We start from the raw sequence: 57,671 nt of genomic DNA, 5'->3' as shown, positions 1-57,671 counted from the left end.
AACGTCATCACGTGAAGATTATTTCCGATGAAATCCACATGGATATTAGTCGTGCAAGTATCGCTGTTCATCCGCTCGTGCAACAACAGCGCTATTTGCAGCACATTGCCATCTGTACTTCGGCCAGTAAAACCTTCAATACACCCGGTTTGATTGGCTCGTATTGTGTCATTCCTTCTGAGATGGAGCGTGAACGTTTCTTGTATAGCCTTAAAAATAAAAACGGTCTCTCATCGACCAGTATCTTAGGGATGATTAGCACCGTTGCCGGGTATGAAGAAGGAGGCGATTGGCTCGATGACCTTAATACGCAGATAACGAGCAATCTCACCTTAATTAAAGACTTTTTAGCAGCTGAACTGCCAGCCATTCGGTTTAACATCCCTGAAGCAACCTATCTGGCGTGGCTCGATGTGAGCGGCTTAAATGTAACGGCTGCTGACCTCCAACATGCCTTGATTAACGTCGGTAAAGTCGCGATTATGCCAGGGTCGACCTATGATCCGCATAACGACCAGTTCATTCGCTTTAACGTTGGTTGCTCACGCGCAAAATTATTAGAGGGACTGCAACGACTTAAGCGTGCTGTGACTTTTTTAGAAAAAAACAGCTGAGAGCGCTTACGAAAATAAGGGTTATTACTTGTCGCTATAACGATAACAGCGTATACTTTATGTTATAAAAGGTATAACTATTAGTTGGATATATCTGTGGCGTTATATAATGAAGGAGTGAATCGATGAATTTACGACATTTAATGATTTTTAAACAGGTAGCAAAGGATGGTAGTGTCACCTTGGCGGCGAATAACTTATTGTTAAGTCAACCGGCGGTATCACGCTCACTGAAAGAACTTGAAACCGAATTGAAGATTAGTTTATTTGATCGAGCAGCTGGTAAAATTCACCTCAATCAAGCCGGAAAGATGATTTTGGCCAAGGCGACAGCGGTTTTAAGTTTAATTGATGACATCTCAGAAATTTCCCATAAACTGGCTCAACAAAATAATTTACGGATTGGGAGCACAATTACGGTAGCGACATCACTCTTATCACAAATTATCAAAACACACGAGCAGCGCTATCCCGATAATAAGGTGACCGTTCAAATCGAAAATCCTGGTGATTTGGAACAGAAAATTTTAAACAATGAACTCGATCTAGCGATTGGTGAAGGCGTCAGTTCGTATGATAAAATCACTTCGGTGACAATTTCAGAATATGACCTCGTGTTTATTTGTTCGGTCAATAACCCACTGGCTCAAAAAGAGCGGGTGACGATTGATGATGTGCTTAAAGAACGTCTGTTATTACGCGAAAAAGGGAGTGCGATTCGTGACACCTTCGATAATTACCTTGCGATGCGGAACCTAAATCCCGAAGCACTGTGGACGAGCGTTAACTCGCCATCATTAATTCAGGCGGTCAGCGAAAATTTAGGTGTGTCGTTGCTGGCACCTGATATTGTACGCCAAGTACGGACGAATGATGCCGTTAAGATTTTAACCGTCGAAAACTTCCACTTAACGAACAGTATGAGTGTTATTTTTCGCAATGACAAAGCAAATCAACCTGGCGTTAAAGAGATGATAGCAATTGTACAAGAAATTGTGCAATGAAATGACCCCAGTCTTGGCGATAAAGACAAGAAAATAGTTAAAAAGCTCATTCACCTTCGAAAGCTGTCGATAGTGAATGAGCTTTTTTAGTTTAAATACCAACCCAACAAGACTGCCAAGTAAAAAGATAATTAGAATTAATTAAAGCAACGGCAGATTAACGGAGAAGAAGATGCAACTAACTTGAATAAGCGTCATGTTTTTAAAGGCAAAGATAATAACAAGAATAACGAGCAATAATGTAATAATTCGTTTAGGTGTAAAATAGGCTTTAAGATGCTCTAGCAGGCACCTCTGTTACAACCGTCTTAAATAAAGGAAGCGTAATGAGCAGGTTTAATGCCAACAAATAAGCACTTCATTAGTATTTCATTAACAGGAATGCTAAACTAGTTATCAAATGATAAGTGAAATGAGGTAAATCTGATGAAACGCTATCTTAAATTATATCTTAGCAGTGCCATCATTTTTTTGATTGTCGACTTAATTTGGTTAATTGGTGTGAATCAGCACTTTTATGCCCAACAACTAGGCTCATTAATGGGAGCCGTTCGACTGTTGCCTGCTGTGTTATTTTATATGCTTTTTATTGTGGGGTTATTATATTTTGTCATCCTCCCCGCCGTGGTTGCTAACCGTGTAGAACAGGCCGTCTACTCGGGTGCGCTGTTTGGCTTGATTTGTTATGCGACCTACGATCTAACAAATTTAGCCACATTGGCGCATTGGCCTGTACTCATCACTGTCACTGATTTAATCTGGGGCAGTTTTATCACGTCGTTGACTGCCGGCAGTGTGTCTTGGTTGGCGCTAAAACGCAACTGGTAGTTTATAAACAAAACAAGAGGAGACTATGAACAAGATGTTTAACATAACAAGCAACGACTTACTATACGCCTTTCAACAAGGGGCGCAAACAGTGATGCAACATACAACAGAACTCAATGATATTAATGTGTTCCCCGTTGCAGATGGTGATACCGGGAGCAACCTTGCCTCATTGATGCAAGCAATCGTTGCAATGAAGCAACACCCAGGCGAAACAAGCGCGGCCTGTGCCCATCGTATCGGTGAAACTGCCATTAAAGGGGCGCGTGGCAATTCTGGTATTATTGTTGCCCAATATTTAAACGGACTGGCAGCGGCGATACCGCCACAACCAGCAATCGCGTTGGCAACCTTTGCCGAAGCGGCCCAACAAGCAACGCGTAGTGCCTATCAAGCGATTAACAACCCGACGGAAGGTACGATGTTATCCGTGATGAAACAGTGGGGCGATCGTTTACAGCACGGTGTTCAACAGGAGCAGTCGTTTGGAACAGCCTTAACAAACGCGCTTAACGACGCCCAGCTTAGTGTGCAAGCAACGCCACAACAGTTGAAAACCTTAAAAACAAATGGGGTTGTGGATGCTGGTGCCCTCGGGTTTTACTATTTTATTAAAGGCGTGACGACCGCCTTGCTTAATCCGACTTCCGGGCCTTTTAAAGCAGCTGATATACGAGTAATCGGAACAATTACACCAACAGAACATCCGCTGACGACCGCTCCCATACAGCGTTATTGCACCGAACTACTCGTGATTGATTTAACGGTGTCGCAAGCCGAATTAAAACAATTGCTAAGCCGATTTGGTGATTCACTCGTGGTGGCAATGAGCCAACAGAGTGCCCGTATTCATCTCCATACAAACACACCTGCAGCCGTCGTTGCCGTCGTTAATCAGTATGGGCACATTAGCGAACAAAAGGTTGATGACATGGTGCTGCAATTTATGGTAAAACAGCATCGTCAGTCTCCGATTGCACTCGTGACCGACTCGATTGCAGACTTACCGGCTGAGTTTGTCTTGAACGAGCAAATCCAAGTGCTGCCGATGACCTTAAGGCTTGATGACCGCAGTTATCTCGACAAAGTGACGTTAACCGATCAACAGTTTTATGCTAACGTAAATACAACGGTAAAACAGTCGACGCAACCGCCGTTGGCCTTAATGATTCAACGACTCGAACGTCTCAAACAGGATTATAACGAAGTCATTATGGTGAGCGTGTCATCACAATTGAGTGGCACCTTTTCAGCGATGCAACGGGCTGCTGCTAGAGTCGCCAGTGCTGACTTTAAAATTGCCGTCCTTGACTCAAAGCAAAACAGTGTTGGTCAAGGTTTAATCGTGATGCAATTAGCCGAAGCACTCAAAGCGGGGCGGAATTTTGAGACGCTGATTCGCCTCGGAGAAGCATTAATTGCGCGGACGAAAATTGTTGTGAGCGTACCAAGCGTGGCCGCAATGATTCAATCTGGCCGTTTACCGAGTCGCCTCGGAAAAATCGCACAGCGGCTCCATTTGCAACCACTCATCGGTTTAACGGCTGCGGGGGCGGGTAAGGTGCAAGGGATTACGATTGGCACAAAGGCCAACGAACGCAAACTGCTACGTCATTTGCGCCGCCTGCAAAAGGAAAGCCCATTGCTACGCTATGCGGTTGTCCACGCTAATGCACCACAACGGGCAGCAGCGCTGGCACAGCGAGCAACAACACAGCTCGGCATCGCGCCAAGCTATCTTGAAAACATATCGGCCGTTATTGCAATGAGCGCTGGCGAAGGCTGCGTGGCGATTGCGGTAACAACCACTTAAGGAGGAATATCATGTCGCTCTACTTACTTGTGGCCTTGGCATTAGCCGGCTATTTTACACTGCTATTTATCATTGCTCAAATTATCCATAATAATGCCATTGTTGATTTGGCCTGGGGGCCGGGCTTTGTGCTGGTTGCTTGGATGGGTTATTTAGTGATGCCCACCAAAACGGTGCTAGCAACGATAGTCGTTAGCCTCGTTACGTTGTGGGGGCTACGCCTGTTTGCCCATCTAGCAAAACGTAACATTGGCAAACCCGAAGATTATCGCTACGTCAACATGCGCAAACGGTGGGGCAACCAGTTTCCGATGTTAAAAGCCTATTTAAACGTGTTTGTCTTCCAAGGCGTGATTTTATACGTGTTGTCGCTGCCATTGTTTTTTATGATGACAGCCGAACCCTATCCATTGCACTGGTGGCATTACCTTGGCCTGCTCGTTTGGCTCATCGGTGCCTTCTATGAAGTCGTCGGCGATTGGCAACTCCAACAATTTAAAGCCAATCCAGCCAACAAAGGCAAACTCTTAACGACAGGTCTCTGGTCAACTACCCGCCACCCGAACTATTTTGGCGAAGCGCTGAGCTGGTGGGGCATCTACTTGTTAAGTATTACCTCAGTCGTATCATTAAGTGGCATTATTGGACCGCTCGGCATTACCTTGTTGTTATTGTTTGTATCAGGCGTGCCATTGCTTGAACAAAAATATAAAGATCGTCCCGATTTTCAAGCGTATGCAGCTAAGACCGCGAAGTTTTTTCCGGGGATAAAAAAGAACGCTTAGCGCTTATCTACAGTCTGGGAGCAAACAGTTAATGTTTGCTCCTTTTTAGTTTAATGTCGTTTAGTGCCAAGTATCAGTGTGCGGATGGTGATTGAAAAATACCTATCATGAGGTAAAAGATGACACCTTTTTTTAAAAAAAGGGGCTATTCTATAAGCAGATAGTTTTTAAGGGAGTGACTGAGTTGAGACGCATTTTATCAGCAACCGAACAACGGCAATTACACTTTATTGAAATTTTAGTGAAAACAGATGGCTGGATAATCCTCTCTGAAATTGCAAAGATGATTGGTTGCTCAGATCGTATCTTAAAAAGTGATGTGTATGAGATTAATCAAAAATTCACGCCCTTTATGATTGAAACATCAACAAAAAGGGGATTACGCATCAATTATCCCAGTCATTATTCAATTGACTTTGTGTACACTGTTACCTTAAATGAAAGTACAGGATTTAACATGCTAGAGCTGTTGTTTTTTAATAGCGAGCTAACAAAAACGACAATTCAAACAGAGTTAGATATTAGCGAGTCGACGTTAAAACGCGCGGTTAAAAAGATTAACAGCGTCTTGCAAGAACATCACGTTGCTATTTCAACAAATCCATATCAGCTTGTGGGCGATGAAAAGGCTGTTCGCAACTTAATGACGCATTTCTTTAAAGAAAAATACCCAAGCGGAAATCTCCCTTTTGCAGCTGAACAACGGCAGTTTATTACGAATTTTTTCAAACTAATGGCACAAAAACTTGACATCCGCTTGAATTATCCCGATCTTAATCTCATTAGAGCCGTTACGTTTGCGAATATATTACGAATTCAAAAGGGCTTTTCACTACCAGAAGTCACTACTGATACACCTTTCAATCCGATGGTATCAGACTTGTTGGCAGATAAGACATTCAGTGAAACATTTACCGCTCTATTTGGAATAGCGTTAACGCTTGAACGTTTTTGGGATATCTTTAATGTGTTTGCACAAACTGAATTTGTCTTGAGTGCCAGTGACTTACAAGCAAAGGCATTGGCGTACCCTGATACAATCGGACAAACGTTAACAAGTATTCAGTCTTTTTTAGAAAATTTTGCGATGAAATGGCAGGTTCCGATTGAAAATGTAGAAGGTATTGCCTACCAGATATATAACTTGACGGTTTGGTCGAGTGGCTTGAATTTTATTATTAATGATAAGAAGACGGCATTTATGGAATACATCACAGCCGAGTTTCGGATGTTTGTTACCAATCTTAAAACAACCTTATCGGCTTTGCCCTTTTTAGCAGAATATGAATGGCAAGATGCGATTTTAAATGAGTTCATCTATACGACAATTATTCACTGGCCTCATTTAACAGAGCATTTGATTAACCATATTAAACCGATTAAAGTCGGTATTTTTTGTGGTCAAGAATTTCAGCAAGCTCAGTTAATTGAAACACAACTGAAAGATCGCTTTGGCCATCATGTGACGAGTCGCATTATGCGTGATGAAGACAGTGATGAAACCAAAGGTGCAATAGAAACCTACGATGTGGTGTTATCAACCGTATCAAATTACCTTGTAAAAGATACATGTACGATTGCTGTTTCAAGTCTGCCCTCGATGAAACACTGGCGCCTAATTCAACAACTGATTGAAGCCGATCAAACAAACCAATCGTTTATCGTATCTAAATTCGTAGGTTAGGTAGCCTTGTACTTCTGCTTTTTTCGTGTCATAATAGCCAAGAGAGCAGTAAAGCAAAAGTAACGGGTCAGTATCAACTGATAATGTATCTATACGCGAAGTAGTGTTGTGCATGTTCGATGCGCAACACTCTTTTTTTTTGCCTATTGAGTAACACAAAGAAAAGAGGAAATATAAATGAGTTTAATGGTAATTGAGAACTTGAAATATGAACTGCCCGATAAGGTGTTATACGAAGAAGGCAACCTGCAATTAAATGCCGGTGATCATTTGGGTTTAGTTGGTAAAAACGGGGCGGGGAAAACAACCCTCCTTAAAATTTTAATGGGCGAAGTAATGCCAGATGAGGGCCGAATTGTGTGGGGACGACGAACATCGGTCGGCTACCTCCAACAACATCTGCAATTTAGTGAGGAAGAAACCATCATGACCTACTTGAAAACAGCCTTTGAACGTCTCTATCAAATGGAGGCAGAAATTGGCGCGATGTATTTGCGGATTGAAGCAGAACCGGAGTTGCTTGATAAGATTGGTGATATGCAAGAAGAACTCGAACAGCATGACTTTTATCAACTCGAGAGTAAGATTGAGACGATTGCAAGCGGACTTGGCATTCAGGCGATTGGTTTTGATCGCCGCTTGAATCAACTGAGTGGCGGGCAAAAATCGAAGGTGATGCTTGCGAAACTATTGCTCGAACAACCCGATGTGTTGCTGCTTGATGAGCCGACCAACTACTTGGATGATACACATATCGAATGGCTTACTAATTTCTTGAATCCGTTTCCGGGCAGTTTTGTCGTTATTTCGCATGACGAGGCCTTTTTGGATGGGATTACAAACTGTATATGTGACATTGAATTTAGTCGCATTAAAAAATACCCTGGCAACCTCCGCAAAGCCCTTAAACTTAAAACAGAAGCCAATGAACTGTATTTAAAAAACTACCACCAACAACAAGAAAAAATCGAGAAGATGGAAAAATACATTCAAAAATATAAGGCCGGTTCACGGTCGACGATTGCTAAAAGTCGTGAAAAACAACTAAATCGGATTGAACGCCTCACACCACCGAGCACAGCAGCGACGGGCGAGTATGTTTTCCCGTATGTGAACACGAGTACCGATATGACGATTAGCATGCACCAACTTGAAATTGGGTACGAGCAACCGCTGTTGCCACCAATTACTCTAAGCATTACGACCGGTGAAAAAGTGTTAATTAAAGGCTTTAACGGTCTTGGCAAATCGACGCTCCTTAAAACAGTCTTAGGGCTGTTGCCATCGCTTGGTGGTGAAGCAGTCTTGCCGATGAATGGTAAAATCAATTATTTTTCGCAGGAACTTGAGTGGGATAATATTAATGATACCCCGTTTAGCTTTATTAAAGGGAAGATGCCGCATTTAACGACAAAAGAAGTGCGGAGCAAATTATCACGCAGTGGGTTAACGGCCGAACATGTCGAGAAACCGTTGGCACAATTAAGTGGCGGCGAGCAAACGAAGGTGAAACTATGTGCGATGACACTTGTGAATAGTCACATCTTAGTAATGGATGAACCGACCAACCACTTGGATAAAGAAACGAAACGTGCCTTGAGCGTTGCCGTAACGAACTTTCCGGGTACCGTCTTACTCGTCTCGCACGAAAAACACTTCTATGAAGGTGTTGTGAGCAAGATTGTTGATGTTGAAAGCTTACAGTTGAACAAAATGTAGCAATAAGTTTGGGTGGATTAGATGGATTAGTAATCATCTCTGGTAAAGGGTGTTTACTCGTCTTTTTTTTGATTTAGCAAAAAAATATTTATGCAGACACAATTTATCGACCGTCTATCTAATTTACCAATATCTTGTAGCTTTTTAAACGCTGGTGGTAGCTATTCACTCAACGTAATGAAAAAAGAGTTCCAAGTGTTTTAGTTATATAGATGAATAAATAAACGGAAAAAAGAGGTCGTTTTTTAAGTTGAAAAGTCAAATGTATAGGTTTTTAAACCAATAAGATTGATGTATTCAGATGGAGATGAATCTCTTTTAATGTGTGTATAAATAGTGCATAGACAGGGTAAGCTAGCTCTCAATATTTTTTACATCGTAGCTTATATTATGTTATGTTCTGTTCTAGATTGACAATGAAAATATAATTTGAATTCTGATATCTTAAAAACAAGCTAATTAAATATTTTCAAGGAAGGAACATTACATTGAAAAACATTGGGCAGATTTCAAAAAAATATGGTATATCGACGCGTACACTTCGTTATTACGAAGAAGAGAATTTAATCAAAAGTGTGAAGAAGCAACAACGTTTTTATTGTGAATCGGAAGTTGAACGTATTGAGCGTATTATTTATTTAAGAAAACATAAATTCACCATCAAGGAAATAAAAGATATTTTACTGCATCCTTTATTTATCGACGATCTGCTTAAATATATTTATATTCGTCGGCTAAAAACAAAAATAGCAACGTTGGAGATGGAATTAGAAAAATTAACAGAAGAAATTTCTAAGGAAAATATTTGTGGAATCGATACTTCCCAGATGAGTTCGAATATTTTAGAAGATTTAAATAGTGATGAGAATGCGATAGCGCTTAATAAACGTTTTTTTGAATTGTATGACAGAAAAGAAAACGTAACAGAAGAAGAAAAAATCGCCTTTGTAGAGTCCTTTATTCAACTGAATTTAAAACATAAGATCATTTTTGAAAAGGTTTATTTCAGATCACGTATCGATAGGGTTAAATATGTCAAGTTTGATAGACAAAAAGATTTTTTTTTCCAAATGATAAAGATATATGTTGCCCACACAAATAGAAGTTAAAGTATCTCTTGTTCTTAAGTCATCTGTTTAGTCGAAAAAACAGTTGAATTGTTCTCATCAACTTCATTTGTAACTTTTATGTATTCTGAGTCAATTGATAAGAATAAACTAAAAGAGCATTGTTCTATTTAGCATTGGAGTTCAAAGTGAATAAAAAGCAAATTCTCTATCGAAAGTCATCGATAGAGAATTTGCTTTTTTTGTTATAGTTACTAAAATATGAGTGGATTTTAACAAAACAATCCCCAATTTTAGTGTTTAGTGACTGAAAAAACAGGTAGGCTTAAAACGACTCGGAAATGGACCATTATCCTAAAGAATAGTATATGGTATTTCCTCTGAAAAAAACGGAACTAGTTGACATTGACGTTACGTCAACTAGTAAAGTAATGGTTATAAACTAAGAAAAGGGGGAGTTATTAATGACAAAAATCATACGAATTTTGATGGCACTAGTTTTGATCTTTCAAATACTAGTACCGATAAAGACTGTCGCGGCTACGACGAATGTTAATTCGACAGAAGAAGCAACCTCATCAGCTTTGACTAATGCTAAAACGACATCTTCTGACAATGATGCAAGTCAAACAGCAAGCGAGCAAGCCAAAACAGAACCAATTGAAAAGAACTCAAATCAGTTGGAGAGCGTAGAAGAGTCAAGCAATACAAAAACTAAAACGGAGTCATCTAACACGGAAGCGATTAATGTGGACTTCTCTATGAAGCCTATAGCTGACAGTGTGTTAGCGGGTAATGTGGCAAGTTTTGAAAACATCCTTCGTGTAACAGGGCCAAATACAGTTGTGAAAAATATGACCTTAACATACAAAATCGAGGGATTAGAAACAGGTAAGGTGACATTTGATGCTTCAAAAGAAGTGTTGGAAAAATTATCGATTGATGGTGTTATGCCATCATACAATCAAGAATCGAGCACCTTAACCTATCAATTTAAGGAACTTCATACGGGAATAGCCTACAAAAATAATTTAGAAATCGATAGCAACATCGGTTACATAAAAGAACAGCAAGTGAAAATTGTCGGACAGCTAGAAATCGACTCTGAAACTAAGAGTGAGAAAGAAGCGACAGTTCTTATTAAAGGCACGACAAATGTCGCTTTAAAACAAGATCATGAAGGTATCAATTTAAAAGACAGTGATAATATTGTTTGGACATTAAATCTACATGCACTTAAGAAAAAAGGGATAATCTTTTTAAAAGAAAATAGTGAGCTTATTATCGAACAAAAAATTCCGGACGGTCTTATTTATCAGTCAGATAATGCTAACGGAAGTTACGATGCAGCGAAAAAAATTGTTGTATTTAAAGTGCCGACACCGAGCATTGCAATGCAAGAGCATACGATATTAGATAATGATTATTTTTCTGATATGCCAACCATAAAAATTAATACTAAAGTAAGTAAAAAATTTAGTGGCGAAAAGACATTTGAAACTTCTGCAACAGTATCTGGTGAAAATGTGACGGAAGGTGCTGACCATACGTTTAGCTTTGAATCAAATAAAGAAAAAGTTACAGTTTATGGTACTGTAACACCTTCTATTCCAGATGGTGTTGGAAGTGAAGGCGCACCATTCCATAGAGGACCTGCCAAATCCAATATTAGCTACGAAGAAGCCAATTACACTTGGACAATTAATCCATCTGCATCTTTGCAAATTTATCCAGGAGATAGTGTGATTTTTAACACGAATACGAACTTTTTTAATGCAACGAGTAAAACAAAACGCATGAAGCAATTGCGTACAAGTTATACCCCGAGTAGCAAGCTATCTTTCGAAGGCATGGAATTAAAGTTAGTTGCACGTCTGCAAGATAAAGCGGTTCCTTATACGCCAGATCAATACGCCAACCCTAAATTAACATATACTCTGGGATTAACAGTCAATGGCGTGTACATTGACTATGCACAAACAAAACCAGAACTATTGAAAAATATAGCATCAGATAAGAAATTAAGTCTAACTCGTGAAAGTCTCGGCTTAAAAGAGTCAGATAAAGTAACGAAGTTTGATTTTCGAATAAACAATGCAGAGCCGCTTACACTAATGAGTATCCAGCTTAAATTTAAAGCGAATGAAGATGCTGTAGGCCAAGCCGTTAATCATTATTGGGGCTTTGCTCAAGGTTATAACACTAAGGGAGAGGTAGTATCAAAAAAATTCGAAAATACTGATTCAAAAGAATACTATGGAGACCGCTCAATTACAATTAAATCCAACAAGGATAAAAAAATAGAAGTGGTTGATAATGCGATTACATACACTAAAGAAACTGGAGGCGCAGTTAAAGCCGGCGATAATTATGTCAAGGCTCATATTTTAACAAGTAAGGATCAGCCACCTTTTAATAAGGCAGTTTCTTATGTATTGTTACCAATTGGTTCCCTTTGGAATCAAGACAAAGAACTAAAACCTGATGTTCCAACAAATCTTTCACCATCAGTGACTAAAATAACAGATAATTATAACAACACAGGCCGTCAATTATTGAAAATTGACTGGGGTGGCGACATATTGGCTAATAAAAACGTGTCATTACAAATACCGATTACCGTATCGGAAAACTCGCCATCTGTGTTAACTCCGAAAATTTATACGTATGGAGAAAATACGAATATTCAAATCCTCTCAACAACACAAGAGTTGTCAAACGGAACAGTAGTTGAAACTAATGAGGATCTAATGAATGCAGATTATCCTAAGGAACATGTTAGAATAAAGTCTGAAAATGATTATTACCTTACTAATAACAATAATTTAATCGTTGACAAAGTAATAAAAACAGCAAATGATAAGAGTTTTTCAAGAGAAAGCATCGCTTTTTCTGGTGAAAAAGTCCAGTATAAAATAACAATTAAAAATATGACAAATAAAGATTTTCAAAGATTGGCACTTTTAGATGTTCTTCCTGCGATTGATGATATAGGAATAACAGATAATAGCATTCGAGGTAGTCAATTTAGTTTGGAATTAACTGGACCAATTATTGTGCCAGATAGTTGGAAAGATAGTGTTAAAATAATGTACAGTGAATCAAAAAATCCTAAACGAGCAAATATTTTATATAATAAAGTTAAGCCAAGTGACATTACACAGCCGCAAGAATCTACCACAGCTGAAGATGCGACATGGATAGAAACGCCTAGTGACTATACTAAAATTAAAAGCGTTAAGCTTGAGCTAAAAGAAGGGCACGAATTTTTAAGTCATGAAAATATTGCCTTGCTTTTTAATATGAAAGCACCAGATTATGCTCTAGCGGCTAGCAAAGCAACAAATGAATTAGTGGCATGGAACTCTGTCGCTGTTGTTGCTGATGGTTTACCAGTCGTTGAACCATACAAGGTTGGTTTGAAATTACTGCAAAGTGAAGGTCAGTTAGAAGCTACAAAACAAGTGTTTGATACAAATAATGAAGCGATAGATCATCAAGAAGTACAGGTTGGAGATACCATTAACTATCGTATTAAGGCAAAAAATAAAGGTACTGAAAATACGATTATTAACAAGGTGAAAATTGGCGATGCGATTCCAGCAGGACTCGTGTATCAACCAGGCAGCCTGAAAGTAACCGGAGTTGATGGCAAAGAAAAAGCGTTAACAGATGATGCGGTTACCGGTCAAAAACTAGCGACAGGTGACCTCGGGTCACTCAAAGGTGGCGAAAGCCTCTTCATCAGTTTCAAAGTGAAAGTAAGTGCGGAAGCTAAAGGCAAGGTTGTCAACGTGGCAACAGTCGATGGCAATGTGCCGCCGCCAACACCAGGTGAGCCAGATGTGCCACTTGTGCCAGAAAAACCAACCACTGATATTAACGTTCCACCAGGTCAAGTGAGCGGTGAGAAGTTAGTTAACAACAAAACAAAAGCAACAGCGCACGTCGGTGATACACTCAACTACAGTATTAAACTGACGCATGAGGCTGGAAGTGGCCCATGGGTTGGTCAAGTGGTAGATAAATTACCGAATCATGTGAGCTATGTACCAAACAGTACGACCATTGACGGCAAAGCAGTCGCCGACAAAGGAATTTGGAACGAACAAACGTTGACGGTGAAAGAGCTCCGTTTAACAAACGAAACAGCAACCGCAGTGATTGCCTTTAAGGTGAAACTAGAATCCGAGTCTGTAGGGACAACAGTTGTCAATAAAGCGGTGGCAACACCAAAAGATCCCGATGATAACCCACCTGTACCAGATATCCCAAGCGTACCGACAGTGGTGGTGCCGACAGCAGGTAAATTAAAAGCTGAGAAAAACGTCTTCAATGCCAGCAATGATGCGATTGATCACAAAGCCGTTAAAGTTGGCGCGGTCATTAGCTATCAAATTAAGGCAACGAACACATCAGCGCCAACGACGATTATTAACAAGGTGAAAATTGGCGATGCGATTCCAGCAGGACTCGTGTATCAACCAGGCAGCCTGAAAGTAACCGGAGTTGATGGCAAAGAAAAAGCGTTAGCAGATGATGCGGTTACCGGTCAAAAACTAGCGACAGGTGACCTCGGGTCACTCAAAGGTGGCGAAAGCCTCTTCATCAGTTTCAAAGTGAAAGTAAGTGCGGAAGCTAAAGGCAAGGTTGTCAACGTGGCAACAGTCGATGGCAATGTGCCGCCGCCAACACCAGGTGAGCCAGATGTGCCACTTGTGCCAGAAAAACCAACCACTGATATTAACGTTCCACCAGGTCAAGTGAGCGGTGAGAAGTTAGTTAACAACAAAACAAAAGCAACAGCGCACGTCGGTGATACACTCAACTACAGTATTAAACTGACGCATGAGGCTGGAAGTGGCCCATGGGTTGGTCAAGTGGTAGATAAATTACCGAATCATGTGAGCTATGTACCAAACAGTACGACCATTGACGGCAAAGCAGTCGCCGACAAAGGAATTTGGAACGAACAAACGTTGACGGTGAAAGAGCTCCGTTTAACAAACGAAACAGCAACCGCAGTGATTGCCTTTAAGGTGAAACTAGAATCCGAGTCTGTAGGGACAACAGTTGTCAATAAAGCGGTGGCAACACCAAAAGATCCCGATGATAACCCACCCGTACCAGATATCCCAAGCGTACCGACAGTGGTGGTGCCGACAGCAGGTAAATTAAAAGCTGAGAAAAACGTCTTCAATGCCAGCAATGATGCGATTGATCACAAAGCCGTTAAAGTTGGCGCGGTCATTAGCTATCAAATTAAGGCAACGAACACATCAGCGCCAACGACGATTATTAACAAGGTGAAAATTGGCGATGCGATTCCAGCAGGACTCGTGTATCAACCAGGCAGCCTGAAAGTAACCGGAGTTGATGGCAAAGAAAAAGCGTTAGCAGATGATGCGGTTACCGGTCAAAAACTAGCGACAGGTGACCTCGGGTCACTCAAAGGTGGCGAAAGCCTCTTCATCAGTTTCAAAGTGAAAGTAAGTGCGGAAGCTAAAGGCAAGGTTGTCAACGTGGCAACAGTCGATGGCAATGTGCCACCGCCAACACCAGGTGAGCCAGATGTGCCACTTGTACCAGAAAAACCAACCACTGATATTAACGTTCCACCAGGTCAAGTGAGCGGTGAGAAGTTAGTTAACAACAAAACAAAAGCAACAGCGCACGTCGGTGATACACTCAACTACAGTATTAAACTGACGCATGAGGCTGGAAGTGGCCCATGGGTTGGTCAAGTGGTAGATAAATTACCGAATCATGTGAGCTATGTACCAAACAGTACGACCATTGACGGCAAAGCAGTCGCCGACAAAGGAATTTGGAACGAACAAACGTTGACGGTGAAAGAGCTCCGTTTAACAAACGAAACAGCAACCGCAGTGATTGCCTTTAAGGTGAAAGTAAAAGAAGAAGCCTTAAATACGACAGTTGTCAATAAAGCGGTGGCAACACCAAAAGATCCCGATGATAACCCACCCGTACCAGATATCCCAAGCGTACCGACAGTGGTGGTGCCGACAGCAGGTAAATTAAAAGCTGAGAAAAACGTCTTCAATGCCAGCAATGATGCGATTGATCACAAAGCCGTTAAAGTTGGCGCGGTCATTAGCTATCAAATTAAGGCAACGAACACATCAGCGCCAACGACGATTATTAACAAGGTGAAAATTGGCGATGCGATTCCAGCAGGACTCGTGTATCAACCAGGCAGCCTGAAAGTAACCGGAGTTGATGGCAAAGAAAAAGCGTTAGCAGATGATGCGGTTACCGGTCAAAAACTAGCGACAGGTGACCTCGGGTCACTCAAAGGTGGCGAAAGCCTCTTCATCAGTTTCAAAGTGAAAGTAAGTGCGGAAGCTAAAGGCAAGGTTGTCAACGTGGCAACAGTCGATGGCAATGTGCCACCGCCAACACCAGGTGAGCCAGATGTGCCACTTGTGCCAGAAAAACCAACCACTGATATTAACGTTCCACCAGGTCAAGTGAGCGGTGAGAAGTTAGTTAACAACAAAACAAAAGCAACAGCGCACGTCGGTGATACACTCAACTACAGTATTAAACTGACGCATGAGGCTGGAAGTGGCCCATGGGTTGGTCAAGTGGTAGATAAATTACCGAATCATGTGAGCTATGTACCAAACAGTACGACCATTGACGGCAAAGCAGTCGCCGACAAAGGAATTTGGAACGAACAAACGTTGACGGTGAAAGAGCTCCGTTTAACAAACGAAACAGCAACCGCAGTGATTGCCTTTAAGGTGAAACTAGAATCCGAGTCTGTAGGGACAACAGTTGTCAATAAAGCGGTGGCAACACCAAAAGATCCCGATGATAACCCACCTGTACCAGATATCCCAAGCGTACCGACAGTGGTGGTGCCGACAGCAGGTAAATTAAAAGCTGAGAAAAACGTCTTCAATGCCAGCAATGATGCGATTGATCACAAAGCCGTTAAAGTTGGCGCGGTCATTAGCTATCAAATTAAGGCAACGAACACATCAGCGCCAACGACGATTATTAACAAGGTGAAAATTGGCGATGCGATTCCAGCAGGACTCGTGTATCAACGAGGCAGCCTGAAAGTAACCGGAGTTGATGGCAAAGAAAAAGCGTTAACAGATGATGTGGTTACCGGTCAAAAACTAGCGACAGGTGACCTCGGGTCACTCAAAGGTGGCGAAAGCCTCTTTATCAGTTTCAAAGTGAAAGTAAGTGCGGAAGCTAAAGGCAAGGTTGTCAACGTGGCAACAGTCGATGGCAATGTGCCACCGCCAACACCAGGTGAGCCAGATGTGCCACTTGTGCCAGAAAAACCAACCACTGATATTAACGTTCCACCAGGTCAAGTGAGCGGTGAGAAGTTAGTTAACAACAAAACAAAAGCAACAGCGCACGTCGGTGATACACTCAACTACAGTATTAAACTGACGCATGAGGCTGGAAGTGGCCCATGGGTTGGTCAAGTGGTAGATAAATTACCGAATCATGTGAGCTATGTACCAAACAGTACGACCATTGACGGCAAAGCAGTCGCCGACAAAGGAATTTGGAACGAACAAACGTTGACGGTGAAAGAGCTCCGTTTAACAAACGAAACAGCAACCGCAGTGATTGCCTTTAAGGTGAAAGTAAAAGAAGAAGCCTTAAATACGACAGTTGTCAATAAAGCGGTGGCAACACCAAAAGATCCCGATGATAACCCACCCGTACCAGATATCCCAAGCGTACCGACAGTGGTGGTGCCGACAGCAGGTAAATTAAAAGCTGAGAAAAACGTCTTCAATGCCAGCAATGATGCGATTGATCACAAAGCCGTTAAAGTTGGCGCGGTCATTAGCTATCAAATTAAGGCAACGAACACATCAGCGCCAACGACGATTATTAACAAGGTGGAAATTGGCGATGCGATTCCAGCAGGACTCGTGTATCAACCAGGCAGCCTGAAAGTAACCGGAGTTGATGGCAAAGAAAAAGCGTTAACAGATGATGCGGTTACCGGTCAAAAACTAGCGACAGGTGACCTCGGGTCACTCAAAGGTGGCGAAAGCCTCTTCATCAGTTTCAAAGTGAAAGTAAGTGCGGAAGCTAAAGGCAAGGTTGTCAACGTGGCAACAGTCGATGGCAATGTGCCGCCGCCAACACCAGGTGAGCCAGATGTGCCACTTGTGCCAGAAAAACCAACCACTGATATTAACGTTCCACCAGGTCAAGTGAGCGGTGAGAAGTTAGTTAACAACAAAACAAAAGCAACAGCGCACGTCGGTGATACACTCAACTACAGTATTAAACTGACGCATGAGGCTGGAAGTGGCCCATGGGTTGGTCAAGTGGTAGATAAATTACCGAATCATGTGAGCTATGTACCAAACAGTACGACCATTGACGGCAAAGCAGTCGCCGACAAAGGAATTTGGAACGAACAAACGTTGACGGTGAAAGAGCTCCGTTTAACAAACGAAACAGCAACCGCAGTGATTGCCTTTAAGGTGAAACTAGAATCCGAGTCTGTAGGGACAACAGTTGTCAATAAAGCGGTGGCAACACCAAAAGATCCCGATGATAACCCACCCGTACCAGATATCCCAAGCGTACCGACAGTGGTGGTGCCGACAGCAGGTAAATTAAAAGCTGAGAAAAACGTCTTCAATGCCAGCAATGATGCGATTGATCACAAAGCCGTTAAAGTTGGCGCGGTCATTAGCTATCAAATTAAGGCAACGAACACATCAGCGCCAACGACGATTATTAACAAGGTGAAAATTGGCGATGCGATTCCAGCAGGACTCGTGTATCAACCAGGCAGCCTGAAAGTAACCGGAGTTGATGGCAAAGAAAAAGCGTTAGCAGATGATGCGGTTACCGGTCAAAAACTAGCGACAGGTGACCTCGGGTCACTCAAAGGTGGCGAAAGCCTCTTCATCAGTTTCAAAGTGAAAGTAAGTGCGGAAGCTAAAGGCAAGGTTGTCAACGTGGCAACAGTCGATGGCAATGTGCCACCGCCAACACCAGGTGAGCCAGATGTGCCACTTGTACCAGAAAAACCAACCACTGATATTAACGTTCCACCAGGTCAAGTGAGCGGTGAGAAGTTAGTTAACAACAAAACAAAAGCAACAGCGCACGTCGGTGATACACTCAACTACAGTATTAAACTGACGCATGAGGCTGGAAGTGGCCCATGGGTTGGTCAAGTGGTAGATAAATTACCGAATCATGTGAGCTATGTACCAAACAGTACGACCATTGACGGCAAAGCAGTCGCCGACAAAGGAATTTGGAACGAACAAACGTTGACGGTGAAAGAGCTCCGTTTAACAAACGAAACAGCAACCGCAGTGATTGCCTTTAAGGTGAAAGTAAAAGAAGAAGCCTTAAATACGACAGTTGTCAATAAAGCGGTGGCAACACCAAAAGATCCCGATGATAACCCACCTGTACCAGATATCCCAAGCGTACCGACAGTGGTGGTGCCGACAGCAGGTAAATTAAAAGCTGAGAAAAACGTCTTCAATGCCAGCAATGATGCGATTGATCACAAAGCCGTTAAAGTTGGCGCGGTCATTAGCTATCAAATTAAGGCAACGAACACATCAGCGCCAACGACGATTATTAACAAGGTGAAAATTGGCGATGCGATTCCAGCAGGACTCGTGTATCAACCAGGCAGCCTGAAAGTAACCGGAGTTGATGGCAAAGAAAAAGCGTTAGCAGATGATGCGGTTACCGGTCAAAAACTAGCGACAGGTGACCTCGGGTCACTCAAAGGTGGCGAAAGCCTCTTCATCAGTTTCAAAGTGAAAGTAAGTGCGGAAGCTAAAGGCAAGGTTGTCAACGTGGCAACAGTCGATGGCAATGTGCCACCGCCAACACCAGGTGAGCCAGATGTGCCACTTGTGCCAGAAAAACCAACCACTGATATTAACGTTCCACCAGGTCAAGTGAGCGGTGAGAAGTTAGTTAACAACAAAACAAAAGCAACAGCGCACGTCGGTGATACACTCAACTACAGTATTAAACTGACGCATGAGGCTGGAAGTGGCCCATGGGTTGGTCAAGTGGTAGATAAATTACCGAATCATGTGAGCTATGTACCAAACAGTACGACCATTGACGGCAAAGCAGTCGCCGACAAAGGAATTTGGAACGAACAAACGTTGACGGTGAAAGAGCTCCGTTTAACAAACGAAACAGCAACCGCAGTGATTGCCTTTAAGGTGAAAGTAAAAGAAGAAGCCTTAAATACGACAGTTGTCAATAAAGCGGTGGCAACACCAAAAGATCCCGATGATAACCCACCTGTACCAGATATCCCAAGCGTACCGACAGTGGTGGTGCCGACAGCAGGTAAATTAAAAGCTGAGAAAAACGTCTTCAATGCCAGCAATGATGCGATTGATCACAAAGCCGTTAAAGTTGGCGCGGTCATTAGCTATCAAATTAAGGCAACGAACACATCAGCGCCAACGACGATTATTAACAAGGTGGAAATTGGCGATGCGATTCCAGCAGGACTCGTGTATCAACCAGGCAGCCTGAAAGTAACCGGAGTTGATGGTAAAGAAAAAGCGTTAACAGATGATGTGGTTACCGGTCAAAAACTAGCGACAGGTGACCTCGGGTCACTCAAAGGTGGCGAAAGCCTCTTTATCAGTTTCAAAGTGAAAGTAAGTGCGGAAGCTAAAGGCAAGGTTGTCAACGTGGCAACAGTCGATGGCAATGTGCCACCGCCAACACCAGGTGAGCCAGATGTGCCACTTGTACCAGAAAAACCAACCACCGATATTAACGTTCCTGAAATAGAAGTTCCAAACACTCCACCGAACAAGCCTAATATTACTGTTCCAGAAAAACCATCAGTTTCTAAGAAAATAACCATCTTACCGAAAACTGGTGATAAAGCTGAGAACAATGAATTAGGAATAGGGATGATTTTGTTAGTATTGACAACCTTGATTATCGTAAGAAGAAAAGAAGTTTTTAACAAATAAGGACGTATAAAAAAATTCTTCTTGAACAAATATAAAATCCTCCGAAGAATTTTTCGGGGGATTTTATATTTTATCTAATTATAATTAGTGACGAGGAAAAGGATCTAATAAAAGGGCTAACTAGCTACATTAGCTACTAGGTAATGTATTGAAATAGAAGATAGATGGAGGGAACATCAGATGCTAAACGCTATTTTGAATAATAATAAGTTTAATTATTGGACACTATTAGTGATAGTGCCTATTTTAGGACTGGGAATTTATGGTGAGCTGTACGGTGAAGATTTGTCATGGCTTTCTTTTTTAGGGGCAGGACTTATTTGTTTATGGCTGTCGTTTGGAACTAGTACCACACAAGCTTTTTTTCGGAAGATGGAAGGTCACTACTATGTTCACATTACATTAGCTATCGTGGCCGGATTTTTGATATCTTTTCTGTTTCTCTATCTGGGAGATTGGTTAGGGGTATCATCGGGAACAGATAATCCAATAATTAAAGATTTTGAGCAGGCTGATTTCATTGTATCGATAGTACTGTTAGTCGTAATATCAATTTCTGTTGCAGGTGAAGAAGTTATTACAGCCAGTATGACCTTCTTAATCTATCGGTTATTTGGAAAGAAACTAACGGAAAAAAGGGCATGGTACATTGCTGTGTTAGTCGGTTCGGTTATATTTGGTCTGCTGCATTGTTCAACTTATGATGGGGACTTATGGCAGTGTCTATTTGTTATTGGAATAGGTCGATTGCCATTCACATACGCTTGGAGAATGACTAATAGTCTCTGGGGCGGTATATGTGCCCATATCATATATGATTTAATCATTTTAATTCCTGTTATAGTGATGTATTAGTTCGTAATTGAGCTCAATGCGTATTGTTTTTTTATTGTATCAGAAGGTAGTTCGGAAGTAGTGATTGCTTTATTGAAAATAAAAGCCAGTCAACCATTCACTGTGGTCGTCTGGCTTTTATTAGTCTTGTACCTGTTCCACCGCAATTGATTGTGCTTCAAAATAAGCGAGGTAGCTGCGTGGAATAGAGGCAGAGGTAATCACCGTATCGATAGCGCTCAGTGGCGCATAGGTTAGCAAGGTCGCCTTATCGAATTTAGTCGCATCCGCTAGTAAAAGGACCTCATTTGCGACAGCGACAATGTTTTTCTTGATGTCGTATTCGAGCAAATCGCTATTCGTTACACCAGCAGTGAGTGAAACGGCTGTGGCAGCCATAAACGCCTTTGTAATATTATAATGCTGAATTGTGTCACCAAGATTGATGCCGACGAAAGAACGCGTCGCCTGCTTAAAAGTGTTGCCAATCGTGTGCAAGGTAATGTTGCTCCGATCGGCACAGGCATTCATAATATCGAGGTTATTCGTGAGCACCGTGCAGGCAATATCTGCGTCAAGATAGTCAATCAGATGGCGCGTTGTTGTACCTGAATCGATATAGACGAAGTCACCTGGTTCGATATGTTGTGCCGCCAGGGCAGCGATTTTATCCTTGTCAGCAGCTGCGACGACATCACGCTCAGTATAGGGTTTAAGAGGGTTTGTCTCAAGTGCTTGCACGCCACCATAGACCTTAGTAATGGTACCTTTTTTTAAAATAATATCGACGTCCCGACGAATGGTATTCTTCGAAACCTTAAAAACATCACATAATTCATCTAATGAGACTGAACCATGCGTATGTATGTATTTTTCAATCGCAATGATGCGTGAGGCTTTCATTGTAAGACTCCTTTCGGTGAGAAAAAGTTCTCTTCCTTTGAAATTTAGCATATTCCCCAACTATAAGCAAACAAACCTGACTGAAAGATGGATTAGCTGTTACTTTAACGCCATTTCAGTTAAAATAAAAGAGAGAATAGTCTTAAAGGAGGGCCCATATGAGTGGCGTAAAACAACTGATAATCGTGGCAATCATTGCCATCTGTGGTGTGGGAGGTACAATCTGGTATTGGCAAACACAACCACCAACAGCAACACAGGAGTTAGAAAAAGTGGTGGCCCAAAAAGAAGCCGATGCACAAGGCTTAGTTGATGATCTGAATAAACTGAAACGAGCGGCTGAAAGTGAAACCGCCGCAACGAATAATACACTCTCAGCAGAGGCGATTAATAGGATTAATAGCGGCATTTTACAAGCAACCGACCTCGGTGCCAGTTATACAGGCAAACAATTGTTGGTGACACCGTTAACGACCGCAGCAAATGATCGTATTCAAACAGAGCAAGCGTCACAGGATAAGAACGGTTATTTGAGCGATACAATTGCACCGTATTTGCGCCAAATTAGTGAAACACATCAGGATGTAACGACAGTTTTAGTGAATCAAACAGGCGAAAGCGTGATAGTGATTGAGGATGGCAAAGTGCGTTATAACTTTTAATAGGAGGCATTCGCCAAGCGACTAACCGAGTGAAGGGAGTGGATATCAATGACAGACTTCGAAACGAAGATTGCAAACATTCTGAAGAGCCATACGAGTGAGGGCTTTATTGATTATAAGAACTGTAATGCAGTCTGCCGCAGACTAGAGGATCTTTTAGAAGAAGTCTATACAAATTGTCTGAATGATCGCTTTGTACTAACAGCATCAGTTCGTGAGACACTCTACGTGTTACGCACAGCCGTGACAATACGGCCTATGCCGATAGCAGTTCAGGCTACTTAATGGAGTTATTCGAGTCGTCGCTAGCGACACTTGATTTAATCGTAGACCTGCTGGTGATAAGTGATGAAGTTGGTTGTGATATTGCAGGCAACATTACCGAATTGGTTGGGGAGGAACTTCAACTTGAGGTCTATCACGATTTTGTCGAATTTTTGTATCCATTGTTAGGAATCGTGCAACCCTTGATTACAACGAAAAATAAAGCAGCCTTAATCGCAGCGTCTGCGGCATTGGCAGAATGACATCAACAACCATATGTGACTGACTGGCATCATCAGTTTTGTAACGATTTAGCAGGAATTCCAGATAAACGAACGATTGAACTATCCACGGAAGAAACAGTCGAAGATGTGTTGATGGCTTATGACGAGGCGTTGGCTGCAGGGCATCGAGAGCGTGCCATTGCGCTTTGTCGAGCAGCTATCACCCAACAAATTGGTGAGCAAAGTACGTGGCAGTTTAAATTGTGCCTGCTTTATCTCGACTCGCAACAACCCGAATTAGCAGTGATTGAATTTCGGGCGCTGTTTCAATTAGATACGCTCGTTTTTAGTGACGAGTATTTCGCTTTACTTGAACGTTTAGGTTATGAGAAAGAACGTGAGGCAGCCTTCAATCAGCTGAGCAAGAGCTACTGGGTGCAGCAAGCCAATGAACTGTTTGCAAACAATCAAAAGTGGCACCATTTAAGTATCAATATTTCACGAGACTTAACTGAAATCACAACCTATGCAGAAGTGCTGCTTGCGCATGACCCTGAAGCAGTTTATCGATTGTACACTGCCTACTTAATGCATGCGGCTAAAGAATGTGAGAATCGCCGGCAATACCGGAGATTATGTCAGCAACTGCGACACTTAGCAAGTCTCGATTGTGATGGGAAACAGACAGCCGCAGTTGTTGTGGCTAATTTGCGGGAAACTTATCCCAAGAAACGAGCGTTGTTGGAGGAATTGGATGATGTATGGGAGTGATAGTCAGCATAATTGTGTATTAAAGGTGCAACTGATGATTGTTCGTTTTTATCTATTGAAGATTCTGTAATAAAATCATCTAAAATCAGATGAATATTAAAGGGATTCTAGCGTATAATTAACTATAAGACAATTAATGGAGGATTTCATGAAAAAAAACATATATGTTGTAGGTGCGGTCATAATTAACGACGGTAAAGTGTTATGCGCACAGCGTGGTGAAACAAAAACACTGGCTCGTATGTGGGAATTTCCTGGCGGAAAGATAGAAAATGGTGAAACAAATGAGCAAGCTTTGACTCGTGAAATTAAAGAAGAAATGCATTGTGAAGTAGTAATTGGTGAACATATTACTACTACAACCTATGAATATGAATTTGGCACCGTTCATTTAGCAACCTATTTTGCGAAAATTAAAACAGGTACACCGCTTTTAACAGAGCACATACAAATCAAATGGTTGCACCCCCTGGAAATGGACGAACTGCAGTGGGCGCCGGCAGATATTCCAGCAGTGAAAATAATTAGTGAGACCAATATAGCAACACTGACATTTAATTAGGAGGCGCTCTTATTAATATTTTAAGTGATTTACAACAAGGATTAAACACAGGGTTTATAAATCGTCAAAGTGGTAATTCAGGACGTTTTTCTCCGAAGCTATTGACGAATGCAGCTAACGAGAATGTATTAGAACATTTAAAAGTTCAGCTCGAGACCTGTGAATCGTTTGTGATTTCAGTTGCATTTGTGACCGAGGCAGGTTTAGCTGCACTTAAAAGTCATTTTATCGATTTAAAGGCAAAAGGTATCCGTGGAAGATTGATAACATCTGATTATCTAGGTTTCAATAATCCTAAAGTTTTTTCGGAATTATTAAAAATAAAGAATCTCGATGTTCGTATTTTTCCAGAAGAAGGCTTTCATGCTAAAGGCTATGTATTTAAACAAAAAGATTATTATTCGATTACGATTGGCAGTTCAAATTTGACGCTGAATGCGCTACAAAAAAACTATGAATGGAACATTCAGTTAACATCATTAGAGAATGGTGATATTGTTAATCAAGTATTAGCGGCTGTCGATGACCAATGGCAAAAATCGTTTGAGCTAACATCAGAATGGATTAAAAATTATACAACTGTTTTCGAGACAATTATACAAGCGAAACGTGTACAGCAAAAAAATTCTGACACAATTGAAATAACACCGAATACAATGCAAAAAGAGGCATTAACTTGTTTGGCTGATTTACGAAGTACCGGAGCACGTCGAGGGTTAATTATTTCCGCTACTGGTACCGGGAAAACATTTTTATCAGCCTTTGATGTTAAGGCATATAATCCTGAACGCATGCTATTCATCGTCCATCGTGAACAGATTTTGCAAAAGGCAATGACTGATTTCAAAAAGATATTAGGTGGTAAAAATGATGACTATACTCTTTTAACAAGTAAGACTTATAATAGAGCATCTAAATATGTTTTTGCAACAATCCAAAGCTTAGCTAAAGAAGAACGTCTAAATTCGTTCAATAAAAAAGCTTTTAATTACATATTGATTGACGAGAGTCATAAAGTGGGAGGCCATTCGTATCAGCGAGTCGTGGATTATTTCACACCTGATTTCTTATTAGGTATGACGGCAACCCCAGAACGAACTGATGCCTTTAATATATTTGAACTTTTTGATTATAATGTGGCTTATGAAATAAGGCTGCAAGGAGCAATGGAAGCAGAGATGCTTTGTCCCTTCCAGTATTTTGGTGTGACTGACTATGAAAGAAATGGAGAAACCATCGATGATCATACTAATTTAGACAAATTGGTTTCTAAAGAACGAGTGTCTCATCTGATAGAAAAAGTAGAATATTATGGTTATTCTGGTAAAACATTACGAGGTCTTATTTTTTGTAGTCGCAAAGAAGAGGCCAATGAGTTAGCTGTCGAACTATGTCACCGTGGTTATGAGACAGTTGCTTTAACAGGAAGTAACTCAATTGCTGAACGAGAAGCTGCAGTCGATCAATTAGAGCAAGGTACGATTAAATATATAGTAACCGTTGATATTTTCAACGAAGGTATTGATATACCAAGTGTTAATCAGGTCGTAATGCTACGCCAAACACAATCAAGTATTATTTTTGTACAACAATTAGGACGAGGATTAAGAAAAAGCAATGATAAGGAGTACGTGACTATCATTGATTTTATTGGGAATTATAAAAATAACTATTTGATTCCTATTGCTTTAACAGGAGATACGTCAAAAAATAAGGATAATATCCGGCATAAAATGTCTCAACTCAATTACATGTCAGGTTTATCGACAATTAATTTTGAAGAAATTGCTAAACAACGTATTTTTTCATCAATAAATCAAGTGAAACTAAATTCGATGGTTGCATTAAAAGAGGCCTATTTTGGTCTTAAGCAACGTTTAGGATATCAACCAAAGTTAACGGATTTTATAATGAATGACTCAATAGACCCAGAAGTTATTATAAAAGCAAAAAAAACGTATCCTGCTTTTTTAAATGCGATTAAGGAAGATACAAGTTCACTGAGTGACTATCAACTTAAGGTAATACAATTTATCTCGATCGAGTTATTGAACGGTAAACGTCGCCATGAACTTTTAATCTTAAATAGTCTATTACAAAGGCCAGTTGCTAAGCATTCAATTTTAGATGAGATGAGAAAATTAGGATTGATCACAACAGCAGCAACAATCAAGTCTGTTGAAAATGTACTTAATTTAACCTTTTTTGTCGAAAGTCATAGAAAGGCTTATGGAGAAGCACCAATTGTAATTTTAGAAAATAGAAATTATCGACTAAATAGCCAGATTGAAAAATCAATAGAAAATGATGAATTTAAGCAAGCGATGCAAGATGTGATTACTGCAGGATTTTTAAAAAGCAAACAATATGATATTGATAAATTTCTAACAATAGGTAGGAAATACTCTCGTAAAGATGCCTGCCGTATTTTAAACTGGGAGAAAGATGAGTCGAGTACTGTATATGGATATAAAACTAAATTTGATACATGTCCAATTTTTTTCACCTATCATAAAAGTGCGGACATTGATGCAAGTATTGCTTATGAAGATGAGTTTTTAAGTCAAAAAGTTATTAAATGGTATACACGCTCACCAAGAACACTTAGTTCAGAAGAAGTCATAACGATTACATCATCGAATAGGACGGCCTTAACGCTACATGTTTTTGTGAAGAAAAGTGACGGCGAAGGAGCAGATTCTTATTACTTAGGAACTGCTACAGTAAATGAAACGAGTGCCCGTGAAGTGATAAGAAATGGTAAACCAATTGTTGAAATGCAATTAATACTTGATAATGAGATTGATCATGGACTCTATCATTATATTAGTGGAGAAGTTTAGGGTGTTCAATTCGAGAGTTAATTCTAAAAATTAATATTGTTAGATACAGTTTAAGAAAACCAACACAATCATTACTTGTGTTGGTTTTTTAGTGCAGGATAGAAAAAGATTCAACGTACGTTTCTTCTTTGTAAATCGATGATAACAAGCTTCAATTAGCGTATAAGTAATGATGAAACAAAGTAACTGAATAGATAGAGATAGAATCGTTGCCGATTTTTCACGGGTATGTTAAATAAATACTCACTTGCAATGGTAATACAAAAAATATAACAAGTTAGAAAAATGATTGTTTTAACATGCATAGAGCTGCTTTCTGATCTATTAAATAAGTAATGTTGTGGTCAACAGCATAAAGAGAAATGTATTAACTAAATTGAACATTAAATAAACAATGTCAATGTTTTGTTGATATTATTTATGTGTTAGCCTCTTATTTAGAGAGGGGCAGTGGGGAAATGTCTGAAACAGATTGGCTAAAAGAACTGAGCAATGAAGATATTGTTTTTATGAAAAATTTTATTGTAGCATCAGGTTCCTTAAAGGAAATGGCAAAAACCTATGAGGTTTCTTACCCGACAGTTAGAATTAGGTTAGATCGCTTAATAGAAAAAGTTAAATTAAGTGATAAAAAAGAAAATTCTTCGCTTATTCGATATATTAGAGAATTAACAATTGATGAAAAAATAGCGATTGAGGATGCGCAAGAAATCATTCGCATTTATAACAAGGAAGAAGGTAATAAAAATGAATGAGTTTATACGCTTGGTAATTTTAGCAGCAATGTTTGCAGCGCAATATTTATTATCAATGAACCGACATCTGTTTATGAGTTTTATTATACCAGCTATTTTCTTTGTGATGGTGACCATTGGGCTATATATGGGAGAATTAAATTGGATTATGTACATTGTCTTTCTAATTGTTGCCGCAATTCTTTTTACCGAAGAAGCGAGATCTGGTCGAAAAAAATACAACGATAAAATCAAAAGTGAATTGAATAAAATGAAAAGTAAGGATTTACTATAAAAAGCTTCCTCAAAATCAAAAAAATAGTAAACGCTCCTGATTAGAAATGTCGGCAGAAAACTGCGAGAGGTAATCACTTTACGATCTCAAACGATCTTGCTAACCTATATGTATAGGGAGGCGAAATCGATGATATTAGACAGTCGAACAAGTAAGGTATTGCTCTATATCATTAAAAACAGACGCTCGCGAGTGACATCAATTTACCAACAATTCAGTGTTAGTGAAAGTCAGTTACGGTATACAATTGCTAAAGGAAATGACTTTTTAGCCAGCTATCAATTAGGCGTAATTAAGATTGATAAAAAATGCATCGAAGTGATAAGTCCACACGAAGAACAATTGTGTGGGCTTATTTCGCTTATTGTTACGTATGTGCCATCCGAGGCAGAACGACAACAGTTGCTCATTTTGATGGTGGCCACTTTAGTAGAAGAACTATCGTTGCTGAGCCTAGCGTTACAATTACAGGTTAGTAAAAATACGGTATTAAAAGATTTAAAAGAAACGAATAAGCTACTTGAAAAAAAGGGGATAAGGATTAAGTATTCACGTAAAAAAGGTTATCTTTTAACCGGTGATGAATGGCAGATTCGTTCGCTTCTCTTTGAAGCATTGGATCGCATCATGGACGAACGCTCAATGAGTCAAGTGCTACGCTACTATCTTGATGTTAAGGATGAAGAGGTCATTGCGGCAAAAGATAAAATTAAAAAAATAGAAGCGGCTCTGAGAGTACGTTATATTGAACGTCAGTCACATGTATTAGCCTTTTTTTTGATTACGCTGTTACGACGTATAAACAGTCAGAATCAGCTAGATCGTTATTCGTTAATAAAGCTTACTGCGTTAGCAGATACGATTGAATATCGGATAGTGACAACGGTCATTGATAAAAATGAGCTGTTTTCTGAAAATGATCGGCTGTATTTTACACTCCAATTTTTAGCACTTGGCAAAGCCCGTCCATCGCCTCCGCCGTCACAAAAAGAAGCGTTAACGACTGCTTTAAACGCCTTTTTATTAAGCTTTGAATCAACAGCGGTTTACCTTCTCCCTAAAAAAGAACAGTTGTTACAAAAACTCTCCCGTCATTTTGAACCAGCCTATTATCGTATCATGTATGGTTTAACATTAAAAACGGTCTCTGTTGATAACCTCCCATTAAAATATAAAACGCTTAATCAGTACGTAAAAAATGCGCTGTTACCTCTCGAGAAATTAGTTGGTCGTACGATCCCTGAACATGAAGTTATTTACTTGACTATTTTTTTGGCAACTCATTTAATTGAGTGTCAGCATGCTATAAAGTTGCAAAAACAAGCGGTCGTTGTTTGTACGAGTGGAGAGAGTATTGCACAACTATTACGTATTCGTTTGATTGCTTTTTTTCCGGAATTCTCTTTTTTAAAAGCAATGAGTAAACGTACTTTTTACGATAACGCCCCAGTCGTTGATTTGATATTTTCGGTAATACCACTACAAATAAATCAGCCCTATTATTTTATCGAAACAATACCTAGTGATGAGGCGTTAAACCAACTTCGGAGTACTGTTTTGCAGGATGGTTTCGAAAAAAAAGCAGCATTAGACCATAAGTTTGTCAGCAATTGCAGCATACATCCCTATCAAAAACTGTTAGCTTTATTACCGAGAAAGCACGTGCAACATACAAGTTATGCTAGCTGGAGGGAGGCGATGATACAAGCTGCCACACCGCTTTTAAAAGGAAATATTATCAAACCACGTTATCTTGAGGCAATGCTGCAACGATACCCTCGTATGCATGTGAGTATCTTTTTAAGGGAAACAATTGCGCTTCCACATGAGTCTTCACATCATGGTGTTAATGGTGTTGGTTTTAGCTTACTATTTATTAAAGAAGGGATTAAAACCGAGCTCGGATTGGTGCATTGTCTCGTGCTAATTGTGAGCGATGATGCCTTTAAACAACTTGAACCGCTTAAGTGTCTTGTGGAATTAGCAGAGAACAAAACCTTGTTAAAAGCCTGTGCTAATGAAAATTCAGCTGGGAAAGCGTATCAACGACTACTCAATGAAATCTGAATCAAAACGATAGCCTTCACACCTCCTTATTGGAGGTGAGAGACTGAAGATAAACGCTGTTCTAGGTCGTCAATGCCTCGCCTTCTCGAAGTTGAGTGCCATCTGTATACTCACCTCGAAGGCGCGTTTTTCCTAGAACGAAAGTAATTTAAAGCCGTTCTAAACTGCAGTGATTGGAGAAAATAACGTCTCGACTATTTCCCGTCGCAACTTTCCCATGAAAAATCATAGGATTTAGCTGATGTAACTAGAGGAGATAACCGCATTTCTATTAAGCCTACTCATTTCGTAGACAAAGTCACTGTCATATAATTTGAAAGGAAAAGTAGTTTAATTCGACGTTGTCAACAATCTGACACCTCCATATTGGAGGTGCTTTTTTACTTTCATCACACTGAAATCAATACGTCTGTTAAAAACTGTGATGAAAAGGTGTAGCTATGCTCAAAAAGCACTTTTATACTTGAGGTAAGAACTAAAAAGACAAAGAGGTGCAAGCAATGAGTTTGAAAGATATGATTGAAACTAAACTGCTCTATGTACAACAGCAAGAGGATAGTGTTGAGACGATCTTCAAAACCATTTGTAAAAAGGCCCAGCAACTCGGATATACGAAGGCAAGTTATTTTAATGCCCTACAAACGCGGGAATTAAGCTACCCAACAGGTTTAGCGTTACCTCATTGTGGCATCGCGATTCCGCATACTGATTTCAACCATGTGAAACAACCGTTTATTAGTGTGATGACCTTGCGGAAACCAGTGTTTTTTCATGCGATGGATGGTGTGAATGGGGTCGCTGTTCAAATTGTTTTTGTATTAGGATTGACGACAACGACAGCGCAATTAGCCAGTTTAAAAGCGGTGATGGCTATTTGTCGAAGTGAAACGCGGGTTGAACAGCTATTACATGCGACAGATGCGAGCGAACTATTCGCAATCTTAACGAAAGAGGAGGCGGAGTTATGAAGAAAATTCTAGTGGCCTGTGGTGCAGGCATTGCAACATCGACGGTTGTTTGTCAAAAAATAGAGGAGTTGCTAAAACGCGAACGGATTCAAGCAGAAGTTATCCAATGTAAAATAATGGAAGTTAAGGCGAAGCAAACACAGGCGGATGTCATTGTATCGACAACGATCTTGCCAACAAGTTATCACCTGCCAACTATTATTGCCACAGCCTATATTACAGGTATTCAGATGGAACAACTCGACCAACAAATTATTGATGCATTAATTTAAGGAGGAGTGAGGGCATGCAAACGTTATTAGCTGGTGTACAATATGTGCTGGATTTAGGACCCACAGTGATTTTACCGTTAGCTATCTTTCTAATTGCGGTTGCCTTTCGTGTCAAACTAGCAGAAGCCTTTGCAGCTGCAATTACAATTGGGATTGGTTTTGTTGGGATTAATTTAGTGATTTCGGTGTTAACAGGTAACATTGGCCCCGCGGCGCAAGCAATGGTGAAGCGGTTTGATTTACATTTAACAATTATCGATACAGGGTGGCCATCAGCTGCGGCTGCTTCATTTGCTTCACCAGTTGCGGCGATATTATTACCGATTTTATTAGGAGTGAACGTGTTATTATTAATGGTGAAGGCAACAAAAACATTAGACATCGACATTTGGAATTATTGGCATTTTATATCAGCAGGGGCCACAGGCTATCTCATTACCGGCAATTGGTGGTTTTCGATCGGGTGTGCGATTCTTTTTCAAGTCATCACCTTATATATTGCGGATAAAACCGCGCCAATGGTGCAACGTTTTTATGGCTTGCAAGGAATTTCATTACCAACAGGTTCAACCGTTGCGTTTGCCATCATTGGCATTCCAGCGGGGTGGCTAATTGCTAAAATCCCTGGTTTGAAAAAAGTGACAGCAGACCCGGAAACGATTCAAAAACGATTCGGTATTTTTGGCGAACCGATGATTATGGGATTATTATTAGGGATTGTGATTGGTTTTTTAGCAGGTTATGATATCGGCAATGTTTTTAAGCTCGGAATTTCAATGGGAGCAGTCATGCTATTAATGCCACGAATGGTAAAAATCTTAATGGAAGGTTTGATTCCAATTTCGACGGCAGCTCGTGATTATTTACGAGACCGCTTTAAAGGGCGTGATATTTACCTTGGATTAGATGCCGCGTTAGCAATTGGGCATCCTGCCAACATTGCCACCGGTTTAATATTGGTGCCTATCACGCTCTTATTGGCCGTGTTTTTACCAGGAAATCGAGTCCTGCCATTTGGTGACTTAGCAACGATTCCATTTTATGTGGCTTTCATTGTGGCCTCACGTAAAGGGAACATCATTCATTCCGTCTTGGCAGGTGCTGTCGTCATTATGGCAGCGTTGTTGATGGCGACCAATTTTGGGACAGTTCATACTGAAATGATGCAAGGAATATATGAATTTCCGGCAGGTGCTACCGAAGTTTCTTCGCTTGATATGGGGGGCAACTTACTCAATTGGTTGATTTTGAAATTATCAGAGGGGTATCATAGCATCTTTCAATAACTTTTACTAAAGGAGTGTGAAGTGATGAAGGCGTTACAGAAACAAAGGTCAGGTAATGGGCACCTAAAGTTAGTTGAACTAACAGAACCGGAAATTCAGCCTGATGAGCTTAAAATAGCAGTAGCATATTCCGGTATTTGCGGGTCAGATGTGAAAACGTTGCAAGGTCACTATCCCAATAGCACAGTTCCAATCATTCTTGGACATGAATTTTCCGGTGTTGTAGCAGCAGTTGGGTCTGCAGTGACGCGATTTAGCATTGGTGACCGTGTGACGAGTGAAACGACCTATGCCACATGCAGACGTTGTGAAGCCTGTATGAAACAGGCTTATAATCTATGTGATGAACGTCGGGGAATTGGCACACAAGTTAATGGCAGTATGGCGATGTTTGTCGTGAGCCGTGAAGCAAGCTGTCATCACCTACCACCGCAGATGACCTTAGCAGAGGGGGCGCTGCTCGAACCACTCGCGTGTTGTGTACATGCCGCGCTTGAATGTACAACAATTACAGCAGGAGAGGTGATTTTAGTGACCGGTCCAGGCCCAATTGGCTTGCTGATGGCTCAGGTGATTCGCTCACAAGGCGCAACCGTTATTTTGAGTGGACTTGCACGTGATACCCACCGTTTACGGTGCGCGCATGCATGTGGGATTCGAACAACGGTAATGACAGATAAGCAATCACTCGCAGCGATCGTTAATCAATGTACGAACGGTCAAGGCGTGACACAATTGTTCGAATGCAGCGGCGCGAGCGTTGCCCTCAATGAAGCGCTCCCACTTGTTGCCAAACAAGGACGTGTGATTCAGGTGGGATTATTTCCGACTGTGTGTGAGCCGATCAATGCTTATCTTATCCTGCAACGCGAATTGCAGTATTGTGGCAGTCGTTCACAAAAACCAAGCGCTTGGCAAACGGCATTGAGGCTATATCGAGAGCACGTCATTCAACTCGCCCCACTCATTAGTACTGTTTATTCGTTAGCTGAGTGGGAAACCGCCTTTGACACAGCAATGAAGGGTAAGGGTTTAAAGATACTGTTGGCATCGAATGAGACGTTAGCACAGCAGGAAGGGTGGTTACATGAAAGCACTGCGCTTTTATCAACAACGAACGGTTAGACTTGAAACAGTGCCAATGCCGACGATTGAAACCGTTGATGATGTCATCGTAAGAATTAAAGCAGCGGGTATTTGTGGTTCAGATGTGTCGCGTTATGCCAAACTTGGCCCCCATCAGGCTGGTATTACATTTGGTCATGAAGGCGGAGGCGTTGTCGTTGCAAGGGGGACGAATGTCACAGCAATTGAAGTGGGGGACCATGTGGCCATATGTCCCAGTCAACCGTGTCAAACGTGTCAAGCATGTTTACGTGGCCAGTACTCGCAATGTGACCAAATGCTTGTGCTCGGAGCGCAATTACCCGGCGTGTTTGCCGACTATGTTTGTGTGCCTCAAAAAATGCTGATTCCGATTCCGCAAACGATGCCGTTTGATGAACTCGCTTTTGTCGAACCGACGGCGGTTGTATTGCATGGTCTACTTAAAACGGAACTGCGCCCTGGGAGTACCGTCGCAGTGATTGGTTGTGGCACGATTGGTTTGCTTGCCATCCAATGGGCTCGCATCTTTGGCGCGAAAATGATTCATGCCTTTGATATTGATCAAATGAAATTACAACTGGCGACGACAGTTGGGGCTCATCAAACGTATCAAAGCCAAGAAGCAACGACCACCTTAGCCGCTTTCCAGCAGCAAACAAACACAGCAGGCGTCGACCTCGTGATTGAGGCGAGTGGCTCACCCGTTGCGACAGAGCAAGCCTTTGCCTATGCAAAGCGCGGTGGCGAGCTGTTGCTACTTGGTATTCCCTATGCCGATGTCACCTTACATCGTAGCTTCTTTGAAAAAATCATGCGACATGAACTGACGATTAAGGGGTCTTGGCATAGTATGTCAGCGCCATTTCCCGGTCAAGCGTATCACACGAGTATTCACTTTTTAAATCGACAGCAGCTCAAAGTGGCGCCTCTGATTACGCATCGAATTGGCTTGAGCGATTTACCAGCAATGTTTGAACGAATTGTAAGTGACAAAGAAATAGTAGGTAAAGTGATTATATATCCGGAGTGAGATGAAGAGGACAAACCGAGAGTGGTTTGTTCTTTTATTGAGATTTTTTTATGATGAGTTTATTTAAATGTTATATAATGAATCGAATTTTCTCTTTTTTAAAATTACCGATAATTTATGCAAGAAACATAGTAAGTAGTATGTTTCTTTTGGTATAATATATCATGCTACCACATCGTTAAAAGATAGTTAAGTTGAAGATTTTTTCTGTTTTTTAGATACATAATTAATTGAATAATTAGACAAGAAAAACAACATGAGGCAATAAAATACAGGAGGCTATAACATGAAACACATTCAAAAACGCTCCCACTTTATTGAAGCGTTTACATCGCTTAAGATATCTTCACAGGAGGCAGTCATTGACGGAAACAGCGGCCTTTCTGCTGACAAAAACTATTACCATGTAAAGCGACCAGTTGAAACTGAACTGATTGAGCGGTTGCAACATGTTCAACAACAACTTAAACCGCAGGTCGTCTTTTTATGTGGGAATGTTGGTGACGGAAAGTCTCACTTATTATCGTATCTCAAATCGGTTCATCCAGAATTACTCAAAAATGTTCGTGTCCATAATGATGCAACAGAGTCGTTCTCACCACAAGAAACCGCGTTAGATACATTGAAAAAATTACTCGCAGATTTTAAAGATAATCCTACACTATCGCATGCAGAGCCACAACATTTGTTAATCGCAATTAATATGGGTGTCCTTCACAAATTAATTTCAGATGAAGAGGTGATGGCTGAATACGCGACCCTTTGTCAATTCATTCATGAGAGTAATCTCTTTAATGATCAAAAGATCGGTGGTATAAAATCACATCAACACCTTCATATTGTGAATTTATTGGAACATCAATTATATACAATCAAAGAAGGCAAGTTAACATCAACCTTTTTTGAGCAATTACTCGTTAAAATTACACAGCCAACAGATGACAATCTGCTCTACCAAGCTTGGCTGCGTGATAAAAATAATGGTATTAAAGAAATAGCGCATCGTAACTACCAATTATTAATGGATAAAACGATTCAGCGTAATGTCATTGATGTATTACTTGAAGCGATATTTAAAGGGAAATTGATTTTATCAGTGCGTTCCTTTTTGGATTTTATCAACGGCATCGTCATTCCTGATACATCTCAGGCTGAGCCAACAATCGATGATTGTTTCCCGCAACTTATCTTTAATCAAACAGGAAAAACGAAGCTATTAGACGCTTTATATAATCTTGATCCAGCCAAGCAACGCACACTTGAATACGACCAAGTCTTAAAAAATTTCATGGTCGACACTAACTTTGATGAAATGATTGCCCGTTACATTGAAAACGATCAAATGATTGACTGCTTCTGGAAAAATGAAGCCAAAATAAAAGAAAATATTAGTCAATCGCTTGGTTTTTTGATTCGCAGTGTGTCATTAAGCAAACAAAGACCGACAGAAACATCGTTTAAACGATTCATTACAATGTTATATGGCTGCCTTACAGGCAAGGGTGATGTAGCAAATGAATTAGTTACTTTGATAAACAATGTCCAAACAACTCTCTACAGTGAAGGGTTTGGGCAACTGGTGTTTGATTACCGTCAAAAAGCTAAGTTTGCAATCGGTTTTGATATGAGTCAGTTTGAGGTGAAAGATTTGCATCTATTTGGAGCGTTTTCGAATGAAACAGAGATAACTAATTTCAGTACAACCATCAAAATTGACTACGGCTATAAAGAAAATGAAAATAGGCAATCGCTCGAAATTGATTACGCCTTGTATGATTTTTTAAGTCAAGTTGTAACTGGGTATCGTCCTAATCGTCAAGCCTTGAATAAAATGACAAAATACACCGATTTTATTCATCAAATGATAGATAATTATCCATTAACGCACAATGTCTTTATTTTAAATAAAGAAACGGGGTATCTTGTTGAAATGAATGAACAAAAAGCCCTCTTTGCAACGGATAAAAATGCCACACAAATGACAGCGAAGGAGTACAAACGATGAATCATACACTGAAAACAGAGCTGCTTTCAAAAGAGGGTAAAACCTACAAGCATACGCGTCAGGCTGTACTCCCTTTTATTACACGTGAACCAGAACGGGTTAAATTCACGAATGATTTTAGTCGGATAACTGCCGAGTTTATCCGCTTAATTCTGCGTATTAGCACACCAGATGAAACTAAAATGGAAGAAATTATTGCAGGAACCTTAGCTAAAATTACATTTGGAACCGCAGCAGATAAAGAAAACGTAAAAATGTATTTGAAAACAGCGTTAAATCAGCAAAATAAAACAGGTGATCTAACAAACATTACGAATATACCATTATCTACTGATAATACAAAAAAAGGTGAAAAAGAAATTGCTCATTTTTTATATGATGTCTTTGTTAGAAGTCACCGCACCGAGTTAGATGAGCTACTATTACAGCTAGAGGATGCCAAAAATATTTTTTCTAACTTAGTCGGTACTGTATCAAAAGAACAAGAAAAAAACACCACTGAAATTAAAGCTAAATATAAAGTGTTTTCAGAAACGTTTACGGCAACTTTTATGCAGGACTTTAAAGCGATTTTAGCCAAACAGTCTGATTTACTAGCCAACCTTAATGCTCTTTTGAGCCACTATTATTTTGTTGCTACCACACAACTAATCCTTAGTTTGGATAAAAAAGCGGCATTTAATCCGCATCAGTTTACAAAAGTTGTTTATCTTTTAACAACCGAAAAGGCGAGTCAATCACGTGATAGCTACTTGTTTGGAATGAAAGATATTTCAAAAAAACTAAAGTATACCATCACGCATGATCATATTTTATACATTTTAAATACAAATAATTTTTCAACACTGTCAGAAACGCAAACGTACTGGGATTATCTCGATTTCAAAAACTACTTTAAAGACCAAGGACCTCAAGTAGAAGCGGAGTTTGTTGTTTCGGTGATGGCGTGGTTACGTGATTATTACTGTGTCAAAAACAAAATAGCGTATACCGCAGCACATGCCAATGTCGAAACGTTCAGTGAATGTATCGCTTATATGCATGATATGATTCAGTATAGTTGGTCAACAGACCCAACAAATCGAACTAAACCCGATGCGGTACACTCACGTTATCCCAAAAACTATACGGATTTTCAAAAAGCGTTTTTCCGTAAAAATGCGGGCTCTCTAGGTCAGTTAATTGCTCTCCCACAAAATTATTTGTTGTTATTGACAGGTTTAAGTGTGGGTGAAGAACCGCTACTTGTTTCTGATTTATGGCTTGAACTCGAAAAACGAGGCGTTTGGCTCGATTACCAATCGAAAAATGAAGTTGTTAATTTGTTAACGAAATTAAATTATATCGATAAAAAAAGTGATAGTGGGGATGCGCAATATGTTAAACGAATATTATAATTATATTTTAAAGGTTTTTAAAGAGATGTTTGATAAACCGATGTTTGGCGGACGCTACTTTCTTGATTTTCCGAATGAACCGACGGCAAAAAAACATTTTGAAATGCTTGTGAATAGCGATGAGTTTGAAGTTTTTCGCTATGTTAATCCACATTCAAACAGTGTGTATGAGACAATTTCACTTAACCAAAACCAAAATAAAGTCTTATTTGTAGTTGAAGATGCGGCACAGGTAACGGTTGATTTTTTAGTCACCTTGCGTAATGAAGTGAGTAGTCAACAAGGTGCGTTTAAGAATACCAGCATCGTTTTTCTAACTTATAGTGATTTAGATAGTATTAAAGGCGGTAGTATCGATTTAACAGCAAAAGGTGGCGCCTTTAACATTGATTTACTTATCATGGAAGTTAAGAAGTTGATGACCTATTCACATTTATCAGATATTGATAAAACTTATTTAGAAGCTTATATTAACCAAAGTAATGTTTCTGAGTATAATAAACTTACTAACTTTTTGGAACTTGAAGATGTGATTGCGCTTGTTTATAAGTCCGCTTTGGATCAAGCTGACTATCGGCTAATGGGTTATTTTAAAGACAGTCAAATGGAAAAATTAGTGACTGAAAAGGAAACAGCACCCTCATCGAAAAAACGGAAAATGCAAAAAGAAATTGAACTGCGTTTGCAAGCGAATAAAGAGACTTTTAATGCTGTGAGAGGGGCTAAAGAATTTGGTAACCCTGAAGAAAAATTAGAAGAGGATTACACAAAAGAAGGCAAAAATAAATTGATGTCGGAACAGTGGGCCGATGAAGATTATAAAGATATCGAACGCTACCGTGACAAGGCTGCTGCTAGTAAGAAAATCGATATGTATAGCGATAATGTGCAACTAGAACCAGCTGCGCTTAAAGCGGATGTTTGGATGAAAGTTAATGGGTTAACAACCGTTGGAAAACGTACGTTAAATATCATCGTCTTTAACACGGGTAACTATGAAAAAATGAAAATTAAAGTGCCGTTTAGTACCCCTCTTAAAAATGAATTTTTAAGCTCACGAGGCAAGCAAATCGCAGTTGAAGCAAGTGGTAAGTCAATTGCCATCGAATTAAAGCGATTGAGCGAGGACAAAGCCTTCGATAAGGTTATATATAATACTAAAACTGGCAATAACTCGTTCACAATTAATGTCTTATTTATTGATTGGCAGGCAGACTTTTTAAAACGCTATAAAACACATTTTAAATTAAGTACTAAAGGGGCATTAGTTATCGAAGGTGATATTGCACGCAAACTTACATTCGGTGATGGCGAAAATAACTATCGCTATAACGATGAAAGTGATGATGCAGCCATCGATTTAGCAGAGGGTGGGGATGTCTTGTTTGAATCCGATGCCTTTGATAATTTAGGGAAGGTAAGCCTGCATTTAGTGCATAATAATGTCGTTTTACAGTTAAATATTAAAGATCGTTCAAGCAAAATTATACCTATAAACGAAAATGATATTTGGCAACGTAAACGGATAGCCCAGGCGAGCTATGAAACAAATGAAGACTTCAGTAAAGTGTCACTCAATAATATGACCTATACAACAGCTAGTGATATTCGAACGTTCTTGCAGTACGAAAAAGAAATCCGTGATCAACAGTATTGCTGTGCAGCGATTAATGAAATCGGTCTATCCGAGATTAAGCTCAACTTGAATGACGCCTTAGTTGCAAGTTATCGAGCATTATTATCCTATTATGTTGCGCACGATACAGTGCCATCTTTGGCTCATCTTACTGATGAACTACGTGAAAAAATGATTGTCTATGTAACCTGTTATTTTGAACAATTGAACAAGATTGAACAAAATGAAATTATGACAGACCAAGAAAAACAACTCGTCTATTTAGGCATGGTAAAAGGGCATAACGCGGTTTATTTAACGCCCTATTCGCCAGTCGTGATGGCATATAATTTACAAGTCGAAGCAATTGTGAAAACCGAAAAAATCGATTCAAAATTATTGCAGCGCTTAAATGCAGGTTACCTGTTACCTTACTTAGAAATCGATAACCAAGTCTTTCGTCCCAACGGTCATGAGACCTTAAAAGATTGGCAAAAATTCGTTCCCAATATGGCCTTTTCAATCGGTGAAGTGAATACTTACTTAGCTGGCTTAGTCGAAGAAAAAATCAAACAGTTTTCGGCTTACTATCCTTATTTATTCAATTATTCGAATAAAACCTCGTTCATTATTAATGTGGTCGACATTATTGACGACAAAGAGCTTTTACGGGGCATCATTAAATACATGAAAAAAAACATCGCTAAACAAGGCTTAGATAACTTAAAAGACATACGTTTGAATTTATACAGTGCAGATGTCAATACGCCAAGCGCCTTTGATGCCTTTAGCAACGCAGAAACAATCGCTGAGGCGTTTGAAATTGTGGATATTGACTATAAAATCATCAACAAAACAATTGATGAAATTGACGTGTTTGAGGCGATTCAAGCAGCAATTAGTTATACTAAAAAACCAATTGATGGCACGATTGATTATGCTCATTTGACCTTCTTTAAAATGAAATCAGTCGGAACATTGTCGTTGTTCGAAGCGGATAAACTACCTGATAGTTTAAGCTTTAAAGGACTTGTAAGTGAGATTAGTTACTTAAATCTTAACGATACGGATTACCGTTCGGGTTATGGTCAATCACAAGTGAGTGATAACCAAAAGTTTGAGCGTTTTATTAATCGAATGAATAACTATGTCGCTAATTTACATGACAATGGTGACTCAATTTATCAAGACAATGTCGTCTTATCCGAAAAAATTGCGGTATCGGGTCATACTAAATTGAAAAAATTATACGATGCATCGAACTGGGTGACCTTTGTTGAACCTTTGGCAGACATCGATTACTTCCAACGCCAATCCGAAAACCTCGTTGTTGTGCATTATAGCGATCAATTGAGCTCAACCAATCATTATGATGCCATCACTGTGACTGATAAATCGCAACAATATGAACGGGTGCTGGAATCATTTTTAAATAACCGTAATATTCGTGTCGGAAGTCCCGAAATACGCCAAACCATTCAAATGTTCAATACGTTCAATGGTGAATGGTTATTGCGTGTCATCCAAGATAAAGGACATGACGCCCGCGAAAAAATGAGTATTATTTCAGCCATCAAACATAGTTTGGTCGAATTGACGAAAAAACACCCGGATATTATATGGGTACCTATCTCAATGGAAGAAATTATCCGTATTAGTGGAGCAGCTGGATTGAAACAAACAGACTCGCCATTTGCTAAATTCTCGAGTGCCTATAAAGGAGCCGTTTCGGATGATTTACTATTAATGGGGCTGGAGCAAGGCAAGTGCTTAAAAATGCATCTGCTACCAGTCGAAGTGAAAGTCGGTCAAAACAGTAAAAGTGTGATCAAAAAGGCCGGTCAACAAATACAATCCTTAAGTAACCGTCTGAAAGAAGCCTTGACAAGTGAAGAAAAACCATTCCAATCACAGTATTTACGTTTATTCTTTATGCAACTTTTTTATAATAATATGAAAAAAATGCAGGCCAATAACATTTGGCCAGAACAACTTAGCCGCTACTCAATCAATGAAACAGACAAACACCATCTAATGAATGATGACTTTACGCCTGTGTTTGATGAAATTTTAGAAGGTATGATTATTTCGTATCAAAAAGATAATCAGTTTGAAGGATTAGTGATGCATGAGAATAATACAATTATGGAATTAAACTACAGTGAACAAACAGGATACAATACAATAGCCCAACCGATTGAAGACGTATGGAACGGTGTCAAAGTGAAACAATATAAAACGATTCATACCGGTAAAATATCCGCTTTAATGGATAAACATAAGGGCAATCAGTTGAGTGATGCCAATGCAGGTGAAAATAAATTATTAAATAACTCGCAATCAGATGTGAAACAAGTCTACAATCAAGCAGTGGAAGCAGTGGAAGCAGTGGAAGCAGTGGAAGCAGTGGAAGTTAGTGATGTAGTCCAACCCGTACATGCGACTACGAACACTGATATATTACTCGGACACAGCTCGCGAATGACTCCAATCAAATGGGCCTATTGGAATAAAAGTTTAAACAATCGTCATTTGTTAATTGGTGGTAAGTCAGGTACTGGTAAAACGTACTTTATCCAAAGTTTACTTAAACAAATGACGCAATCACAGCTATCAACCTTAGTGGTCGATTATTCAAACAGTTTTTCGATGACACAGCTAGATGCACGTTTTGTAGCGAGTACAAATGGGAAAATCGTTGAAATTATTGTCAAAACGAACAAATTACCGATTAATCCGTTTAAAAAAGGCAATCACAGTGAGTTTGATGTGGCCTTACGGATTGGACATACGCTATCAGCAATCTATTCGACAATGGGAGACCAACAAGTCAGTGCGATTATTAAAGCGATTATGTCAGCCTTCAAAACCTATGGGGACGATATTACCTTCGCCAATGTTTTCGCTAAATTAGAAGATATGGATACGACTGTATCAAAATCAGTCTGCGACAAACTTATTCGTTTGCAATATGACGATCCTTTCACATATGATGCGACTCATTCTTGGGACGACGTCTTTGATAAGACAGGTAAATTAACAGTGATTCAATTGGACGGTTTCGATATCGAAACGAAGCAAATGCTTACCGAGTTTATCTTATGGGACATTTGGAACTATTCACAAACCAATACGGCGACATTACCATTACCTGTTGTACTTGATGAAGCGCAAAATCTTGATTTTTCTAATAAAGGTCCAGTTGAAAAAATCTTGCGTGAAGGTCGTAAATTTGGTTGGTCTGTGTTATTGGCAACGCAATCGTTTAGTAACTTTAAGAAAGCTGAACTCGCTGTGCTCGATAATGTTGCAACTAAAGCCTACTTCCAGCCAGCCGATTCCGAGTTTACGATGATTACGAAAATGATTGCAAGTAAAGAGACAATGGAACAAACAGATGAGATGTTGCGCCGCCTCCAAAAAGGAAACTGTGTAGTCAGTGGTCAGTTCCCTATAGATAGTGGGGAATTGAGCGTAACGACACAAATTCAAATTAAAGTCCCACCGATTGAATAAGACATAATGGAAACCGAACTTCGGGTAGAAGTTCGGTTTTTTGCCATAATATCCTTAAATCCTAGCAATACCGTTGCCACACAGGCAGTCATGAAGTATAAGGATAAGTCGATTAAATAATGCAGAAGGGTATCGCCGACAAAGGCGGGGATGGTCGTTATCCCACCAAATACAAAGGCATGTGAGATACCACCTGTGGCACCAGTATAAAATATTAGTGCCGAATTCACAAATGTGCGCATTTTCATAATTTTGAATTGAATACTAAGGTCAAGAGGGACTTGAGGTTATTATTTGTCGTACACAGACGTTCGCGATAGGTACCCTCTTATTTTTTACGCAACGCAAGCACTAAAAACAGCATGCTAAAGGTCGCCAATCCGATTGATGTGACAATCACTGTTAGCAGTTGCTGTTCAAAATAAGCATCTGCTGTTTGCATCATTTTCGGGCTGAAAAAGATTGCAACAGCGCATAAAAAGGATAGGGTGAGGCATGTTTTTTTCATTTGTCACCTCCTATGTCTGTCATCAGATTACCAAAAGTCATCACAATTGACTATTGAACCTCTCATGACTGAAGTCACGAGATTCTTAGGAACAGAGCATACTTGCAAGTGTATTTCTTTACTCACAGAGGTTTCTCTTATTTACTAAGCTACTCCCGCAGTCCCTGCGGTTCTATATTTTATCTAAGCTAACACTTGTAATCTTAGACCTTCGGTCAATATGTTTTTACTCGCATTGATATCTCTATCATGATTAGAATTACACTTACTACAAGTCCATTCACGAATGTGTAAGCCTTTTTTTTCATCATTATTTCCACATTCAGAACAAATTTGACTTGATGGAAACCATTTATCAATCTTAACTATTTCTTTTCCATACCAGTCAGATTTGTATTGTAATTTAGATACAAACTCAGACCAAGACACATCAGAAATACTTTTAGATAATTTGTGACTTTTCAACATACCTTTAACATTTAAGTTTTCAATACAAATAATATCGTGGTTATTGATAATATCTGTACTCAACTTATTGAGAAAATCAGTACGTTGATTCATTACTTTTTCATGAAGTCTTGCGACTTTACATTTTTGTTTTTGATAGTTACTGGCTTCAAATAGTTGAATACCATTCTTCTTAGCCATTAATGCACGTCTTGATAACTTACGCTGTTCACGTTTGAGTTTCTTATCCATTTTAGAGGTAAACCTATTATTATTAATTTTTTGTCCATCCGAAAGGATAGCAAAATCAGTAATACCTAGATCAATACCTATTGAAGAATTTACTTTAGGTAGTTCATAGATTTCTTCTTCACATAGCAATGAAACAAAGTATTTACCACTTGGTCTACGTGAAATAGTAGCATTGATAATACGTCCTCTAAGCACTTTACTTTGTGAAAACTTAATGAGTCCCAATTTAGGCAACTTCAATTTCTTATTAACAATAGCAATATTATTATTTGTAAATTGAGTAGTATAGCTTTGAACTGGGTTCTTTTTACTCTTGAATTTAGGTCTAGCATTTTGCTTCTTAAAGAAACGAGAATAAGAATCTGCCAAATGCTTTAAAGAGGATTGAATAGCAATGCTATCCACTTCTTTCAACCATACTGTTTCTTCTTCTTTTTTCATCTTAGGAAGCATCGCAGAACAAGCGTTATATGTTAAACCTTTTCCAGTTTGAGTATATGTTTCATTCCATAAGCCCAGAAAATGATTATAGATGAAACGAGAGCAACCAATTGTTTTAGCAATAAGTATCTCTTGTTCTACATTGGGATAGATTCTAAACTTGTAGGCTTTGTGGCGTAGCATTGCATTCACCTCATTTCTTTTTTTGACGTTGAATATATAGTTTAATCTGTTCTTCTGTATTTTCAATAACTGTGGCTACGAAGTAGCTAGGATTCCATAAGTGACCGCCCCATAATTGTGTTTTCAAGTCAGGATGTTTCTTAAATAGAAAACGAGCAGAGACGCCTTTCAAAGCTTTGACAATATTTGGGATGTAATGTTGTGGTCTACATTCAATTAGTAAATGAATATGGTCTTTATCTGACTCCATTTCTGTGATTGAAAACTCATTATCATATGCAATTTGTAACAAAATATGTTTCAAATCATCTTCTACTTTTCCACAGAGTATAGATCGTCGATATTTAACGCACCATACAAGATGGTACTGTATAGCATAGACATAACCACGTCCATAATGTACTTCTGACATAGGTTAATCACCTCATGAAAATTATAACCTATGTACAGATAGAGATGCTGTTAAAACAATATTTACATATTAGAATATAATAATATATGTCGGTTGATTGACACAGTAAAATACTGTGCCTCAACCGAAGCCGATTCATCTACACGACTAAAGTCGCGAGTGTTCTCCGCTAGTTAATAAAATAGCCCACCTATGTCTCTGGTTGACACGAGTGGGCGCATTCATTATTTCTTAAGTTTCAATCGTTTTTGATACGTCCGTTCTGTCATCGGCATGAATTTACCCGCAAAGGCATATTTATCACGATTTTTAATATAGAGCCACCCGAACACTGAGAAGACGAACGCGCCGACAAAGTTGACGAGTAGGTCCTTCATTGTATCGATAAGGCCTATATCTAAATATCCACCAGCAATGACTGTCTGGCTTAAGTTGTTCATATCGGTCCCTGAATAGATTTGGGTGTACTGAATATTATCAACCACCACGGGAATGTTTTGGCCATTCGGTTCTAAGGTGACGGTTGCAATCGACTGGACGATGCGATCCTTTTGCATATCCATTGCCATAAAAGTATCGACACCGTATTCGAAAAACTCCCAAAGCACGCCGATTGTCATCGAAAAACAAAAGGCTACGAGGGCAACAGACAGTGGTGATAAATTGATTTTAACGCTGTCGTGCCGGTTTAAAATATCGACAAGTGAGAAGCCAATCGCGGCACATAAAAAGCCATTAAGTGTATGCAACATCGTGTCCCAATGGGTAAATGTGCCATAAAAATTATGAATTTCACCAAGTATTTCAGACGAAAAAATAAACAATAAGATGACAATTTGCATCGCCTTTGGTATATGTATTTTTAATTGACGTTCAACAATGGTCGGTAGCGTAAACAGCATTAGCGTTAAGGCACAGAGAAAAACATTATGCCAATTACCGATAAAGATTTGTCGAATCAAGGTCACGGTCACTAAAATGTTCAAAATGAGCGGTATTGTCAACGCATGATGCGTGACTCTTTTAAAGCGAGTTTGTTTCAAAATATCATCTCCTTAGTCTTATCCCAACTTTCAGTATAACATTTTTGCGTACTGGAAAGCAGTTGTTTTCTGAAAATAAAAGTTGGAATGATAGTTCTTTCATTTTCTTACACTTTCATCCTTAACTATTTATAAAGTAAGAAAAACGGTAATTCCTTTGACAAATGACAATAGAAAAAGTTATGGTGAAAATGGAGGTGGGTGTATGTCAATCGCATGGGCATCGACACAGGTTTACACTACACTAATGACTATCTCTGCTGGTTGCGGGTTACTGCTCATTGTACAAGTGATGCAACAATTGGCAGCGGGTACGTTACGAAATCTTGAGGGCTGGTCTTTGGCGTTTTTTGTACCAGGCCTACTCTTAGTTATTACTGGTCTACACATGACGTTAACATGGCCGTTAGCAAAGATTGGTTATGCTTATGCTGCTATTATTTTCGGCGAGCCGTCACTCGTATTTGGCATACTGCTGTTAGTGCTCAGTTGGCATTTGTGGCGCACACGATTACTGCGACCAACGACTTACAAAATTGCTCTCATTGCAAAAATGCTACCGCAGCGTTTGTTTATTGTCAGTCTGGGCGGTGTGTTACTTGCCATCGCAGTTGCTGGGGTCACATACCGCTTATTTGCCGCGTCTGCAGCAGAACCGTTGATGAGTCTCTTTGCTAACTACTCTTGGATTGAATCTTGGTTCATCTCGTTGCTTTATGCCGGTATCAGCGTGTTTGCCTTGCTGTTGCCAATTTGTCTCAATGAGCAATTAGAGGGTCAGTTAACCACACAGGTCATCAAGTTAGCCAAGGTAATTGGCGTTATCATTGTTTTATTTGGCATCATGAATTATTTCACACACATTGGGTCAATCGTTCATACACAGTAGACCCCTTGCCCAGGTGGTCGACACAGCACTCAGCTCTACCGTAAGACCAACAATCAGGTTAATACGATATTGAGGGGGGAATTTTGTGGAAACAGGACGTAGCTTTAAATGGTTAGTGGTAGTAACGTTGTTCATTTCATTAGTGATGGCACCATTCAGTGCACCGGTCAAAGCCGAGACGCGTGAAGAGCCAGCGACGAGTGAACAGCAGCCAACGAGTAATGATGAGGTGATTGAGGAAGAAGCGGCGCCCGAAAGCGTGGGTGAAGAGCCAGCACAGCCTCATGAACCAGTCATCGAAGCGAGTGAATCTGAGCCAGCGCCAGTGGATATCATTGAAGAGCCCGAGGTAACGGAGTCAACCATAGAAGCAAGTGTTGCAAATGAACAACCACAGGTCAGTCAACCAGACCAAGCAGTGAAACAAACGAGTGCAGAAGCGGTCGGTAAAATTACCGTGCAATATAAAGAGAGTGGCAGTGGCAAAGTGTTAGAGGCGGACAAAGTCATTGCTGATGAGAATGCTAAAATCGGCGATCCATTTTCAGTAACCGCCGCTGCAATTGCCAACTATCTAGCCAAAGAGGTTGAAGTCGATGGCGTGAAACAAGACGGTTTGGCAGTAACAGGAAAATATACAGCGACAGCACAGACGATTGTTTATTATTATGTCGCTAACCAAACAGCCATTTTCGTAAAGGATATCACCTTGCATACCGGTGATAAATGGGAGGCAGCTGACAGTTTTGTCTCTGCTATTAATGAAGAAGGCAACGCATTAACGCTTGCCGATTTAACAGTCACTGGCTATGTGTCGACCGATAAAGCCGGCAGCTATAAAGTGACCTATCACTATGGTGGCATTGAAGCAATTGCAACCATTACCGTTGTTCAAAGTCAGGCATTAATCGATGCTAAAAACAGCGTCCTTTATATTGGAGATAAATGGGAACCGGCCGATAATTTTATTGGTGCAACCGATAAGGATGGCAAAGTGATTCCATTCGAACAAATCTCAATTGAAGGCACTGTTGATACGACGAAAGCGGGAGAATATAGCATAAAATATATCACAGCTGATAATGTGAGCATTACAATTACTGTTACTGTCAAAGCTGATGAATCTGTCTTTGAATTAAAAGACAGCACGCTCTACTTGGGCGATAAGTGGCAGGCAGAGGATAACTTTGTGAAGGCGTTTGATAAGGATGGTAAAGAGATTGCCTTCGCAAGCATTAAAGTTGAAGGAACCGTCGATACAGCCAAAGAAGGAAGCTACCAAGTAACCTACACGGCGCCTGACGGTCAAACGGCAACGATTACGGTCACAGTGGTCGTTAACCAAGCCACGCTCGTTGTCAAAGATAGTAGCCTTTACGTGGGTGATAAGTGGGAAGCAGCTGATAACTTTGTGTCGGCTACCGATAAAGATGGCAATGTAATTGCTTTTGAAAAAGTGACGGTGACAGGTGAAGTTGACCTCACCAAAGAAGGGCTCTACAAAGTAACCTACGCGACAGCAACTGGTGAAACAGCGATTGCATCCATCACTGTCATTGCTAACAAAGCTAGTATCGAAGCAAATAATAGCATCGTCTATGTCGGCGATAAATGGCAGGCAGAAGATAATTTTGTATCGGCAACGAATAAAGAGGGTGAAGCAATTACGTGGCCACATATATCAGTGCAAGGGACAGTCGACACGACCAAGGTTGGTGACTACCCAATCACGTATATTACACCTGATGGCATTAAGTTGACGATTATTGTCACTGTCAAAGTCGATGCGTTTAAATTTGAGGTAAAAGACAGTGTTATTTATACGGGTGATGTGTGGTTGCCGGTAGATAACATTGTAACTGCCCTCGATAAAGAGGGTGAAGTCATTCCGATGACAGACATTAAAGTAGATGGGACGGTTAACTCACTTGAAAAAGGGGTATATACGGTTACGTATACGATTGGTGAATTGAGCGAAACAGCTACAATTACCGTTAAAAAGAACCGGTCGTCATTGAATGTGCAAAATACCTTCTTATTTGTCGGTGATGAGTGGGATTTAGCTGATAACTTTGTATCAGCTACCGCTAAAGACGGCAGTGTCTTAACGTTGGATCAAATCGATGTGGAAGGCAGTGTCGACACGACGAAGATCGGCTCAAATAAACTGATCTTCACCTCGCCAGCGGGCTTAACTCGGACGGTGTTTGTGACCGTGTTTGCCAGCGGTGAAGTGAATCTAGCATCATTAGAGGCACACGATAGCACGCTTGTTGTTGGTGATGAATGGCAGGCTATGGATAACTTTGATTACGCGACTGACAGCGAGGGCAAAGCAATTGCCTTTGCAGACATTAACGTAAGTGGGGCAGTGGATTCAGCGGTAGTCGGTGCGTATCCAATCACATATGAGAGCCCAACCGGACTGCAAAAAACAATTACTGTCACTGTGATAGAAGAAGCGGGCGAATCAGAGCCACAACCAGAGCCAGGACCAACACCGACACCACCGAAAGGACCAAATGGCGGCCAGAACAAGCCGAGCGATAGCAAGAAGAAATTACCGAAAACAGGTGATGCAGCATCAACTGCGCCACTTGCAATGGGGATGTTTGCGACAGCACTGGCATTGTATGTAGTGTCACGTCGGAAAAAAAGTTAAGCACCACAGTAAACAACCAGTAAGATAAGGTAACTATAGCGACACGCTCGAACCAGTCACTTAGCCGTGGCTGGTTTTTTTCTGCAGAGGCTTCTTTTTTTTGTCAAATCCACGTCGTTCTAAGGAAAAAACATAAAAGACAGTTTGATCAAGCAGATGTTATTCTTACGTTAAGTTGTTAAGAGGACGACAAACCTTTTTAATAACCAACAAAAAATAAGAGGAAGAAGGCGTAATGAATGAAAAAAGGTTTACAAGCATGTGCAGCCGCAGTTTTAGTAGGAACAATGGTAGTTGGAGCAGGAACATCAGTTTTTGCCTACGAAGGGCAAGATGTTGTTGGTGAGAACGCCGCATCGATTCAAACAAAAGGATTACTCGGTAACAGTGATAACACGGATCCAGGTGAAACGTTACCAGAGGGAAGCGATAAGTGGATTAATGTTACCCTACCGACTGCCGTAGTTTTCAACTCTGATGAAACAACTGACAACAAAACAATCACGTCACCTTCGAACTACCAAGTAATGAACAACTCAGGTCGTGGCGTTAAAGTATCACTCACATCATTTGATACAACTTCAGGCCATGAAGCGTTAACTAAATTAACTTTAGCACCAGCGGGTAACGGTCAACAAATTCCAGCAGTTGATTTAATTGGGGGAGAAGAACCAACCAACGTGACATTAGCTGACTTAGCAGCTGCACAAGGTGATACAAAAGATTACTTCAACTTCAAATTCACTGGTGATGTTGATACGTCACTCTTACCGACAATTGATGCCGAGCAACAAAGTCAAAAAGTCGAGTATAACATGGTCTTGAAATTCCAGTCGCTTGATTTAAACGGTAACACAGTGCCGCAGTCATAGGCCGACAAAGCAGAGAAAGGAGCTAAGCCATGAAAATTTGGAAACGAGTGCTGCTTTTATTACTCGTAGGCTATGCTTTCTCACCGATATGTTCAGTCGCGGCGAGTCAAACATCGGCCAATCAAACGGTGCAAATTAGTGGCGTGATTGGCTCACCAGCTAAAGCGCCCCCACAGCTTGCTGGTCATCAGGGAACGCCACAAAAAACCGATGAGTTGACCGTGCATACGACCATCAAACCAACCGGCACACTTCCAAAAACCGGGCTTGTTTACTCATTATATGTCTTTCTCAGTGGCTTCATTGTTGTAGCAAGCGCACTTGTGTGGTTGGTAGTGAAAGAACGACAAACATTTGGTGAAACACAGTGTTAAAGCCATGCGTTAATTAGACTCATACAACGTGTAAGTCCATAGCACACACCTATGGGCTTACATCCTTTTGATTATAACGAAGACAAACAAAACAATGAATGAAACCACTAAAGAAGGAGCTAATAATGACTGAACTAATCGATGAACAGGTACGCAACCGTAAAAAACGATTGAAAATAGTGAGCATTATCGGACTTGTTTTACTAATCGCCGTGAGCATTACAATGTATCAATTATTAAAGGATGCCGACAATGTCGAAATAATTGCCGGTGATTTTTTACCCGCTAATAAAGATGCTACGAAAGCGCAAAAAAAGGCCGCAGCCTCGGCAAAGGTTGATGCATCGAATTTCACCTTAAGCATTTACCCCGAAGCGGTTTATTCTGAAGGATCGGCGAAAGCAGGTTCGTTACAAATCCGCAACGATGCCAGCAATGCCTATCCCATCAATGTGAAAATTCGCCTCGATGCGAGTGGATTAGTCGTTTATGAGTCTGGAGCGATTCAGCCGGGCTATGAAGTGAAAAACGTACCGCTCGATGAGAAAGTAACGAAAGGTGAATACGAGGCGACAGCCGAAGTCGATATTTTCGACCCGAAAACGAAGGAAAAGCAGGGAAGTGCCCAAGCAGGTGTCAGTTTGAGTATTAAAAAATAAGCAGAGGGAGGGAATTCAATGAAAAAGTGGCCGATTGTGACACTAGCTGTTCTTATTATTAACAGTAGCTTACCGCTTTTAGCTGTCGAAACTGCAACAGCTCGTTCAATCGCAACGAATGGGACAACCGAGGCGGTCAGTTCCTTAGTTACAGATTTATCAGCAATCGAAGAAACAACCACAAAACGACTTGAAAGTGATATGGCATCTAGCAATCGACCAGATTCGCAGCAGCTTGCTGATACGACCGAAACAGCATCGTCGCTTGACAGTACGACTGAGTCTAGTACTAGCAGTGAAACAACCACTGCGAGTGAGTCGAGTGAAAACGAGGCAACACGACCGCAAACCGTTTCTGCTAAACCGGACATAAATGCAGCTGAAACGAATGAAGAAGCACCATTCGTTGCTAGAACAATACCGACAGCTGAAAAAAACCCAAAGGAGGGGTCATATGCTAATGGCAATTGGGGCGGATACGGTAGTGGTGGTACGAGGTTCACTTACTACTTTGATACAAGGGAACTCGTTATCGATGCCGGTTATGTTCCGAGCATGCATCCTCAAGCAGTGCCATGGTTGGGTCACCATGATGTTAAAAAAATCACCTTTAACGGACCGTTGACGTATGATAAAACGAGTATTTTAAATCGTTTACTAACAGGTTTTTTTAAGGATTTGCAAGATGTCACTACAATTAATGGGCTACAGTACTTTGATATGTCAAATGTGACAGCGATGAATGAAATGTTCAAAAACTGCTATCATCTCAAAAAATTAGATTTATCCTCATGGGATACGCAAAATGTTAGCTTTTTTAATGATATGTTCAACGGTTGCTTGGAGCTAGCGGACCTTCAAATTGCCAACTTTGATATTTCATTAGGGAGTCAATTTCAAAACATGTTCAATCACTGTGACCTGTTGACTGATCTTGACATCTCAAACTGGAAGGGTGTTTTTCCGAAGACGATTTTTGTTGATAAGATGTTTTCGAGTCTCAAAAATTTAAACAGTATTAGCCTTCCGAGTGGCGAGCAATTGGAAATCAATGCCGATTTACCGTTTATTGCTCCGAATGAAGTATACACGGGTAAATATTCGAGTACTGCTAAGCCAACTTTAGTCTATTCAAGAACTCAGTTGTTAGGAAGTCACACGCGCGAGGCCGGTGTGTATGTTGCTAATAAACAATTATATGGTGTGAGAGTCACTTATACGGATGAAAATGACCATAGTATTCGTTCGAGTCAAACAATACTCGGTTATTATCACGATCCGTATGACGCAACAACACCTGAGTATCAGTTAACGCTACCGGGCTATACGTTGGTGGGTATTCCTAAGAACACGACAGGGATACTTGATAATAGTGTCAAATCAGTCGATTATATTTATCGCAAATTCGTTACACCTGTGGTCGAAACAAACGACAGTGTGATGTATGCAGGACAAACGTATGATGCCAAGGTTAACTTCGTTAAAGGCACCGATCATCTCGGTAACGCATTAGCATGGAATAACCCGGGGCTCACCGTGGGCGGCGATACCGTTGATACACAAACACCAGGTGTCTATCATAAAACCCTGACCTATAAATTTGAGAAGGCTGAAACGGTCACGTCATCTTATACCGTCACCGTTAAAGCCGATCAAACAGCAGCCAACTTACAAGACGTTAAACTGTATGTCGATGATAAATTCGATGCCAATGCTCCACTAAAAAAAGTGGTCGATCAAGATGGTCAAGCGATTAACGCACAAGACGTCTATAAATATTTTATTGATGGTGTTGAAACAAAAAAATTAAACACCAATAAACCGGGGGAACATACTGTGCGTGTTCAATTAAAAAAAGCGAATGGTGCGATTATCGATAGTGCGAAACCAGATGCGGTTGTGCGTGTCCACGAAGATAAAACGAGCATCGTAGCAAAAAAAGTAACGTTATATGTGGGAGATAACTATGATCCAGCCGATGGTTTTGTGAGTGCCACCAATGCCGATGGTGAATCGCTCCCATTTAGTAGTGAGATGAGTTGGGTTGCTAATAACGCAATGATTGATACATCTGTTGCAGGTGATTATGTTGTTATTTATGGTTTACCTAATCACAATGGAGATATCGTTAAAACAATAACTGAAGTCATTGTTAAAGACCCAGCCGATGAGATTGATGTGACGATTCCGACGGCGATGTTGTTTGCTAACACCGAAAATAATGGTGTCGCTAAGCAAATCGAATCACGTGACTATCAAATTACAAATAATTCCTTCGAAAAAGGCGTCAATGTCGAACTCGCCGCCTTCAACTTCGAAGAAACGAACGGACTTAGCTTCTTGAAAACTGATGACGAAGACCCGATGGCAGAGAGTAACAGCCTGCGGTTGAATTTAAAGGCTGAAGGTAGCGCGGTCATTCAATCCTTAAATGAAACAACTAAGAACGTTTCGATTGGAACAATCAAGCCGGAAGAAACACTCACAATTGCATTTGACGGCGACTATTTTGGTTCAACCCAAGAAGGCGTCAAAACAACCATCAGCCAAGAAATGGTACTGAAATTCAATTTGATTAGAGAATAAAAGTGAAATCAGCGCGTTCAATTTCGAAGATATTGGAAGTGAAAAGGTCATCGACTATTTTCCGTCGATACTTTTCCACTGAAATATCACAGAAATTAGCTGATTGAACTGGAAAAATAAAAGTGAAATCAACCTGCTGGAACTGTATAAGTCAGACCTACTAAAGCCATGTTTTGCATCTCTTTTAGAGTCACACATTAGCTGTGGCTTTTTTTGCGGGCAAGCACTTTTATTTTAGTTAATTAACAACCATGAGCGCGAAAAAATGAAAAAGATATCGACAAGAAGACATGTTAAATTAAACTTAAGTTATTAATAAGTGTCACATCAACTTTTAATAATCATTCAATAGAACAAATGGGGTGATTAACGCATACGATCGATTTCGATGACAGCAATTAAAGAGTAAACACACTAAGTTTGCGTTTTAGCAGTCGTCCTAGTTAAGCAAACGGTGTAAAACAACAGATGATAACCTAGTTAAGGCACTGTCTCACAACATCATAATGAAACGGACATCAAAAGATGACTAAAAAAGGAGAATAGCAGAATGAAAAAGTGGACAATTGTGACACTAATAACACTTATAATCAACCTCAGTTTACCACTGTTTTCTGTTATGACGACCATAACAGAAGCGGCAGAAAGGACAACAATAAATGATACGGAGACAACCGTGAGCCCATTTGTGACTGAAGTCAATCAAACGGAGGCAACGTCTGCCACTATGATTGAAGAAAGTCAAAGGGCAGCGTCAGCCCCCGATACAACTACGAGTGACCCAACGATAACAGAAAACGCACCGAGTGAGAGTCGCACCAGTGAATCAACTCAGGCGCTAAACGAGCCAACCGAAACGTTAGAAACAATAACTGAACCTAGTAGTGAAGCTTCAACCTCGACTGAGGTGAAAACAGAAGTCGGCGAGGATGGCAAAACGAGGAGTTACACGGAAGGCTATTGGGGTTACACAACCTACCGTTATTATATCGAGACGCAAGAGATCGAAGTCTTTGGTGGAAGTGTTCTTTATATCTTTGCCAACCAAACGCCTTGGTTCAAACATAAAGATGTTAAAAAAATCACGATTAGAGGCCCAATCCATTATGATACATCGTATGACAAAAACTTGTATTTAAATGACTTATTTGCAGGTTTAACGCAGCTAACTGCGATTGAGGGACTCGAATACATCGATATGTCGAGCGTGAAAAGCATGAAAGGCATGTTTAGCACGTGTCGTAAGTTAACAGAGCTGGATCTATCATCGTGGGACACACATTCAGTGCAAGATTTTTCGTACATGTTCAATGGGTGTGAACGATTAAAATCAATGGATTTATCAACCTTCAATACATCGAAGGCGACCGATTTCTCGTATATGTTTTTTGCAGATACCGCTATTGAAAGTCTTAATTTAGCCAACTTTGACATCTCTAAGGCGACCGCATTTATAGGTATGTTTGAGAGATGTCGCAAACTTGATACAGTCGATTGTTCTAATTGGCAGGGGGTACGTGCAGATAATGCGAATACGATCGATATCTTCAAAGAGAATGATCGCCTTGACAGCATTCAACTTCCGGCCGGTAGTCAATCAAGTTTTAAGGCTGAGATACCTCTCCAGGCGGATGTTATCACATATAATGGCAAGTGGGTAAATGGTGATAACATCACAGAAATTTATAGTCGAGAAGAGCTGTTAGGTCAAACAGATCGAACAGCGGGGCATTACTACCGAATGAAAAATGCTTATGAAGCTAAAGTGAAGTACGTTGATGAAAACCACCAACCAATCAGTGAAGAAAAAACAATTCGAGGTAGTTTGAGTGCGAATTACGATGTATCGACACCTGAATACCAATTAGATATACCAGGCTACACCTTTGAAGGCGTACCCGAGAATGCAACGGGTCACTTTACGATTTTCACCAAACCAATTATTTATCGTTATGCGGCCTTTATAACACCCGTAATTGAAACAACAGACAGTAGCTTGTATCAAGGCCAAGCGTTTGACGCAACCGCTAACTTTATAAAGGGTACAGATCACCTCGGGCAACCGCTAACACTTGATAATCCGGCCCTCACCTTAGGTGGCGATACGGTCGATCCAAATACCCCAGGCGAATACCACCAAACATTAACATACGAATTTAAAAATGCTGAAACAGTCGTATCAGAGTACACAGTAACTGTATTGCCAGATCAAACAACAGCTGCGTTACAAGATGTTCGCTTATTTATCGGTGATACCTTTGATGCCAATGCCCCCTTTAAACAGGTCGTTGATAAAGATGGTAAGGCGATTTTAGCTGATAAAGTCGACCATTATTTTATTGACGACATCGAAAGTCGTACAATCGATACGAGTAAAACTGGTGAGCATACCGTTCGCATTCAATTGCAAAAAGCCAATGGTGATATTTTAGAGAGCGACAAACCGGATGCAGTTGTTAGAGTCAAAAATGATGAGA

General features: G+C 40.3%; 39 protein-coding genes (2 of these 39 running past the window's edge). 33 read left to right on the top strand and 6 right to left on the bottom strand.

Annotated features, from left to right (window positions below; translation table 11 throughout):
- From ACJYYY_RS07240 to ACJYYY_RS07195, 10 genes are all read left to right on the top strand, one after another.
- Positions 1-614: the 3' portion of a MalY/PatB family protein gene (locus tag ACJYYY_RS07240; RefSeq protein WP_408868776.1), read on the top strand. The gene continues 580 nt to the left of window position 1, outside the view; 614 of the gene's 1,194 nt are visible here — the last part of the coding sequence; its start codon lies off the left edge, out of view; its stop codon occupies positions 612-614.
- A gap of 125 nt (positions 615-739) precedes the next feature.
- Positions 740-1,618, top strand: coding sequence for a LysR family transcriptional regulator (locus ACJYYY_RS07235; RefSeq protein ID WP_035315297.1), 879 nt, complete (start codon positions 740-742; stop codon positions 1,616-1,618).
- Positions 1,619-2,044: 426 nt separating this feature from the next.
- Entirely contained in the window at positions 2,045-2,446 is a 402-nt protein-coding gene (locus ACJYYY_RS07230) for a DUF2177 family protein (protein WP_035315298.1), read from the top strand.
- Positions 2,447-2,480: 34 nt separating this feature from the next.
- Entirely contained in the window at positions 2,481-4,259 is a 1,779-nt protein-coding gene (locus tag ACJYYY_RS07225; RefSeq protein WP_198015771.1) for a DegV family protein, read from the top strand.
- Between the two features lie 11 nt (positions 4,260-4,270).
- Positions 4,271-5,044 (top strand): DUF1295 domain-containing protein, encoded by a 774-nt coding sequence (locus ACJYYY_RS07220; protein ID WP_408868775.1) that lies wholly within the window; start codon positions 4,271-4,273, stop codon positions 5,042-5,044.
- A gap of 184 nt (positions 5,045-5,228) precedes the next feature.
- Entirely contained in the window at positions 5,229-6,728 is a 1,500-nt protein-coding gene (locus ACJYYY_RS07215; RefSeq protein WP_035315301.1) for a helix-turn-helix domain-containing protein, read from the top strand.
- 177 nt (positions 6,729-6,905) lie between these two features.
- Entirely contained in the window at positions 6,906-8,447 is a 1,542-nt protein-coding gene (locus tag ACJYYY_RS07210) for an ABC-F family ATP-binding cassette domain-containing protein (protein ID WP_408868774.1), read from the top strand.
- A 488-nt stretch (positions 8,448-8,935) separates the two neighbouring features.
- A complete protein-coding gene (locus ACJYYY_RS07205) occupies positions 8,936-9,556 on the top strand; it encodes a MerR family transcriptional regulator (RefSeq protein WP_408868773.1) in 621 nt (206 codons plus the stop codon).
- A gap of 422 nt (positions 9,557-9,978) precedes the next feature.
- Complete coding sequence (locus tag ACJYYY_RS07200) at positions 9,979-20,511, top strand: isopeptide-forming domain-containing fimbrial protein (RefSeq protein ID WP_408868772.1); 10,533 nt, start codon at positions 9,979-9,981, stop codon at positions 20,509-20,511.
- 180 nt (positions 20,512-20,691) lie between these two features.
- Complete coding sequence (locus tag ACJYYY_RS07195) at positions 20,692-21,366, top strand: CPBP family intramembrane glutamic endopeptidase (protein ID WP_035314652.1); 675 nt, start codon at positions 20,692-20,694, stop codon at positions 21,364-21,366.
- Between the two features lie 120 nt (positions 21,367-21,486).
- On the opposite strand, the gene ACJYYY_RS07190 is transcribed toward ACJYYY_RS07195, so the two are convergent.
- Complete coding sequence (locus ACJYYY_RS07190) at positions 21,487-22,248, bottom strand: DeoR/GlpR family DNA-binding transcription regulator (RefSeq protein WP_035314654.1); 762 nt, start codon at positions 22,246-22,248, stop codon at positions 21,487-21,489.
- A 158-nt stretch (positions 22,249-22,406) separates the two neighbouring features.
- Between ACJYYY_RS07190 and ACJYYY_RS07185 the strand changes: the two genes are divergently transcribed.
- The 16 genes from ACJYYY_RS07185 to ACJYYY_RS07110 all read left to right on the top strand — a co-directional run bounded on the left by ACJYYY_RS07185 (position 22,407) and on the right by ACJYYY_RS07110 (position 43,866).
- Complete coding sequence (locus tag ACJYYY_RS07185) at positions 22,407-22,910, top strand: hypothetical protein (RefSeq protein WP_035314656.1); 504 nt, start codon at positions 22,407-22,409, stop codon at positions 22,908-22,910.
- A gap of 284 nt (positions 22,911-23,194) precedes the next feature.
- The gene (locus ACJYYY_RS07180) at positions 23,195-23,437 is read left to right on the top strand and encodes a hypothetical protein (RefSeq protein ID WP_035314658.1); all 243 of its coding nucleotides are present in this window, start codon (positions 23,195-23,197) and stop codon (positions 23,435-23,437) included.
- A gap of 15 nt (positions 23,438-23,452) precedes the next feature.
- A complete protein-coding gene (locus tag ACJYYY_RS07175) occupies positions 23,453-24,169 on the top strand; it encodes a hypothetical protein (protein WP_035314659.1) in 717 nt (238 codons plus the stop codon).
- A 148-nt stretch (positions 24,170-24,317) separates the two neighbouring features.
- The gene (locus ACJYYY_RS07170) at positions 24,318-24,731 is read left to right on the top strand and encodes a (deoxy)nucleoside triphosphate pyrophosphohydrolase (protein WP_408868771.1); all 414 of its coding nucleotides are present in this window, start codon (positions 24,318-24,320) and stop codon (positions 24,729-24,731) included.
- An 11-nt stretch (positions 24,732-24,742) separates the two neighbouring features.
- Positions 24,743-27,574, top strand: coding sequence for a DUF3427 domain-containing protein (locus tag ACJYYY_RS07165; protein ID WP_408869239.1), 2,832 nt, complete (start codon positions 24,743-24,745; stop codon positions 27,572-27,574).
- Between the two features lie 458 nt (positions 27,575-28,032).
- On the top strand, positions 28,033-28,329 hold the full coding sequence (locus ACJYYY_RS07160; RefSeq protein ID WP_035314664.1) for a DUF2089 family protein: 297 nt from the start codon (positions 28,033-28,035) through the stop codon (positions 28,327-28,329).
- Positions 28,322-28,603 carry a hypothetical protein gene (locus ACJYYY_RS07155; RefSeq protein ID WP_408868770.1) on the top strand — a complete coding sequence of 94 codons (282 nt, stop codon included), beginning with the start codon at positions 28,322-28,324 and terminating at the stop codon, positions 28,601-28,603. The genes ACJYYY_RS07160 and ACJYYY_RS07155 overlap by 8 nt, the downstream gene beginning before the upstream one ends.
- Before the next feature lie 129 nt (positions 28,604-28,732).
- Positions 28,733-30,670 (top strand): BglG family transcription antiterminator, encoded by a 1,938-nt coding sequence (locus ACJYYY_RS07150; protein WP_408868769.1) that lies wholly within the window; start codon positions 28,733-28,735, stop codon positions 30,668-30,670.
- Between the two features lie 500 nt (positions 30,671-31,170).
- Entirely contained in the window at positions 31,171-31,638 is a 468-nt protein-coding gene (locus tag ACJYYY_RS07145) for a PTS sugar transporter subunit IIA (protein WP_035314669.1), read from the top strand.
- Positions 31,635-31,910, top strand: coding sequence for a PTS sugar transporter subunit IIB (locus ACJYYY_RS07140; RefSeq protein WP_035314670.1), 276 nt, complete (start codon positions 31,635-31,637; stop codon positions 31,908-31,910). The genes ACJYYY_RS07145 and ACJYYY_RS07140 overlap by 4 nt, the downstream gene beginning before the upstream one ends.
- Positions 31,911-31,924: 14 nt before the next feature.
- On the top strand, positions 31,925-33,196 hold the full coding sequence (locus ACJYYY_RS07135; RefSeq protein ID WP_035314671.1) for a PTS galactitol transporter subunit IIC: 1,272 nt from the start codon (positions 31,925-31,927) through the stop codon (positions 33,194-33,196).
- Positions 33,197-33,220: 24 nt separating this feature from the next.
- Complete coding sequence (locus ACJYYY_RS07130) at positions 33,221-34,321, top strand: zinc-binding dehydrogenase (RefSeq protein ID WP_084038644.1); 1,101 nt, start codon at positions 33,221-33,223, stop codon at positions 34,319-34,321.
- Entirely contained in the window at positions 34,284-35,333 is a 1,050-nt protein-coding gene (locus ACJYYY_RS07125; RefSeq protein WP_035314672.1) for a galactitol-1-phosphate 5-dehydrogenase, read from the top strand. Before ACJYYY_RS07130 ends, ACJYYY_RS07125 begins: the two co-directional genes overlap by 38 nt.
- Positions 35,334-35,619: 286 nt before the next feature.
- On the top strand, positions 35,620-37,338 hold the full coding sequence (gene dptF / locus ACJYYY_RS07120; protein WP_035314673.1) for a DNA phosphorothioation-dependent restriction protein DptF: 1,719 nt from the start codon (positions 35,620-35,622) through the stop codon (positions 37,336-37,338).
- On the top strand, positions 37,335-38,735 hold the full coding sequence (gene dptG, locus ACJYYY_RS07115) for a DNA phosphorothioation-dependent restriction protein DptG (protein WP_408868768.1): 1,401 nt from the start codon (positions 37,335-37,337) through the stop codon (positions 38,733-38,735). Before dptF ends, dptG begins: the two co-directional genes overlap by 4 nt.
- Positions 38,716-43,866: an ATP-binding protein gene (locus ACJYYY_RS07110; RefSeq protein ID WP_408868767.1), complete on the top strand. Its 5,151-nt coding sequence runs from the start codon at positions 38,716-38,718 to the stop codon at positions 43,864-43,866. Before dptG ends, ACJYYY_RS07110 begins: the two co-directional genes overlap by 20 nt.
- Here the strand turns inward: ACJYYY_RS07110 and ACJYYY_RS07105 are convergent.
- The 5 genes from ACJYYY_RS07105 to ACJYYY_RS07085 form a co-directional block, all read right to left on the bottom strand.
- Positions 43,839-44,114: a hypothetical protein gene (locus ACJYYY_RS07105; protein WP_408868766.1), complete on the bottom strand. Its 276-nt coding sequence runs from the start codon at positions 44,112-44,114 to the stop codon at positions 43,839-43,841. The two genes, ACJYYY_RS07110 and ACJYYY_RS07105, sit on opposite strands and share 28 nt — an antisense overlap.
- Before the next feature lie 80 nt (positions 44,115-44,194).
- Complete coding sequence (locus ACJYYY_RS07100; protein WP_408868765.1) at positions 44,195-44,374, bottom strand: hypothetical protein; 180 nt, start codon at positions 44,372-44,374, stop codon at positions 44,195-44,197.
- Positions 44,375-44,557: 183 nt separating this feature from the next.
- Positions 44,558-45,697, bottom strand: coding sequence for an IS200/IS605 family element RNA-guided endonuclease TnpB (gene tnpB / locus ACJYYY_RS07095; protein WP_408868764.1), 1,140 nt, complete (start codon positions 45,695-45,697; stop codon positions 44,558-44,560).
- A 10-nt stretch (positions 45,698-45,707) separates the two neighbouring features.
- Positions 45,708-46,109 (bottom strand): IS200/IS605 family transposase, encoded by a 402-nt coding sequence (gene tnpA, locus ACJYYY_RS07090; RefSeq protein WP_408868763.1) that lies wholly within the window; start codon positions 46,107-46,109, stop codon positions 45,708-45,710.
- 224 nt (positions 46,110-46,333) lie between these two features.
- A complete protein-coding gene (locus tag ACJYYY_RS07085; RefSeq protein ID WP_156921180.1) occupies positions 46,334-47,152 on the bottom strand; it encodes a hypothetical protein in 819 nt (272 codons plus the stop codon).
- Positions 47,153-47,357: 205 nt separating this feature from the next.
- Between ACJYYY_RS07085 and ACJYYY_RS07080 the strand changes: the two genes are divergently transcribed.
- The 7 genes from ACJYYY_RS07080 to ACJYYY_RS07050 all read left to right on the top strand — a co-directional run.
- The gene (locus ACJYYY_RS07080) at positions 47,358-48,041 is read left to right on the top strand and encodes a DUF981 family protein (RefSeq protein ID WP_408868762.1); all 684 of its coding nucleotides are present in this window, start codon (positions 47,358-47,360) and stop codon (positions 48,039-48,041) included.
- Positions 48,042-48,126: 85 nt separating this feature from the next.
- Positions 48,127-50,703 (top strand): bacterial Ig-like domain-containing protein, encoded by a 2,577-nt coding sequence (locus ACJYYY_RS07075; RefSeq protein WP_051456940.1) that lies wholly within the window; start codon positions 48,127-48,129, stop codon positions 50,701-50,703.
- A gap of 239 nt (positions 50,704-50,942) precedes the next feature.
- Positions 50,943-51,575: a hypothetical protein gene (locus ACJYYY_RS07070; RefSeq protein ID WP_051456941.1), complete on the top strand. Its 633-nt coding sequence runs from the start codon at positions 50,943-50,945 to the stop codon at positions 51,573-51,575.
- Positions 51,576-51,604: 29 nt separating this feature from the next.
- Positions 51,605-51,949 (top strand): hypothetical protein, encoded by a 345-nt coding sequence (locus ACJYYY_RS07065; protein WP_035314682.1) that lies wholly within the window; start codon positions 51,605-51,607, stop codon positions 51,947-51,949.
- Positions 51,950-52,074: 125 nt separating this feature from the next.
- Positions 52,075-52,608 carry a hypothetical protein gene (locus tag ACJYYY_RS07060; protein WP_035314684.1) on the top strand — a complete coding sequence of 178 codons (534 nt, stop codon included), beginning with the start codon at positions 52,075-52,077 and terminating at the stop codon, positions 52,606-52,608.
- 18 nt (positions 52,609-52,626) lie between these two features.
- Positions 52,627-55,194, top strand: coding sequence for a bacterial Ig-like domain-containing protein (locus ACJYYY_RS07055; protein WP_408868761.1), 2,568 nt, complete (start codon positions 52,627-52,629; stop codon positions 55,192-55,194).
- Positions 55,195-55,744: 550 nt separating this feature from the next.
- Positions 55,745-57,671 carry the 5' portion of a BspA family leucine-rich repeat surface protein gene (locus tag ACJYYY_RS07050; protein ID WP_035314690.1) on the top strand. It continues 665 nt past the right edge of the window, so the window shows 1,927 of its 2,592 coding nt (coding positions 1-1,927); its start codon is at positions 55,745-55,747; its stop codon lies beyond the right edge, outside the window.

The organism is Brochothrix campestris, from assembly GCF_046058945.1.
Taxonomy (GTDB): Bacteria; Bacillota; Bacilli; order Lactobacillales; family Listeriaceae; genus Brochothrix; species Brochothrix campestris.
This window is presented reverse-complemented; position numbering and strand designations above follow the sequence as displayed.

Bases quoted from the DNA above. Each gene is read 5' to 3' on its own strand.
- ACJYYY_RS07235 (WP_035315297.1), top strand. From the start codon at position 740: ATGAATTTACGACATTTAATGATTTTTAAACAGGTAGCAAAGGATGGT.
- ACJYYY_RS07230 (WP_035315298.1), top strand. From the start codon at position 2,045: ATGAAACGCTATCTTAAATTATATCTTAGCAGTGCCATCATTTTTTTG.
- ACJYYY_RS07225 (WP_198015771.1), top strand. From the start codon at position 2,481: ATGTTTAACATAACAAGCAACGACTTACTATACGCCTTTCAACAAGGG.
- ACJYYY_RS07220 (WP_408868775.1), top strand. From the start codon at position 4,271: ATGTCGCTCTACTTACTTGTGGCCTTGGCATTAGCCGGCTATTTTACA.
- ACJYYY_RS07210 (WP_408868774.1), top strand. From the start codon at position 6,906: ATGAGTTTAATGGTAATTGAGAACTTGAAATATGAACTGCCCGATAAG.
- ACJYYY_RS07200 (WP_408868772.1), top strand. From the start codon at position 9,979: ATGACAAAAATCATACGAATTTTGATGGCACTAGTTTTGATCTTTCAA.
- ACJYYY_RS07195 (WP_035314652.1), top strand. From the start codon at position 20,692: ATGCTAAACGCTATTTTGAATAATAATAAGTTTAATTATTGGACACTA.
- ACJYYY_RS07190 (WP_035314654.1), bottom strand. From the start codon at position 22,248: ATGAAAGCCTCACGCATCATTGCGATTGAAAAATACATACATACGCAT.
- ACJYYY_RS07185 (WP_035314656.1), top strand. From the start codon at position 22,407: ATGAGTGGCGTAAAACAACTGATAATCGTGGCAATCATTGCCATCTGT.
- ACJYYY_RS07180 (WP_035314658.1), top strand. From the start codon at position 23,195: ATGGAGTTATTCGAGTCGTCGCTAGCGACACTTGATTTAATCGTAGAC.
- ACJYYY_RS07170 (WP_408868771.1), top strand. From the start codon at position 24,318: ATGAAAAAAAACATATATGTTGTAGGTGCGGTCATAATTAACGACGGT.
- ACJYYY_RS07160 (WP_035314664.1), top strand. From the start codon at position 28,033: ATGTCTGAAACAGATTGGCTAAAAGAACTGAGCAATGAAGATATTGTT.
- ACJYYY_RS07155 (WP_408868770.1), top strand. From the start codon at position 28,322: ATGAATGAGTTTATACGCTTGGTAATTTTAGCAGCAATGTTTGCAGCG.
- ACJYYY_RS07150 (WP_408868769.1), top strand. From the start codon at position 28,733: ATGATATTAGACAGTCGAACAAGTAAGGTATTGCTCTATATCATTAAA.
- ACJYYY_RS07145 (WP_035314669.1), top strand. From the start codon at position 31,171: ATGAGTTTGAAAGATATGATTGAAACTAAACTGCTCTATGTACAACAG.
- ACJYYY_RS07140 (WP_035314670.1), top strand. From the start codon at position 31,635: ATGAAGAAAATTCTAGTGGCCTGTGGTGCAGGCATTGCAACATCGACG.
- ACJYYY_RS07135 (WP_035314671.1), top strand. From the start codon at position 31,925: ATGCAAACGTTATTAGCTGGTGTACAATATGTGCTGGATTTAGGACCC.
- ACJYYY_RS07130 (WP_084038644.1), top strand. From the start codon at position 33,221: ATGAAGGCGTTACAGAAACAAAGGTCAGGTAATGGGCACCTAAAGTTA.
- ACJYYY_RS07125 (WP_035314672.1), top strand. From the start codon at position 34,284: ATGAAAGCACTGCGCTTTTATCAACAACGAACGGTTAGACTTGAAACA.
- dptF (WP_035314673.1), top strand. From the start codon at position 35,620: ATGAAACACATTCAAAAACGCTCCCACTTTATTGAAGCGTTTACATCG.
- dptG (WP_408868768.1), top strand. From the start codon at position 37,335: ATGAATCATACACTGAAAACAGAGCTGCTTTCAAAAGAGGGTAAAACC.
- ACJYYY_RS07110 (WP_408868767.1), top strand. From the start codon at position 38,716: ATGTTAAACGAATATTATAATTATATTTTAAAGGTTTTTAAAGAGATG.
- ACJYYY_RS07105 (WP_408868766.1), bottom strand. From the start codon at position 44,114: ATGAAAATGCGCACATTTGTGAATTCGGCACTAATATTTTATACTGGT.
- ACJYYY_RS07100 (WP_408868765.1), bottom strand. From the start codon at position 44,374: ATGAAAAAAACATGCCTCACCCTATCCTTTTTATGCGCTGTTGCAATC.
- tnpB (WP_408868764.1), bottom strand. From the start codon at position 45,697: ATGCTACGCCACAAAGCCTACAAGTTTAGAATCTATCCCAATGTAGAA.
- tnpA (WP_408868763.1), bottom strand. From the start codon at position 46,109: ATGTCAGAAGTACATTATGGACGTGGTTATGTCTATGCTATACAGTAC.
- ACJYYY_RS07080 (WP_408868762.1), top strand. From the start codon at position 47,358: ATGTCAATCGCATGGGCATCGACACAGGTTTACACTACACTAATGACT.
- ACJYYY_RS07070 (WP_051456941.1), top strand. From the start codon at position 50,943: ATGAAAAAAGGTTTACAAGCATGTGCAGCCGCAGTTTTAGTAGGAACA.
- ACJYYY_RS07065 (WP_035314682.1), top strand. From the start codon at position 51,605: ATGAAAATTTGGAAACGAGTGCTGCTTTTATTACTCGTAGGCTATGCT.
- ACJYYY_RS07060 (WP_035314684.1), top strand. From the start codon at position 52,075: ATGACTGAACTAATCGATGAACAGGTACGCAACCGTAAAAAACGATTG.
- ACJYYY_RS07055 (WP_408868761.1), top strand. From the start codon at position 52,627: ATGAAAAAGTGGCCGATTGTGACACTAGCTGTTCTTATTATTAACAGT.